Source organism: Pedobacter gandavensis (assembly GCF_032678465.1).
In the GTDB taxonomy this organism is placed as follows: Bacteria; Bacteroidota; Bacteroidia; order Sphingobacteriales; family Sphingobacteriaceae; genus Pedobacter; species Pedobacter gandavensis_B.
The window spans coordinates 1-57,671 of record NZ_JAVTSK010000008.1 but is presented as its reverse complement, the minus strand read 5'-3'; the positions used below and the strand labels follow the sequence as shown (position 1 = coordinate 57,671).

The 57,671-nt window shown below is 39.4% G+C and carries 41 protein-coding genes and 1 tRNA gene (1 of these 42 running past the window's edge); 11 read left to right on the top strand and 31 right to left on the bottom strand.

The window, feature by feature from the left end:
• From R2Q94_RS15350 to rpsT, 10 genes are all read right to left on the bottom strand, one after another.
• Positions 1-921, bottom strand: partial view of a hypothetical protein gene (locus tag R2Q94_RS15350; protein ID WP_316822353.1) — the 5' portion only. Its footprint begins 462 nt before the window's first position; the window shows 921 of its 1,383 coding nt (coding positions 1-921); it begins with the start codon at positions 919-921; its stop codon lies off the left edge, out of view.
• A 100-nt stretch (positions 922-1,021) separates the two neighbouring features.
• Complete coding sequence (locus R2Q94_RS15345; RefSeq protein ID WP_316822352.1) at positions 1,022-3,817, bottom strand: TonB-dependent receptor; 2,796 nt, start codon at positions 3,815-3,817, stop codon at positions 1,022-1,024.
• Between the two features lie 113 nt (positions 3,818-3,930).
• The gene (locus tag R2Q94_RS15340) at positions 3,931-4,437 is read right to left on the bottom strand and encodes a DUF962 domain-containing protein (RefSeq protein WP_316822351.1); all 507 of its coding nucleotides are present in this window, start codon (positions 4,435-4,437) and stop codon (positions 3,931-3,933) included.
• 124 nt (positions 4,438-4,561) lie between these two features.
• Positions 4,562-6,124, bottom strand: a complete 1,563-nt coding sequence (gene rny, locus R2Q94_RS15335) for a ribonuclease Y (protein WP_316822350.1) — start codon at positions 6,122-6,124, stop codon at positions 4,562-4,564.
• Between the two features lie 308 nt (positions 6,125-6,432).
• Entirely contained in the window at positions 6,433-6,723 is a 291-nt protein-coding gene (locus R2Q94_RS15330) for a cell division protein ZapA (RefSeq protein ID WP_316822349.1), read from the bottom strand.
• 32 nt (positions 6,724-6,755) lie between these two features.
• On the bottom strand, positions 6,756-7,046 hold the full coding sequence (locus R2Q94_RS15325) for a hypothetical protein (RefSeq protein ID WP_316822348.1): 291 nt from the start codon (positions 7,044-7,046) through the stop codon (positions 6,756-6,758).
• 48 nt (positions 7,047-7,094) lie between these two features.
• Positions 7,095-9,494, bottom strand: coding sequence for a phenylalanine--tRNA ligase subunit beta (gene pheT / locus R2Q94_RS15320; RefSeq protein ID WP_316822347.1), 2,400 nt, complete (start codon positions 9,492-9,494; stop codon positions 7,095-7,097).
• A gap of 57 nt (positions 9,495-9,551) precedes the next feature.
• Positions 9,552-10,388, bottom strand: coding sequence for an endonuclease/exonuclease/phosphatase family protein (locus tag R2Q94_RS15315; protein WP_316822346.1), 837 nt, complete (start codon positions 10,386-10,388; stop codon positions 9,552-9,554).
• Between the two features lie 4 nt (positions 10,389-10,392).
• Entirely contained in the window at positions 10,393-11,088 is a 696-nt protein-coding gene (radC, locus tag R2Q94_RS15310) for a RadC family protein (RefSeq protein WP_316822345.1), read from the bottom strand.
• Positions 11,089-11,147: 59 nt separating this feature from the next.
• A complete protein-coding gene (rpsT, locus tag R2Q94_RS15305; protein ID WP_316822344.1) occupies positions 11,148-11,402 on the bottom strand; it encodes a 30S ribosomal protein S20 in 255 nt (84 codons plus the stop codon).
• Between the two features lie 754 nt (positions 11,403-12,156).
• On the opposite strand from rpsT, the gene purN reads away from it, so the two are divergent.
• The 7 genes from purN to rodA all read left to right on the top strand — a co-directional run bounded on the left by purN (position 12,157) and on the right by rodA (position 20,255).
• On the top strand, positions 12,157-12,735 hold the full coding sequence (gene purN, locus R2Q94_RS15300; protein ID WP_316822343.1) for a phosphoribosylglycinamide formyltransferase: 579 nt from the start codon (positions 12,157-12,159) through the stop codon (positions 12,733-12,735).
• Between the two features lie 144 nt (positions 12,736-12,879).
• On the top strand, positions 12,880-14,406 hold the full coding sequence (gene purH / locus R2Q94_RS15295; protein ID WP_316822342.1) for a bifunctional phosphoribosylaminoimidazolecarboxamide formyltransferase/IMP cyclohydrolase: 1,527 nt from the start codon (positions 12,880-12,882) through the stop codon (positions 14,404-14,406).
• 88 nt (positions 14,407-14,494) lie between these two features.
• Complete coding sequence (locus R2Q94_RS15290) at positions 14,495-15,517, top strand: rod shape-determining protein (RefSeq protein ID WP_008246482.1); 1,023 nt, start codon at positions 14,495-14,497, stop codon at positions 15,515-15,517.
• Positions 15,518-15,620: 103 nt separating this feature from the next.
• On the top strand, positions 15,621-16,460 hold the full coding sequence (gene mreC, locus R2Q94_RS15285) for a rod shape-determining protein MreC (protein ID WP_316822341.1): 840 nt from the start codon (positions 15,621-15,623) through the stop codon (positions 16,458-16,460).
• A complete protein-coding gene (mreD, locus tag R2Q94_RS15280; RefSeq protein ID WP_316822340.1) occupies positions 16,450-16,965 on the top strand; it encodes a rod shape-determining protein MreD in 516 nt (171 codons plus the stop codon). Before mreC ends, mreD begins: the two co-directional genes overlap by 11 nt.
• Positions 16,965-18,989, top strand: coding sequence for a penicillin-binding protein 2 (gene mrdA / locus R2Q94_RS15275; protein ID WP_316822339.1), 2,025 nt, complete (start codon positions 16,965-16,967; stop codon positions 18,987-18,989). Before mreD ends, mrdA begins: the two co-directional genes overlap by 1 nt.
• Entirely contained in the window at positions 18,990-20,255 is a 1,266-nt protein-coding gene (rodA, locus tag R2Q94_RS15270) for a rod shape-determining protein RodA (protein ID WP_316822338.1), read from the top strand.
• On the opposite strand, the gene R2Q94_RS15265 is transcribed toward rodA, so the two are convergent.
• On the bottom strand, positions 20,248-21,387 hold the full coding sequence (locus R2Q94_RS15265; protein WP_316822337.1) for a hypothetical protein: 1,140 nt from the start codon (positions 21,385-21,387) through the stop codon (positions 20,248-20,250). The genes rodA and R2Q94_RS15265 overlap by 8 nt on opposite strands.
• Before the next feature lie 100 nt (positions 21,388-21,487).
• Between R2Q94_RS15265 and R2Q94_RS15260 the strand changes: the two genes are divergently transcribed.
• Both R2Q94_RS15260 and R2Q94_RS15255 read left to right on the top strand, forming a co-directional pair.
• Positions 21,488-22,063, top strand: coding sequence for a thymidine kinase (locus tag R2Q94_RS15260; protein WP_316822336.1), 576 nt, complete (start codon positions 21,488-21,490; stop codon positions 22,061-22,063).
• A 63-nt stretch (positions 22,064-22,126) separates the two neighbouring features.
• Positions 22,127-23,248 (top strand): lipid II:glycine glycyltransferase FemX, encoded by a 1,122-nt coding sequence (locus R2Q94_RS15255; RefSeq protein ID WP_316822335.1) that lies wholly within the window; start codon positions 22,127-22,129, stop codon positions 23,246-23,248.
• 89 nt (positions 23,249-23,337) lie between these two features.
• Here R2Q94_RS15255 and R2Q94_RS15250 read toward each other — a convergent pair whose 3' ends face one another.
• The 5 genes from R2Q94_RS15250 to R2Q94_RS15230 are packed head-to-tail and all read right to left on the bottom strand — an operon-like array spanning position 23,338 to position 33,573.
• Complete coding sequence (locus R2Q94_RS15250) at positions 23,338-25,347, bottom strand: glycoside hydrolase family 2 protein (RefSeq protein WP_316822334.1); 2,010 nt, start codon at positions 25,345-25,347, stop codon at positions 23,338-23,340.
• A gap of 52 nt (positions 25,348-25,399) precedes the next feature.
• Positions 25,400-26,983, bottom strand: a complete 1,584-nt coding sequence (locus R2Q94_RS15245) for a discoidin domain-containing protein (protein WP_316822333.1) — start codon at positions 26,981-26,983, stop codon at positions 25,400-25,402.
• Positions 26,984-27,033: 50 nt separating this feature from the next.
• The gene (locus R2Q94_RS15240; protein ID WP_316822332.1) at positions 27,034-28,488 is read right to left on the bottom strand and encodes a hypothetical protein; all 1,455 of its coding nucleotides are present in this window, start codon (positions 28,486-28,488) and stop codon (positions 27,034-27,036) included.
• A 34-nt stretch (positions 28,489-28,522) separates the two neighbouring features.
• The gene (locus R2Q94_RS15235) at positions 28,523-30,292 is read right to left on the bottom strand and encodes a RagB/SusD family nutrient uptake outer membrane protein (protein WP_316822331.1); all 1,770 of its coding nucleotides are present in this window, start codon (positions 30,290-30,292) and stop codon (positions 28,523-28,525) included.
• Between the two features lie 11 nt (positions 30,293-30,303).
• Positions 30,304-33,573 carry a TonB-dependent receptor gene (locus R2Q94_RS15230; protein ID WP_316822330.1) on the bottom strand — a complete coding sequence of 1,090 codons (3,270 nt, stop codon included), beginning with the start codon at positions 33,571-33,573 and terminating at the stop codon, positions 30,304-30,306.
• A gap of 382 nt (positions 33,574-33,955) precedes the next feature.
• On the opposite strand from R2Q94_RS15230, the gene R2Q94_RS15225 reads away from it, so the two are divergent.
• On the top strand, positions 33,956-38,029 hold the full coding sequence (locus tag R2Q94_RS15225) for a two-component regulator propeller domain-containing protein (RefSeq protein WP_316822329.1): 4,074 nt from the start codon (positions 33,956-33,958) through the stop codon (positions 38,027-38,029).
• Between the two features lie 206 nt (positions 38,030-38,235).
• Here R2Q94_RS15225 and R2Q94_RS15220 read toward each other — a convergent pair whose 3' ends face one another.
• From R2Q94_RS15220 to R2Q94_RS15170, 11 genes are all read right to left on the bottom strand, one after another.
• Positions 38,236-38,763, bottom strand: coding sequence for a ferritin (locus R2Q94_RS15220; protein ID WP_316822328.1), 528 nt, complete (start codon positions 38,761-38,763; stop codon positions 38,236-38,238).
• Positions 38,764-38,865: 102 nt separating this feature from the next.
• Positions 38,866-39,231 carry a hypothetical protein gene (locus R2Q94_RS15215; RefSeq protein WP_316822327.1) on the bottom strand — a complete coding sequence of 122 codons (366 nt, stop codon included), beginning with the start codon at positions 39,229-39,231 and terminating at the stop codon, positions 38,866-38,868.
• A gap of 402 nt (positions 39,232-39,633) precedes the next feature.
• Positions 39,634-41,244: a SusD/RagB family nutrient-binding outer membrane lipoprotein gene (locus R2Q94_RS15210; protein ID WP_316822326.1), complete on the bottom strand. Its 1,611-nt coding sequence runs from the start codon at positions 41,242-41,244 to the stop codon at positions 39,634-39,636.
• Between the two features lie 82 nt (positions 41,245-41,326).
• Positions 41,327-44,674: a SusC/RagA family TonB-linked outer membrane protein gene (locus R2Q94_RS15205; RefSeq protein WP_316822325.1), complete on the bottom strand. Its 3,348-nt coding sequence runs from the start codon at positions 44,672-44,674 to the stop codon at positions 41,327-41,329.
• A gap of 134 nt (positions 44,675-44,808) precedes the next feature.
• A complete protein-coding gene (locus tag R2Q94_RS15200) occupies positions 44,809-45,795 on the bottom strand; it encodes a FecR family protein (RefSeq protein WP_316822324.1) in 987 nt (328 codons plus the stop codon).
• A 176-nt stretch (positions 45,796-45,971) separates the two neighbouring features.
• On the bottom strand, positions 45,972-46,556 hold the full coding sequence (locus R2Q94_RS15195; protein ID WP_316822323.1) for an RNA polymerase sigma factor: 585 nt from the start codon (positions 46,554-46,556) through the stop codon (positions 45,972-45,974).
• A 174-nt stretch (positions 46,557-46,730) separates the two neighbouring features.
• Positions 46,731-47,873: an efflux RND transporter periplasmic adaptor subunit gene (locus tag R2Q94_RS15190; RefSeq protein ID WP_316822322.1), complete on the bottom strand. Its 1,143-nt coding sequence runs from the start codon at positions 47,871-47,873 to the stop codon at positions 46,731-46,733.
• An 88-nt stretch (positions 47,874-47,961) separates the two neighbouring features.
• Positions 47,962-51,135, bottom strand: a complete 3,174-nt coding sequence (locus R2Q94_RS15185) for an efflux RND transporter permease subunit (RefSeq protein WP_316822321.1) — start codon at positions 51,133-51,135, stop codon at positions 47,962-47,964.
• A gap of 6 nt (positions 51,136-51,141) precedes the next feature.
• Positions 51,142-52,527 carry a TolC family protein gene (locus R2Q94_RS15180; RefSeq protein ID WP_316822320.1) on the bottom strand — a complete coding sequence of 462 codons (1,386 nt, stop codon included), beginning with the start codon at positions 52,525-52,527 and terminating at the stop codon, positions 51,142-51,144.
• 76 nt (positions 52,528-52,603) lie between these two features.
• Positions 52,604-53,041, bottom strand: a complete 438-nt coding sequence (locus tag R2Q94_RS15175) for a hypothetical protein (protein WP_316822319.1) — start codon at positions 53,039-53,041, stop codon at positions 52,604-52,606.
• Between the two features lie 39 nt (positions 53,042-53,080).
• Positions 53,081-53,533: a DsrE family protein gene (locus tag R2Q94_RS15170; RefSeq protein WP_316822318.1), complete on the bottom strand. Its 453-nt coding sequence runs from the start codon at positions 53,531-53,533 to the stop codon at positions 53,081-53,083.
• A 363-nt stretch (positions 53,534-53,896) separates the two neighbouring features.
• Here R2Q94_RS15170 and R2Q94_RS15165 point away from each other — a divergent pair, with 363 nt between their 5' ends.
• Complete coding sequence (locus tag R2Q94_RS15165) at positions 53,897-54,805, top strand: hypothetical protein (protein WP_316822317.1); 909 nt, start codon at positions 53,897-53,899, stop codon at positions 54,803-54,805.
• Between the two features lie 147 nt (positions 54,806-54,952).
• Here R2Q94_RS15165 and R2Q94_RS15160 read toward each other — a convergent pair whose 3' ends face one another.
• From R2Q94_RS15160 to R2Q94_RS15145, 4 genes are all read right to left on the bottom strand, one after another.
• The gene (locus R2Q94_RS15160) at positions 54,953-55,960 is read right to left on the bottom strand and encodes an LLM class flavin-dependent oxidoreductase (RefSeq protein ID WP_316822316.1); all 1,008 of its coding nucleotides are present in this window, start codon (positions 55,958-55,960) and stop codon (positions 54,953-54,955) included.
• 81 nt (positions 55,961-56,041) lie between these two features.
• A complete protein-coding gene (locus tag R2Q94_RS15155) occupies positions 56,042-57,079 on the bottom strand; it encodes a LacI family DNA-binding transcriptional regulator (RefSeq protein ID WP_316822315.1) in 1,038 nt (345 codons plus the stop codon).
• Between the two features lie 143 nt (positions 57,080-57,222).
• Positions 57,223-57,295, bottom strand: a tRNA-Phe gene (locus tag R2Q94_RS15150).
• Between the two features lie 188 nt (positions 57,296-57,483).
• Positions 57,484-57,671 (bottom strand): hypothetical protein (locus R2Q94_RS15145; RefSeq protein WP_316822314.1); only part of this gene is annotated, 188 nt, incomplete at its 5' end.

Here is a 57,671-nt window from a genome sequence, read left to right as displayed (position 1 = left end):
AGATTCGATGCCATTTGATTGTCCAGCCTGATCAGCTAATTTAGGATCTCTTAGACCAGCTAAGAACTGTAGCTTTCCTGAGAATCCATTGTCAAAATCAAAAACGTCATCCACATTTGCAATGGACAATAAATGTTTTGCATTTACAGTACCACCAAACCACTCAAACGAATCATCACCTGAATAAGAAACTTGTACATAATCGATCGTAGTACCTGAACCTACAGATCCTAAGGTTAAACCGTTAATTTCATTGTCTTTTACAAAAGCAATACCAGGGAACTCGATACGAACAAATTTAAGTATTCCTGAGTTATCAAGCGGGTCTGTTCCACCGTGGTTAGCTTCAGGAGTTGAAATCCCGCCTTCGATAACACCTACACCACCTGGGATGTTATTTGTTGATTTACCTAAAAGAATTACCCCACCCCAATCTCCAGGGTTTCTCTGTCCAGGAGCAAAGTTCGAAGTAAATACAATTGGTTTATCGATTGTACCTTGCGCAATTAATTTTGCACCACGAGTTACTACCAAAGTACCTTTAGAGATTTTATCACCTCTAATCACCGTACCAGCAGGAATCGTTAAGGTTACCCCTTCTTTAACGTAAACAAAACCAGATAATAAGTAAATTTTATTTGCATCTAAAGTGGTGTTAGTAGAAATAGTTCCAGTTAACACATCCGTAGTTGCACCATATTGTGTAGCATTAGGCGTGTAATTAGCCCAGGTTGCTGTCCAGTCGGTAGAACCGAATGCACCTCTGTAACTCACCTTATCAAAGAATGCATCTGCTAACGATTCATTCGAATCAGAGATGGTTGGAACATCCACAGAGTTCGAGCTTTTTTTACAACTTGAAATCGCTGTAGCACCCGCAACTAAAATAGCTAGTAAACTTAAATTTAACTTGTTTTTCATTTTTCTTTGTCTTATTTATTCAAAGATATACTGACCATATTAACCCACTATTAAGTCGAAATTAAGAATGATCAGTATATATATTAATTAATTGTAAAGCCTATTTGATTTTGTAAGAGAAGCCGATTGAGATGTTAGAGCCAAAACGATCCTGGATATTGATATGATCTGTTTTGGCATCAAATGCTGCATCAGGATCTGCATTTTTTGGCTTTTGATAGTAGATTGCTTTATTATTCAGGATATCACCGAAATTCAATTTCAGCTCCGCCCGTGATTTGGCAAACTTCTGAGAAACCTGTAAGTCCAATACGTTTCTTGGGTTTTCATAAACATCCGGATCACGTATATTTCCTACTGCCCAAATACGTTTTCCTATTCTGTTATACAGTAAGCTTACACCTGTTGAGTTTTCTCTTTTTGAAGCATATTGCAAACCTGCGTTTATCAGATATGGTGATTGCCCTTGCATCGGTCTTTTTCCGTTTGCATTTACTGTAGTTGGCACTTGTACTTCCGATTTAATATACGAAGCATTGGCGCTGAAAGTCAAATTATTAAAACGCTCCCCCATAAAGCCTAAAGTTTTTCTAAACTCCGCTTCAATACCATATAAGGTAGCCGATGCTGCATTAAAATAACCAAATAACCTACCTGACGCAGAAACGTCTAATTTTTGTTCTATAGGAGATTCAAAGTACTTGTAGAAAGCGGATACCGTGAAAGCCTCTCCTGAAGCTGGATACAGAGCATAGCCTAAATCCACATTGGTCGTTTTAGATTGTTTCAGACTAGGATTACCGACTACATTCACGTTCTTATTGAAGTCATAGAATGAAAATGGGGCAATCTCTCTGAATTCTGGTCTGCCCACCGTTTGAGATCCTGACAAACGAATGCTTGCTTTTTCAGTCAGGCTATAAATCAAGTTTGCAGAAGGAAGCAGGTTGGTATAAGTGGTATCCACTTTTAATGGTCTGGATGAGTTGTCCATACTATTCAGCTTCTGGTTATAATTTTCTAACCTTGCACCGATCCCTAAACGTAACTTCTCCGTCAGGTAACCATCAAACATCAGATATCCCGCATTCAGCAATGAGTTGGCATCATATTTATCGGTCCCATTAGTAATCTCATCAATGATGAATTTGTTCGGGCCAATGTTCTGCGCATTAAAAATTTGATCCTGTGGTTGCGTTAAGATCGAGTTGTCAAAGTCAGTTCCATTCCTGATGAAACCGATATTTCTTGCTGCAAAATCCCTTTTTCTATATTGTCCGAAATAACCAAATTTCAGCTTATTGGTATCTTTAAACCATTTAACCGGTATAGTCACATCAAATGACCCACCATAATTATTTTCATTTAATGCAGAAGAAAAGTTTCCACCTAAACCTGCAGAAGCACTACCTGATGGCACACTTGCACGGAAAATCCCGTCACCACCATCTGTGTACTCCATTCTTTTATAACCTGGTTCTTTCCTGTCAATATTAGCGAAATTCAATCCCCAGTCTAACTTGATTTTACTATTTGCAGATAAGATGTGATTACCGGTTAGCTGACTGGTTAACAAGGAACGCTGCAGTAAATAATCCCCAGTTCTCATGAAGTCACTGCCACTTTCATCTTTACCAATCCTTTGGGTAAACTGACTTTCAAGCACCCTGTTGTAAAGGTTTTTAAAAGCTATTTTATTGGTACCCCAAGAGTAAGCAAAATTGGCTAATCCACCGATAGTTGTATTATAATTGTATGCATTATCATGGAATTTCTCACCAACATTCTGTCCGACATAAGCAATCTGATCACTTTCTTTCATACGCTCATCATATCTGTAAGACAATGACAATACAGTTCCAAATTTACTGCCATCTTTGAAAATTTTACTATGACCATAGTTACCTTGAAAAATGGGTCCTAATGTGGATTTCACAGTATGGTATCCCCAATTGTTAGCAAAACTTTTTGATAAGGCGAATCGCTCTGCTTCGGGCTGCGATAAATAATCAATTCTCGAAGGAAAATTTGAAGGAATATCTCTTTTTTTACTGTAGCTTCCAAATACCTCATTTCCACTTTTATCTGGAGAAAGAAAATCTTTAAAGGTAGATTGGGTATTGTAGGAAGTTCCTAATGAAAAGTTAAGGAAAGGATTATCAGGAAAGTCTTTTGTAGTAATCTGTACCACACCACCAGAAAAATCACCTGGTATATCTGCTGATGCTGTTTTATTTACTACGATTGCATCGATCAAATTAGATGGTAAAATATCAAATGAAAATGCTTTTTTATCTACTTCCGTATTTGGCAATACAGCATTGTTTAACATCGCAGAATTGTACCGGTCTGAAAGACCACGTACGATAATATATTTATTATCCTGGATACTCGCTCCGCTGATTCTTTTCAACACCTCAGAGGTATTCTTATCAGGGCTTTTGCGAATTAGTTCCGCAGAAATACCACTAGAAATGCTGAGGCTCGATTTTTGGTTTGCATATAGTGTATTTATTGACTCCTTACTTACGTTAGCAGTGATCACCACTTCGTTTAAGTCATTAGTAGAAGATTCGGCCAATATAAAATCTACACTGGTAGCAGTATTTGCTTTCACTTCTACATCTGTAATTCTTTTTGTAGTGTAACCAATATAAGAAGATTCTACAATGTACTTACCAGCAGTCAGGCCGCTGATGACATATCTTCCTTCCACATCAGTAGAAGCTCCTTTAGTTGTACCTGCAATTTTAACAGTCACACCAATCAGTGTTTCCCCTGTTTTTTTATCAGATACTTTGCCAGAAATTTTGCCGGTTTGAGCAAACACTGTGCTGCCAATAATTACGAATAGAAGTGTAATTAACGCCTTTTTAAAATTTAGTTGTGATTTCAATTTTCCCTGTTATTTATTTCAGGCAAATCTATTACCACAATGTTAGGCTTATATTAGCTGGTAATTACCATTTCTTTATCACAGTGTTAAATCCGTGTTAAATGAGGTTTGGCTCAATATTTTAACCCGATTTTTTTGCATATAAAGTGCAATAACCAAATAGGGCCGATTAACAAAAACTTAACATCTTCTAAAAATGAAGGTTTCTTTCCTTCGATCTTATGGCCAATAAACTGACCTATCCAGGCCGCTACAAAGATGACCGCACAAACGAGCCACACTGCTGGTCCGCCAGCCAATTCCCATTTCTCCAGCATTACGATAAAGAAAGACATCAGACAGATCAACAGCAACATCAGGTAAGACATCACCGGAGAAAGCTTATAATAGTAATACACTGAAAAAGCAATCAGAAAGGAGGCCCAGTTTACAAAACCATTATACTTACCCAGAAATTCCAGGTGTGGAAAAGGAATCGCCCATACCAAACCCAACAAGCTAAAAACAATTAATGGAACACATATCCAATGGATCATTTCATTGGTATAGTTTTGATGACTTTCTGCATATTTATCAAAAAGAACATCCACTTTGCTTCTCTCTACTGTTTTCGTCTTCATGTGATTCTTCATCTTTTGGAGCTATCCTCTATTGGATTTTATAAAAATAAAGAAAGCGATGGATAATTCCACCGCTTTCCTTTTAAATATTCGTACGCTTAATTGCTTAAGCCTTAATTATCAATTATTTCGCAAAAGAAACAGATCTGGTTTCCCTGATGACTGTTACTTTAATCTGACCTGGGTAAGTCATTTCTGTTTGAATGCGGTTAGAGATATCGGCTGCCAGCAATTCTGCCTGCTGATCGGTTACTCTTTCACTTTCTACTACTACCCTCAATTCTCTACCAGCCTGGATGGCGAAAGTCTTCTCTACACCAGGGTAAGAAAGCGCCAGTTCTTCCAGTTCTTTCAAACGCTTGATGTAACTTTCCACCACTTCACGACGGGCACCTGGACGCGCACCAGAGATGGCATCACAAGCCTGAACGATTGGTGAAATCATAGAAGTCATCTCGATCTCGTCATGGTGAGCACCAATGGCATTACAAATCTCAGGATGCTCCTTATATTTCTCTGCCAATTGCATTCCAAGGATGGCGTGAGGCAATTCCGGGTTATCATCAGGTACTTTACCGATATCGTGCAACAATCCCGCACGTTTCGCCATTTTAGCATTTAAGCCTAATTCAGCAGCCATTGTTGCACAGAAGTTGGCAACCTCACGTGAGTGATGTAATAAGTTCTGTCCATATGAAGAACGGTAACGCATACGTCCAACCATTCTGATCAGTTCAGGGTGTAAACCATGAATCTGCAGATCGATTACGGTACGTTCACCGATTTCTACGATTTCATCTTCAATTTGTTTCTTTGTTTTAGCAACAACCTCTTCGATACGTGCAGGGTGAATCCTGCCATCCGTTACCAGACGGTGTAATGCCAGACGTGCGATCTCCCTTCTTACCGGGTCGAATCCTGATAAGATAATTGCCTCAGGAGTATCATCAACAATGATTTCAATACCTGTAGCCGCTTCTAAAGCACGAATATTACGTCCCTCTCTACCAATTACACGACCTTTAATCTCGTCACTTTCAATGTGGAAGATGGAAACGGTGTTCTCAATTGCTGCTTCTACTGCAGTACGTTGAATCGTCTGAATCACCACTTTTTTCGCTTCTTTCGTTGCAGTCAGTTTGGCTTCATCTACGATATCTTTCACCTGAATCATTGCCTGAGTACGGGCTTCCTGTTTCATGTTTTCTACCAATTGGTTTTTGGCTTCTTCCGCACTAAGACCGGCAATGGTTTCCAACTGTTTCACATGCTGATTTTTCAACATGTCTACTTCTTCCTGCTTTCTAATCGCAGCTTCAGTCTGTTTCTCCAGGTTCTTTTTGGTATTGTCCAGATCCTGTTCCTTACGGCTCATGTTTTCCAAACGTTGATTAACAGATTGTTCTTTCTGTTTCATGGCGTTTTCACGCTGGTTGATCTGGTTATTTTTCGTATTTACTTCCTGCTCATGCTCAGATTTCAATTGTAAAAACTTCTCTTTTGCTTCCAGTAATTTGTCTTTCCTTAGAATTTCAGCCTTACTTTCGGCATCTTTAAGCATCTTTTTTACCTTGGTCTGTGCTGCAATTTCCTGGTTCTTCAGCAAGTTGCGCAGCAGGTATCTGCCTACCAGCACACCAACAACTAAGCCGGCCAGTACATATCCAATTATTCCTACTATTTCCATTTTAATTCATCTGTATTTATATATTTCCCTTGCCGCGCTGGCAGAACAAATCTGCTGTTCCTCACCATATGCGACAACGTAAATTTTGCCTGTAAAAAAAACCGCAACTAAATCTTTAAGTCCCACGTATTAAAAACCTCAACGAGTTATAATTAGAATTTAGGTCATTTTCAGGTACATCAATGCAAATGAAATACACCCTCTTAATTCTATAAAATATTGAAGTGTTAAGTTTTTAAAATTGTGAAACTCAAGATCTAGCTGCGGCTATATCGTTGTGCTAATCTTAACTCATATAAAGAACGATCCTATTTGGAGAAAAAATCATTTAATAAACTATCCAGTTCCTCTACTTTTTCGGCTACGGCAGAATCCTGATCCTGGACCTTGTTTTCTACCCTCAATACTGCCGTTGCATAGTGGAGTACTGCCATAGAAAGCAAATCCTGTTTATCTCTAACCGCATAATTTTCCTGATAGTCCTTTATGCGCTCATTGATGATCTTTGCTGCCCGCCTCACAATTTCTTCCTCTTCTGTATTTACCTTTAAAGGATAGATACGGTCGGAAATAGTTATTTTTATAGAGATTTCTCCCATTTCTTAGCTTTGTTTCACTTTTTTTGTTTTCCTTACTTCTTCAGTAAGACCACACACTTATCTATTTCACGCACAAAATCGTTAATTTTTTGCTTTATATCAAGTGTCTTTTCACTTGTACCTTCAATACTCTTCGCTAATTTCAGTACACGAAGCTTTTCTTCGAGGTCTACACGCTGATTTTTCGAGCTATCCAGTGCTACTTTTATAGATTGATTTTCTTGCTTTAATAAATCGTTTTCTTCCTGTAAGGCATTACAGAGCTCTATTACCTGAGCTGTTTTCTGCAATACTGAGTTTAATTGATCGGCAACCGAAGACATGTTATTAAAGTTTTTGTACTAATCTAAATATTTTTCAAAAGCAATAAATTATTTTCTTATTTCCGCTTTTGCTGTTTGCGCTAAGTTAGAAATAATCTTTTGCATCACCGCATCAATTTGCTTGTCGGTTAAGGTCTGCTCCTCATCCTGCAAAGTAAAGTTTAAGGCATAAGATTTCTTTCCTTCCGGCAAACGATCTCCCACATATACGTCAAAGACCTGTACACTCTTAATCAGCTTCTTCTCTGTTTTAAAAGCAATAGTTTTCAATTGATCAAAGGTCACATCCAGGTCTACCAACATCGATAAATCTCTTCTTACCGCAGGATATTTCGATACTTCCTTGTTCACAATTTTATTCTTTTTAATGATATCCAGCATCAATGCCCAGTCGAAATCTGCGTAAAACACCTCTTTCTCCACATCCGCTTTTTTTAGATCGGCTTTAGTCACCGCACCAAAAGTTACAATTGCTTTATCGCCTCTGAAGTATTTCAAACCATAAGCGAAGTTTTCATCATTAACCTCTTCCGACTGGTAATTACTAATTCCCATACGTCCGATTACTGCATCTACTGCCGCTTTCAAATTATAGAAAGAAACTGGTGATGCTTTATGATTCCATTGCTCTGATTGATTTGATCCAGACAAGACCAGGAGTAAACGCGGACGTTCCACGTATTTTTCATTGATCAGGTGGTAAGTTTTACCGAATTCATAGAACTTAATATCGGCGGTTTTCCTGTTGAGGTTATAAGCTACACTTTCCAGCGCCGGCATCAATAAACCCTGACGCATCACATTCAGGTCAGAACTCAATGGATTCAAAATCTGAACGGCTTCTTCCGGTGTTTTTGAATAAGCACCTTTAGTCAGCGAGTTACACCAGATCTCTAAATATCCGTTTGCAGTCAACATATCTGCAATCACATGTTGTGTTTGCTCTTTATCCGGCTTAGTGCTATAAGATAAAGAAGCATTTACTTTACTTGGGATCTCAATATTATTATAACCATAGATTCTCAATACCTCTTCTGTAACGTCACATTCGCGGGTTACATCTACTTTATAACTTGGTACTTTTAATGATAATCCTTCAACAGTCTCAGCAATCACCTTCATATTCAATGAAGTAATGATGGCTTTGATCTCTTCATGAGCGATTTCTACACCAATCAATCTGTTGATGTTGTGATAACTCACTTCTACATCAAATGCGTCAATAGCTACCGGGTAAATATCAGAAACCTGTGAAGAAATTTCTCCACCAGCCAATTCCTGAATCAATAAAGCCGCTCTTTTTAAAGCATAAACTGTGATTTCCGGATCAGTACCGCGCTCAAATCTGAAAGAGGCATCTGTCTTTAGTGCATGTCTTTTTGAAGTCTTACGTACTGATTTAGCATCGAAATAAGCACTTTCTAAAAAGATATTAGTGGTTGTTTCAGACACTCCTGAGTTTTTACCTCCGAATACTCCGGCGATACACATTGGCGCTTCTGCATTACAGATCATCAGATCATCAGCAGAAAGCTTGCGTTCAACACCATCCAAAGTCACAAAAGGAGTTCCTTCCGCACATTTCTTCACCATCACCTTGCCACCACTGAGCTGGTCGGCGTCAAAAGCATGTAATGGTTGTCCCAATTCATGCAATACATAATTGGTAATGTCTACGATATTATTGATCGGACGAATGCCGATTACTTTTAATTTATCCTGTAACCAATCTGGCGAAGTTTTCACAGTTACACCGGAGATAGAAACACTGCTGTATCTTGGGCAGGCCTCGGTATCTTCCACTGTTACCGGAATCGTCAGACTTTCATTCGCTGTAGTAAAAGCCCTTACATCCGGCATGGTTAAAGGCAGGCGTAAATAAGCCGCCAAATCTCTTGCTACCCCTAAATGTGAGGCTGCATCAGCCCTGTTAGGCGTCAATCCGATTTCATACAAATAATCATCTTCCAGCTTGAAATAAGATTTAGCGGTGATGCCTACAGGTGTATCTTCAGGGAGCACCATGATACCGGCATGAGAACCACCCAATCCAATTTCATCCTCAGCACAGATCATTCCTTCAGAAACTTCGCCTCTGATCTTTGATTTATTGATTTTGAAAGGCTCAGCATCATTCGGGTAAACGGTAGTCCCAACTGTAGCCACTACCACTTTCTGGCCTTCGGCAACATTTGGTGCACCGCAAACTACCTGTATATTTGTACCTGTACCTACATCAACTGTAGTTACACGTAAACGATCGGCATTAGGATGTTGCACACAACTGATGACATGTCCAATTACCAGTCCTTCTAAACCACCTGCAATCGGTTGTACGGTTTCCAGACTTTCAACTTCCAGCCCGATATTGGTCAGGATTAAGGAAAGTTCTTCAGGAGTTTTATCAGTTGTCAGGAATTGTGTCAGCCACTTGTATGATATCTTCATGTTATATATTCAGTATAAAATGCAAAGATATAAAATAATGCCGTCGGTGTAAACCTCTTAGAAAGATAAACGGGCAATAATTGGTAAGTGGTCTGATGGATACCTTAAATTTTTACTATCAGACAACACGCCGAACTTTTGCACTTTAAAACCTTTGTTTACAAAGATGTAATCAATCTTATCCTTTAAAGGGCTATCGAACTTAAAGTTATTGAAAGTCCCTTCAGGGCCATAGGCTGGTTCCGCTGAAGCCGTTTTGGCATCAATAAGGAAAGATTTGATCGTTGCAATGGCTTCAGTTTCTGGAGTAACATTCAAATCTCCGGTTAAAATCACCGGTAGAGTTGGTGCAATTTCCTGTATTTTTTTCTTGATGAGTTTAGCAGATTCGATACGTGCCTGTACCCCAATATGATCGTAATGTGTATTAAACACCAGAAATTCCTTTTTATTCTCGCGATCATACAGTCGTACCCATGAGCATACCCTGTTCAGCACAGCATCCCATCCTTTTGAGGGCTGATCTGGTGTTTCCGATAACCAGAATGTTCCCCCATCCTTTCGCGTAAACCTGGATTTGTCATAATAGATCGCAGAAAATTCACCGGCACGTTTTCCGTCTTCACGGCCCACACCTTCCATTGCATAATTGGTATTTTCCAGAAGTTGATCTACCTGTAAAGGCAGGGCTTCCTGCACGCATAAAATGTCCGCATCATGGAACCTCACCAAAGCCTTCACTTCGTCTTTACGATTTGGCCAGGCATTTACACCATCAGAAGCAACATTTAAGCGGATGTTATAAGACATCACCTGGAATGGTTTTCCCTTTTGGGCCCTAGCCGTTGCTACCAGAAGCAAACAGGCGATACTGATTTGTATGATTTTCTTCATGAGGCTAAATTAAGCCATCATCATTGAAACTAAAGAAAGATTTATTTGTAATAATTAAGTGATCGAGAATATGGAGGTCCAGCAATTTCCCTGAGGACACCAGCTTTGCGGTGAGCTTCAAATCCTCCTGACTAGGTTTCAGATTTCCGGAGGGATGGTTATGCGCCAGCACCACATAGGCTGCATTATGCTCCAGCGCTATCTTAAAAATCACCTTTGGATCAGCTACCGTACCGGTTAAACCACCTTTACTGATCTGTTGTTTGGAAATCACCTCATTGGCTCTGTTGAGCAATAAAACCCAAAATTCTTCATGAGGCAAATCAGTCATTACCGCAGAAAGTTCGCGGTAACAATCCTGAGCACTACTGATTTTTGGTAAAACAACAGCACCAGGCTTACGCCTGCGACCAAGTTCTAAAGCGGCGATAATGGAGATGGCTCTGGCGGCTCCAATTCCCCGAAATTTACATAAATCCTGGACAGTCAATCTGCCTAAAGCATCAAGGTCATGATTACAGGCAGCCAAAATCCGCTTACTCAAATCCACTGCAGACTCTTCCGAATTTCCCGAAACGATCAATATCGCCACCAGTTCTGCGTCAGTAAGATGCCGACGTCCATGCTGCAGTAGTTTCTCGCGGGGCCGGTCTGCTTCTGCCCATTGTTTAATTCCTATTCTCGGTTCGTATATAGCCATAAACAAAAAAACGGGATGTGCTATACGCACATCCCGTCTATAATATTGTAAAGCTATGCTTATTTTAAGCCATTAACAAATTTAGTCAATTTAGATTTGTTGTTAGCTGCTTTATTCTTGTGAATAACATTTTTCTTAGCCAAACGATCTAACATAGAGATTACTTTCGGTAATAACTCTCTTCCTGTTTTTTGGTCTTCAGCAGCACGTAACCTTTTGATAAAGGTACGAGTAGTTTTTGCCTGATATCTGTTACGTAAACGTTTAGTTGCGTTTGCTCTAATTCTTTTTAACGAAGATTTATGATTTGCCATTTTTCAATATTATAATATTCCTTTTCAAGCTTTCAAGAATATTGGGCACAAACCCAAACGCTACCAGCCTTTTGTTTTTCCTTTTTTTCGGACTGCAAATATAGAATTAATGTTTTTAATATGCAAAATGAACTCATAAAAATTTTTTATAAATCTTAATTATTGATTTATAATGCATTAGAAAGTCCGGATTGTTTAAAAATTTCAATTCAGATAAAGCATCCGCTATTGAACATACCTGCTACCCTAAGGTATTTTTATATGCTGCGACAAAGGTAACAGAAAAAATGAGATTAACAGAAAACAGCCGGAAAAGACTCAGCAGTTTACCTGGAAAGACTCCCAGGTTCGGTAGGGGTTGAGTAGGAGTTCAGCAGGAGTCTGGTTAGTCAAACCCTACATCAACTCCTACTCAACTCTTACTGAACCCCTTGGGGACCCCTACCGAACCCGCATCTCTTCCGCAACACTTCCCCTACTCTATTGCCATCATCTTAGCCTGAAAATAAAGGCTGATTTGAGCGATGTCTGCCTGGTTGTTTCTGAAGGATCTGTTTTCCTGCTTTCAGACCTGGCTTTCTAAATACTTACACTAGCTCAAAAAAATGAACACAAAGCGCCCAATACCAGACAAAAAGGACAAAAAGCAACAAAAAACTTCCAATGAAGGCTTAAAATACTATTTTTGAAAAATATTATCCGCCTTTTTAAAGAGGCAAAGCCAGCTTGATTTCTATTAAATCTAAATGCACCTATGAAAAAACGCATCGCTATATTCGCTTCAGGCTCGGGTTCCAATGCCCAGAAACTAATGGAGCATTTCAAACATCACCCGGAAGCTGAAATCGCATTGGTTCTGACCAACAATCCTGACGCATACGTATTGCAACGTGCGGATAATTTCGAAATCCCTTCCCATATTTTCGACAGGAATGAATTTTACCATAGCGACAAGATCATTGCTTTATTGAAAAACCTGGAAATTGACCTGATCGTTTTGGCTGGATTCCTATGGCTGATTCCGAAAAGCCTGATTCAGGAATACCCGGGTCGGATTGTCAACATTCACCCTGCTATACTGCCTAAATTTGGCGGCAAGGGCATGTATGGCGACCATGTCCACCATGCGGTGATGGCTGCAAACGAAACAGAAGGTGGCATCACTATTCATTATGTAGACGAAAACTACGATGAAGGCGAATACATTTACCAGGCCAAATACCGGATTGAAAAAGACGACAACCTGGAAATGATCAAATTCAAAGGGCAGCAACTGGAACACAATCACTATCCGCGTATTGTAGAATCGATCATCAAAAAAATCAAAAAATAGCCAGAAATTATTCGGATTCCTTTCTAAAAACCACAGGAAAAAGCACGATAAGTTTAGAAAGACAATCTTCCTTTAATATACTGCAAATAAGCATTTGACATTAAAAGAAAAATGGGTACTTTTGCGGCTCAAAATTTTTCTCTAATGAGTCAATCGATAAAGATCAAAAACGCTTTAATTTCAGTTTATTACAAGGATGGTTTAGAACCTTTAGTTCGCCTGTTAGCTAAACAGGGTGTCCAGTTATTTTCTACTGGTGGTACCGAACAATTTATTAAAGACCTAAATCTGCCGGTTACAGCAGTGGAAGACCTTACAGGTTATCCTTCTATTTTAGGAGGCAGGGTGAAGACATTACACCCAAAAGTTTTCGGTGGTATCTTAAATAGAAGAGGCCTTGCTTCAGATCAGGAGCAGATCAATGAATATGAGATTCCTGAAATCGACCTGGTTATTGTGGACTTATACCCATTCGAAGAAACTTTGAAAGCTGGTGGTACTGAAGAAGAAATCATTGAGAAAATTGACATCGGTGGTATCTCCCTAATCAGAGCAGCTGCCAAGAACTTCAATGACGTCGTTATTTTAGCTTCAAAAGACGACTATGCAACCTTACAACAACAATTAGAGGAACAAGCAGGAGAAACGACCATTGCACAGCGTAAAGCATATGCAAAAAAAGCTTTCCATACTTCTTCTCATTATGATACGGCCATCTTCAACTACTTCAATACTGAAGAGCCATTAAATGTATTCAAACAAAGCATCAATACTGCTCAGGTTTTGAGATACGGTGAAAACCCACACCAACAAGGTGTTTTCTATGGCGATTTAAATGCCATGTTCACTAAATTAAACGGCAAAGAGCTTTCTTACAACAACCTGGTTGATGTAGATGCAGCTGTTGCCTTAATCGATGAATTTGAAGAGCCTACATTTGCCATCTTAAAACATACCAACGCTTGTGGTGTAGCTTCAAAAGCAAGCATCAAAGAAGCATGGGATGTTGCATTGGCTTGTGATCCGGTAAGTGCTTTCGGTGGGGTATTGATTGCTAACCGCGAAATCGACTTAGCTACTGCTACAGAAATCAACAAATTATTCTTCGAAGTATTGATCGCACCATCTTATGCTGCTGAAGCTGTTGAGCTTTTCCGCGCTAAAAAGAACAGGGTGATCTTACAAAGAAATGAAGTAGAATTGAGCAAAAAACAATTCAAAACTTTATTGAATGGTGTGATTGAACAAGATAAAGATCTGATCATTGAAAATGCAGATCAAATGACAACAGTGACAGAAAAAGCTCCTACTGCTGAAGAGCTTAAGGATCTATTCTTCGCCAATAAAATTGTTAAACACACCAAATCTAATACCATTGTATTTGTAAAAAACAACCAGTTGTTATCAAGTGGTGTGGGACAGACATCCAGAGTTGACGCCTTGAAACAAGCCATCGTTAAAGCAAATGCCTTTAACTTTCCATTGGAAGGTTCAGTAATGGCATCTGATGCATTCTTCCCATTCCCTGACTGTGTAGAAATTGCAGCTGAAGCGGGTATTACTGCTGTTTTACAACCAGGTGGTTCGATTAAAGATGCCGACTCTATCCAGATGGCAAATGAGAAGGGCATCGCAATGGTTACCACAGGTATTAGACATTTTAAACACTAATTTATTTAACTGCGAATACAATAAAAAGACGTAGTTTTACATTATTATAGTATACAGGATTTTTAATACTTAAATTATCACCTAATAAATGGGTTTATTTAATTGGTTTACACAAGAGGTAGCTATCGACTTAGGAACAGCTAACACTCTAATCATACATAATGACAAGGTAGTAGTGGATGAGCCATCCATCGTTGCTTTCGACAGACAAACAAATAAAATCATCGCTATTGGTCGTCAGGCCATGCAAATGGAAGGAAAAACGCACGATAATATTCGTACCGTTAGACCGTTAAAAGATGGTGTAATTGCCGATTTCAATGCCGCAGAAGCGATGATCAAAGGAATGATCCGCATGCTGAATGGTGGTAAAGGTTGGATGTTCCCTTCTTTAAGAATGGTGATCTGTATTCCATCTGGTATCACTGAGGTAGAAAAACGTGCAGTTAGAGATTCAGCAGAAATCGCAGGCGCTAAAGAAGTTTACCTGATTCACGAACCTATGGCCGCTGCTGTAGGTATCGGAATTGACGTAGAAGAGCCGATGGGTAACATGATCATTGATATAGGTGGTGGAACAACAGAGATCGCAGTCATTGCCTTATCTGGTATCGTATGCGACCAATCGATCCGTGTTGCCGGAGATAACTTTGACTCAGACATCGTGAATTATATCCGTCGTCAGCACAACATCATGATTGGTGACCGTACTGCAGAGAAAATCAAAATTGAAGTAGGTGCCGCATTACCGGAACTTACTGATCCACCTGCAGATTTCGCCGTTCAGGGTAGAGATCTGATGACAGGCGTACCGAAACAAATCACTGTTTCTTACACTGAAATCGCACATTGTCTGGACAAATCCATTTCAAAAATTGAAGAAGCAATTCTTAAAGCATTAGAGATCACTCCTCCGGAGCTTTCAGCAGATATCTACCAAACCGGTATTTACCTGACAGGTGGAGGTGCATTATTACGCGGTTTAGATAAACGTGTAGCTGCAAAAACCAAGCTTCCTGTACATGTTGCCGAAGATCCGCTTCGTGCAGTAGTACGCGGAACTGGCATCGCCCTGAAAAACATTGGTGGTTATAAATTCTTAATGCAATAAAAGTATCCTGAGCTTAAGTTTTAAGTGCCTGGAGCGTAATCTTATGACAGCGCTTAAAACTTAAACTCAGTCTACAACACTAAAAAACCCCGAATCGAAAAGTATGCGTAACCTTTGGATTTTTATAAACAGATACAACGCATTTTTCTTTTTTATCATTTTCTTTACTATTGGAATTTATCTGACAGTGAGTAACAACTCCTATCAGCGCAGTGTAACCGTTAACTCTACCAATGAAGTAGTGGGTACTGCTTATAAAAACCTCAACGTATTAAAAAAATACCTCAATCTGGGGGATGTGAATGATAGCTTAGCTGCAGAAAATGCGAAGCTAAAAACAGAACTTCTTGCACTCAATACAATTGACAGTGCGAAAAATGTAGTCGTAAAAGACACGCTCAACAAAACTCAATACACTTACCTCTCCGCAAGAGTGATCAAAAATTCGATCACGCTAAGAAATAACATCATCACAATTAACCGTGGTTCGGCAGATGGCATTGCCAGTGGTATGGCCGTGATTTCTCCTGGAAAAGGTGTAGTAGGATATATCAGAGATGTTTCAGAACACCTTGCTACCATTGAATCCCTATTACATAAGGATACCAAAGTAAGTGTGACTTTAAAGAAAAACAATGCCCTGGGTACCCTCGTATGGGGAAGCAAGAATTTTGACTACAGAAAGGCCTATATCAAAGATGTACCCAACCACTTTAAAATTGCGTTGAAAGATACGGTGGTTACTTCTGGATTTTCCCGCTTTCCTGCAGGCATACTTGTGGGCAGGGTGAGCAATACCGGCATCGCCACAGGGGATAATTTCATGACGATCGAAATCGATCTTTTCAATGATTTTAGTACCTTACAATATGTTTACGTCATCAAAGACAAATTAGCAGAGGAACAGAAAGCTTTAGAATCAAAATTGCCAAATGAACAGTAAAATAATATTGGTAAACATCTTCAGATGGTTCTTACTACTTTTTATTCAGATCTTATTGCTCAGAAACCTGAGCTTTTACAGCCTGGCGACACCCTTTGTCTACATCCTGTTTTTACTATTACTACCCTTTAAAACTCCTAACCTCCTTTTGTACCTGATTGCTTTTGTAACGGGCTTAACACTGGATGCGTTTTATGATACCCTGGGCGTACATACTACAGCCTGTGTGACCCTGGCATTTGTCAGGATTTCCTTCATTGCCTTAACTGTCAACAAAGATAATTTCGACGAACCGGAACCTACTCTGGGAAATATGGGTTTCAAATGGTTTAGCATTTATGCGATCCTTTGCACCTTTGCACATCATCTAGTGTTGTTTTTCCTGGAAACCTTCCGTTTAACGGAATTCTCCTACACCTTGTTAAGGTGCCTTTTGAGCGCTATCTTTAGTTTATTTTTAATTATACTCATAGAATTCATTTTCTATAACAGGAAGGCACGCTAATGGACAATCTGTTTAACCGTAAATACATTATTCAGGGTTTGTTTATTGTTGTTGCCTTAATTTTATTAGGAACACTTTTCTACATACAGGTGGCCAGTGATAAATACTTCCTTTCTGCAGAAAGTAATGTATTGCGTAAAATCTACACCTTTCCTGCCAGAGGAGTAATTCTCGATAGAAATGAAAAGGTATTGGTACAGAATGAGCCGGTATATGACCTGATGGTGATTCCTAACCAGGTAAAAGAATTTGATACCCTTTCCCTGATCAACATCATTGGGATCGATATGAAACGCTTTAAGAAAAATTTCAATAAAGCGACCGTTCAATCCCGCTACCAGCCCAGCATCTTTGAGAAACAACTTTCCGTACAGATCTATGCGGCTTTATCTGAGCAGCTTTCCCGTTTTCCGGGTTTCTTTGTACAAAGCAGAACGGTAAGGTATTACCCCGACAGTGCTGCCGGCCATTTCTTTGGTTATGTAAAAGAAGTATCCAAGAAAGATATCGAAGAGAGCAACGGCTATTACCGCCCTGGCGATTATATCGGAAAAGCAGGAGTTGAAAAACAATATAATGATGTACTTCGGGGTGAAAAAGGGATCATCAACATGCTTTATGATGCCAGAAATGTACCGAAAGGAAGTTATGCAGAAGGTAAATTTGATACGCTGGCCAGATCCGGAGAAAAGGTAGTTTCTTCCCTTGATTTTCGCATTCAAAAACTAGGCGAAGAACTGATGAAAAATAAGGTGGGCAGTATTGTGGCCATTGAGCCGGCTACCGGAGAAATTCTTGCCTTTGTAAGTAGTCCGGGTTATGACCCCAATCTTATGGTGGGCCGTCAGCAGGGGAACAACTACATGGACCTGATCAATCAGGAAAAAAATCCAAACCGTGTTTTTACGGTTCGTCCTATTCAGGGATATTATTCGCCAGGATCTTCCTTTAAGCCCCTGGATGCCTTATTGGGCCTACAGGAAGGGGTTATCGATCCAAATACCACTTTCAATTGTCCGGGCTATTACATGGCCGGAAACCATAAGGTGAAATGTGAGCACGTAGATGGAAACATCAGTTTAAGGAAAGGTCTGTCCAGATCTTGTAATACCTATGCATTGTATGTATTCCAAAAGCTACTCACCCAAAAGAAATTTAAAAATCAAAGGATCGCCTATGAAGAATGGCAACAACGGGTACGGAAATTTGGCCTGGGTGAAAAACTGGGTGTAGATCTTCCAGCAGAACGTACCGGAAATTTATATACTGCAGATCATTACAACAAAAAATATGGCAATCGCTGGGGCTATACTACAGTCATCTCCTTAGGAATTGGTCAGGGAGAGATGGATGCTACCCCATTACAGATGGCTAACATCATGGCCATTATTGCGAATAAGGGTTTTTATGTAAAACCTCACCTGATCAAAGCCATCGGTGAAAACAAAGTGATTAAAAAAGAATATGCCCGCAAAAATTATGTGGGCGTAGATGCAAGACATTTTGATGCAGTAATTGACGGAATGCAGGATGCTGTAAATGCACCATGGGGTACCGCCAGACAATCTGCGATAGATAATATCCTGATGTGTGGTAAAACAGGTACGGTACAAAATCCACGTGGAAAAAACCACTCGGTATTTATTGGATTTGCCCCAAGGGAAAATCCAAAAATAGCCATTGCCGTGGTCGTAGAAAATGCAGGTTATGGAAGTTCATATGCTGCACCTATTGCCAGCTATATTGCGGAAAAATACTTGAAAGACAGCATTGCAGTGAACAAAAGAGCAAGTGTGGAATGGATGAAGAAACAAGTCATCCTACCGGTTCCTAAAAAACCAAAGCCGAGATTAAAACCAATGTTGAGTGATTCTTTGAAAAAAGATTCCTCAAGCAAATCATTGAGCCCGGCAAAGTTATTGCCAACGCCAGCTGCCGGAGGAACAACGCCTTCAGCAATAAGCAATACTATACCAGCTAAAACCATTACCAATCCAGTTAAACCGATTCATCCCATAAAATAAATGACAACACAACAAGGCAACCGTTTCTTTTTCAATGTAGACTGGATCACTATCCTGCTCTATGTGGCCTTGTGTACGATTGGTTTTGTCAATATTTATGCTTCGATCTTTAATGGTTCGGTAGCCAATGAATTCAGTTTTGCTACCAATTACGGGAAACAACTGGTCTTTATCATTACGGCATTGATCCTCGGTTTTTCCATCTTATTATTAGATGCCAAATTTTTCAGTGTCTTCTCCCCCATTGTTTATGGGGTCACAATGCTGCTCCTCATTGCTGTGCTTGTGGTAGGAAGAAAAGTAGCTGGAAATCAGGCCTGGATTCCTCTGGGAAGTTTCAGGCTCCAACCCTCCGAGCTTGCAAAGTTCGGTACAGCCTTACTGATCGCCCGTTATGTGAGTACCTTTAATCCTAAATTCAGGGATGTAAAATCTATCTTTTTTGCCGCAGTAATTGTAGGGATCCCCTTGTTTTTAATTCTCTTACAACCGGATATGGGATCGGCACTTGTGTTCCTTTCCTTCATGTTCCCACTATACAGGGAAGGTCTTTCAGGATACTTCCTCCTGATCTTTTTAGGAATGATCGTTTTATTTATTGCTGATTTCCTGGTTCCGGCACAAATATTAATTCCACTTATACTCCTGATCGGGGGTCTGTTCATCTATCAGAATAGAAGACGACACAAGGTGATGATCTCTTGTATCATTGTAACCGTAATTGCCATTTCTTACCTATTCCTGGTAAAAGTAGCATATGATAAGGTTTTAGAGCCACACCAACGCACCAGGATTGAGATCATGCTGGGACTTAAAACAGATCCTAAAGGAGCAGGGTACAACGTGATTCAGTCTAAGATTGCGATTGGCTCCGGACAGCTGACCGGAAGGGGATTTCTGGAAGGGACACAAACTAAATATGGTTATGTCCCTGAACAAAGTACTGACTTTATTTTCTCTACCATTGGTGAAGAATGGGGCTTTGTTGGTTGCTTTACGGTAATTGCATTGTATATATTTATGCTGTTACGCATCATCAACCTCGCCGAACGACAACGCTCCACCTTTTCAAGGGTATACGGCTATTGCGTTGCAAGCATCATCTTCTTCCACGTTTTCATCAACATAGGAATGACCATCGGGATCATTCCCGTGATCGGAATTCCTTTGCCTTTTATCAGTTATGGTGGTTCCTCTCTATGGAGTTTCACCGTGTTACTCTTTATATTCCTGAAACTGGACTCTAACCGGATGGGCTTTATTTAACAGGAAAACGTTGATGTAACAATTCATAAAACTTAGTTACCGTTGCTGATTTCCCCGTCCAGTTGTTTTTTTCTGCATAGTTATTTTGCAAAAAAGTATCGGCAGTCTTGAAATCAGGCATCTTATTCAACAGTTCGATGACCTCTGCATAAGCAAGGTTATAACCGTTAAACAGGTCTTTTATGTACAACATTTTATCATTTAGATTGATGCCATGTTTCAAATCACTCAGTGTACTTCTTTGTGCATCAGTGTTGCTACTAACAGGACTTTTGCCCAACTGACTAGCCAGACGTTCATTTAAAGACATCGGCTTTGATAACGCCTCAGCGCTACCCAACGTATTTATGGCCTCCGAAACCGGTTCAGCCTCAGTAATCATCCTTTCCGCAACCGGGTCTTTCTGCAATTCAGTAGCTGCAGGAGGAATGATCGATTCTTCTTTAGCCACTAAGAAAGGTTCAGGTCCAACCTCATCCAGCATTTCAGTTTCCTTTACCTGCTGTTGATGATCTTGCTGAGCTTCTTCTTGCTGCTGAGCTTCCTGTGCTCTTTGCTTTTCCGCAATGATTTGTTCTTCCTCCGGACTTAAAATACGGTCAAAAATATTATCCACAGATTTTTCCTCGAAGTCGAACTTATCGGTCGCACCAATATCTTTAAGAATAAACTCAAAAGTAGAAGGTTCAGGCTGTGCCAGACTTTCGGCAATGATGGGATTTTGAAACCCAGCTTGCTCCTCTTCCTCCGGATTCGGTGTATGTTCAACTGCTATCGTTTCAACTTTGGATTCCTGCAATGAGGTTTTATCTGTATTTTCCAGCTTTACATTTTCTAAAGAAGGGGCTGAATTCTGCTGAGCCGCTGAGGGATTTTCCCAGATGATCCCATTTGTATCTGCTACATTTTGGTTCTCCTGACCGGTATGCTCAGGGATTTCCCGGGTTACTTTTGCTGAATTTAATTTCCTGACAATCTGAACATGATCTGATAGAAAATTAGCATTCGCCATAAAAAGTTCCAGCTCTAACTCGTTTAATTGCTGCTGGTTTCTTGCCAAATAAGCATATTGATCTTGTAGTTCTTCTAAAATCAATCCTATCTTTCTAAAAATATCTTCCTGGTTCATCATAGGCTAATAACGATAATTTTGATGTTTTATGTTGGTAACTTGCTACTCAAAAGTACTACAAAATTTCGATATTAGTGGGCTATAAAGATCAGGATCATAGATGTTATTCAGCGAACAAAATTACAGAAGAGGAGAGTTTTGCGGGAGTATAGAGGTAATTTGCGGCTCTATGTTTTCAGGGAAAACAGAAGAATTATTGAGAAGATTGAAACGTGCAGCAATTGCTAAACTAAAAGTAGAAATCTTCAAACCGGTCACTGATACCAGATATGATGATCATGATGTCGTTTCCCACGACAAAAACTCTGTTCATTCCACACCAGTAGAAAACTCTGCAGCAATTTTACTATTAAATACCGATGTACAGGTAGTGGGAATTGATGAAGCTCAGTTTTTTGATGAGAATCTACCTGAGGTTTGTAATATACTTGCTCAACGTGGCATTCGTGTGATCGTTGCCGGTTTGGATATGGATTTCAGTGGAAAACCTTTTGGCCCAATGCCGAATCTAATGGCAATTGCAGAATTGGTGACTAAAGTTAATGCGATATGCGTTCGTTGTGGTAGCCCGGCGGCTTATTCCTACCGTACCGTCGCCAATCAAACGAAAGTTCTTCTGGGAGAGAAAGATAGCTATGAGCCAAGATGTCGGCCCTGCTTTCATGCCAGGGACTAATCTGCCTTAAAATTGGCTTATCATCATATAATTCCCGACCTTTGCGGGTCGGAAAGGAAAAAGATGAATATAGCCATTGATAAAAAAGACATTAAAGAAGTTTATGAGACTTCAATTGTTCAGCAGACCGCATTCTGGTCGGAAGTAAAAACCCAACAAGGCCTCCAATCTAAAGCATTCGATTTTAAAGTAAACAATGAGGACATTTTTCATGATGCTTTAACGAATAGCTATACCCATGCTGATTTTTTAGTATTACTTCAACCATTAGACAGTGAGCATAGCATTGCCTATGTTCCATATGGTCCGGAGATCGAACCCAATGAAGAATACCAGGGGAAATTCCTGGAAGAGTTGTCGGAAAACCTCCGCGAACATCTTCCTGAAAAATGTATCCTGATCAGGTATGACCTGGCCTGGGAATCCCATTGGGCAAAAGAAAATGACAGTTTTGATGAATCTGGTATCTGGAATGGTCCACCTGAAAAAAAATATCAGGAATTTCGTTTCAATTTTAACACGACCAACTGGAACCTAAAAAAGACAAATTCAGATATTCTACCTTCAAATACGATTTTTCTGGACCTCCAAAAAGATGAAACCTGTTTGCTCAATTCCATGAAGCCTAAAACCAGGTATAACATCAATCTTTCTCAGAGAAAAGGAGTAAATGTATCCAGAGTTGGAATGGAAAACCTGCATGTCTGGTATGCCCTTTATCAGGAAACGGCCCTTAGAAACCGCATCCATATCAATGAAATCGAGTATTTCAGAACCGTTCTCGCTGCCCGTGCGGAGGATACGGCCTCTCCTGCTGAAGTAGAACTTTTACTGGCTGATGTTGATGGACAACCGCTTGCAGCCATGTTCCTGGTGATTTCCGGGCAAAGAGGAACTTACCTTTATGGCGCTTCTTCCTCCAGCAACCGAAATTATATGGCTACCTATGCCTTGCAATGGGAAGCGATGAAAATTGCTAAAAACAAAGGCTGTATGGAATATGACTTTTTTGGTGTAGCACCGCAGCCAGATCCGGCACATCCATTATATGGACTTTATAAGTTTAAAACTGGTTTCGGTGGAGAATTATACCATAGAATGGGATGCTGGGATTATCCACTGGACATGGAGCAATACCAGCGTTTTATTGCTGCAGAAATGCAAAGTCAAGGTTATCACCTTTAAAAATATTTTAAAAAGAATGGCCCTCTGAATTTCAAAGAGCCATTCTTTTTGGATTCTATAAGAGCAAATGCTTGCCTGAGCTTTAAGCATTAGTTTTGAAAATCCCAGACACAGGTGTCTTCCAGCATTCCCGCAGCAGATTTTGCTTTTACCACTACTTCATTTTTTCCCTTATTCAGTTTCAGCCCTTCCCAAAGCATGGTATTCATGGCATTCTTTTTCATTTTGCCCATGCTTTTTCCATTGATCCATAGTTCTGCTGTTGGCAAATTGCTAAATACTTTGACTGTGGTTAAAGCCTTGCTCCGTTTCGTATTTCTTCGCTCTGCGATGTAAATCATGGGCTCAGGATTCCAGTTCGCTTTATAAAAATAAAAAGCGTCTTTTTTTACCTTTCGGTCGTAAGTAACCAGCCCTTTATCATTGATCCCATCGTCATCTCCTTCAGTTCTGATGGCAGAACCAAAATCGGCCAATACCCAAATAAATTTACCCCATACAAAAGGACGCTTTTTCAGTTCCTCCCAATGTTTTTCATGAAAAGCAGTTTGCCATTCTTCCGGATGAAAGCGTCCTTTAGGTTCAGGAGCACTTAGCGTTTCCGTATGTTTGAAGGGACTAGCTCCTGCGCCATATTCAGAGATAGAAATTGGTTTAGCAGGTAAGGTTTTATGCGTTTGATCGGCCCATTTGGCAACTTCATCAAAGCGGCCACCATACCATCCAAAATATTGATTCCAGCCCATCAGATCGCTCAGATCAGTAAAATTGGTACTGCCCAGATTTGAGGCGAGGGTAGTTAACCTTCCCGGATCTTCCGCTTTAGCCAGGGCATTCAATTCTTTAATGAAGGGTTGCGGATCATCATAATTGAGTTTCAATTCATTAAACAGCCCCCAGAAACATACAGATGGGTGGTTGTAGTTCTGACGGATCAGTTCTTTCAACATATTCTTTGAATTTTCTTCCAGCTGTGGATCTTTCACATATCCGGTACCGGTATAACCACCTGGACCAACAAATGGAATTTCCGACCATAATACCAGACCATTCTGATCACATAAATCATAGAAGTGCTTGCTATGAGGATAATGAGTTAACCTTGCTGCTGTTGCCCCCAGTTCCTTCATGAGCTCCATATCCTGATCATGATCTGCATCGGTTAAAGCTGATCCTTTCCCGGACCAGTCTTCATGCCTGCCCGCACCATATAAATTCAGGTACTTCCCATTCAGAAAAAAACCTTTATCAGGGTCTACGCGATAATAGCGGAAACCCAGTGGTTGGGAGATATGATCAATTACTTTTCCATCCTGGAGCAAATCTACAGACACCCGGTACAAATAAGGATCTGCTTTGCCATTCCAAAGGTGTGGTTTTTGAATATGCATCTCGTTTTTCTGTTGCGTATCGGCAGTTCCGTTTACCAGGCTGCTTATGGAACGGATTTCCTTGCCTTCCTGATCAAAAAGGGTCGTTTTAAGGGTTAAATTTTTAGCATCAGACAAAGATAATTTCGTCAGTATTTCCAGTTCTGCTGAGTTTTCTGAAACCGATTTTTGCGTTAGGTATACGCCTGAAGAACCGTAGTCCAGCGGACTGATACAGTTTTTTTCCGTCACAATGAGGGAAACCGGACGGTGCAGACCTCCATAAATATTGAAATCGCCATGCAATGGAATCACATCCAGACGGTAAGCGTTGCTCAACTGCACAGCAATGGAGTTATCGCCAGCCTTAACAAAGTCTGTGATTTCTAATGCAAAACCGGTGTAACCACCTTTATGTTGCCCCACTGATTTGTTGTTTACAAACACTGTGGCTACACTATTTGCACCTTCGAAATATAGGAACAGTCTTTTAGCAGCCCAACTCTGTGGAACATTCAATTTGTTCTCATAAATTGCAGAAGTACGCTTATACTCCGGTACGCCATCCAATACCTCTCTGGCGTTCCAGGTATGCGGGAGCTGAACGCTTTCCTTTTTGATACCTTGTTCAAAATTGTAGGCATAATAAAACTGCCAGTTGGTATTAAAAGGAATGGTTTCCCTCCCAGTTACGACACTGGACTGAGGTTTTGCTGTGGTTACAGCCATTTGAAACAGAAAAAAAAGGATTGTGGCAATAATTTTTTGTCGATGCATTATGTTAATTTTTGTAAAGGCCTATCTCGGCAAATTGAGCAAATTGTTCTCCATCCCAACTTGATTTAGCTAGAATTTTAAAGTATCTGAATGTTAATGGCGCATTGAACGCAAAATTTTGAATCGAGCCCAGTTTAGGGATCTGTAAATTGTTAGCTAGCGTAAAGTTGATGCCATCAGTACTGTATAGGATATCTACGTTTTTAACCGCACGCCTATCACCATTTAAAATGGTAAAGCCATCCAAGGTTTTAACAGCACCAATATCTACAGTAATGAAATGAGGGTAAGTCGCCGCTGGCGAAACAGACCATTGACTGTGCCATCCGGTAGAGAGGTTATTATCAATTACATTTGCTGCCGCAGCACCACTTTGCTGAGAACTGAAAGCTGCAATACTCCAACCCACTTTACTGATTTCATCTTTAGTGCTGAAATCCAGAACAGGTAAAGCATTCACAAATTTATAACCATAACTGTTTTCGGTAACTGTGCCATTCTCATGAACCAGTTTCAACCGTAATTCATAAGGACTCGCGTCTTTGTATTGAAAATCAGCGATGGGCATCTCCACATAGAAACTATCCGTTCCAATTGCTTTAGATTCCCAGGTTACAGCATTATAATCTCTGTTTACCCCTACTCCTTCATTATTAACGTTAGGGTCATTGTAATAAACAATGCTGTTGACCTTGGTATTACTAGTAAATCTACCGGAAAGTACGATTGCTGCTTTCGAAACTGAGTAGCTTGCATGAATTTTAGTTACCCTTGCATTTACTGCTCCATAATAGGTTTTATTGTCATTATTAAAGATTTGATTTACATTAAGAATCGCACAATCTGTTGCAGTAAGGAAGGTTTTGGATTTTCCAAGAGTTCCATTTCCAGCCCACATTAATGCCATTCCAAGCGTAGCATTTTCCGAGACTTTCTGACAGTTATGCGGAAGGTTCAGTCCATGGCCAAGCTCATGCACCAAACCGCCAAACCAGACACTAAAGCGATTTCCCTCAGTGTCAGATTTACCTAGATTTTTGATGTCCATTCCCTCATAATCCAAAGCAAAACACCACCTTCCCATACCATAAAACGGACCACCACTTGGTGTTCCATCTGGCCTGAATTCATACCTCGGTAGAATCACCAGGGTATGTTCGGTTGTTTTTTCCGTGGGATTGGCAGTAAAATACGCGTTAATTTCCGCCTGTACATTACCTGCACCTCCAGAATAGGAATAATCACTCTTAGGCTTTGTCCCCCTGATGGTGATAATTTTCACACGATTAATAGCCAAATCAGCAAACATACCGAAGGTTTTGTTTGGGTAACCATTACGGAGCATTTCCTCCTTCATGTAATTCTGCGTCCATAACATCAGCTCACTCAAGCGCCTTTCGTAAGCAGGAAGTGTATCCAGATCGTTGGGAACAAAATAAACCAGGTTTAGATTTCTGGCTTGCGAACTGGTATACACCGTATCAGTGGTTAATTTTAGATCCGTTAAACCAGTTGCGACTTCCGATTTTTTACACGCAACAAAGCTGGTTGCCAGGACTAGGCAAAGTGTTAGAATTTTGGTTCTCATAAAGTTGTTTTAGGGATGATTGATTATTTATATCCTTTAAATATAATGATTTATAGCATATTTTTAATTTTTAACATCTTCATGAAATTCCATGGAAATTCTTTCAAGTTCTTTTTCTTTACAGGAGTTCCTTCTTTAACGTTTAACAATTTATCTTTTCCAATGATATTTCCTTTAAACTGATTTCCGGTCCAGGTTAAAGCCTCGTATTGCTTTGCTGACTTATTAAATATCCCTTGCGATCGTCCCTGATATTCAAAAATATTATCTTCGAAAACCACATTTTTAGGAACACCGTGTTCAATATCTACCAATTCCATTTTGACAGAATCCAGACCACTGTTATAGAAAATATTATTGCTGATTTTAGTATCATCAGTCACTAAGGCAAAATTGAAGAGACGTTTGCGTTTATTGCCATCATTGATGCTCAGGTTGTTTCGGATGATGCTATTGGTAGTCATTCTGCTTTTTGAATTGATTGCATCTGAAATCACCAGCATAAATCCTCCGTCATTGTCGTGACTATAGTTGTTCTGGATAATGGTGTTATTACAATTTCCATCAATATCAAATGATTGTCCGTCGTTAGACCAATCCAGATTTTTAGTAAAGGCGACTTCATTGTATTGAATTACCGTGTTGTCGCTGCTGTGTGGCCAGATACCAACCGCATTGTCTTTGGCCCGGGTTCGGATATGAAACAGTTGATTATGCTCCACCAATGAACCATCAAAGGCTTTAATCACAATACCATCTCCACCAATATCCTCCAGCGTACAACCTCGAATGATCAGGTTCTTATTCGGAAACCAGTTGTTACGAAAGCCGAAAGTTCCATTTCCACGAATCCCGTTTCGATCTACTTTAACCACTTTACAGTTTTCAATCAACAGGTTTTCGATATTACTAGGCGTCGGTCCCTGACAATCCCAGAAAATACCATTTCCTTCGTTACTACCTTTTTTATTGTCGCCGTTTATATCATGTACATACAGGTTACTCAGACGGATATTGGTAATTGTACCGATATTTTCAGAAAGAATACGGACCCCTGTTGGGCCCGTATTCTGTTCTTTCACTGAAGCATCATAATTAGAAATGTCAAAATTCTCCAATGCGATATGGCTATTGTTCTTTAACAGTACCGCATCTTTAAACTGACCTTCAGCAGCAATAACCGGAAGTTCTCCCTTTCCATAAGCAGAGAAAATAATCGGACTTTCATTTGTTCCGGAACCCTTGGGAAGCAATTGCCCAATCCATTTACCACCTCTCTTAAAAGAAACACGATCCCCCGCCTTAAATATCTGTGCGTTCACCTTACTAAGTGACTTCCATGCATTTCTTTCAGAAGTACCAGAGTCCTTATCATCTCCATCTTTACTATCGATATAATAGCACATTGCTGCAATCGTTTTCTTTCCTTGTCCGAAGGTCTCTGTTGTCATTCCAAAACTGATCAGGAATAAGAACGCACATAAAATTGGCTGCTGCTTTAACATATTCTTTTTTAAAATTTAGAGGTTTCCAGGAGGATTAATTCCATCCTGGATTTTGTTTTAAGTTAGGGTTCATTTCAATTTCTGTTTGCGGAATTGGCCAGGTATTGATATAATCCCCTTTCCACACATATGGGACAGTGATGCCACCCCATGCCTGATTTACACCTGCGGATGCAGTAAAGACTTTATCTCTTAAAGTTCCCCAACGCAATTCATCAAAATAATTAACACCTTCACCTGCCAGCTCTATTCTACGTTCATTGCGAATACGATCTCTCAAATCAAGTTGTCCAGTTACCGTAGTTGCTGCAGATGAATTTAGTAAGGCGACCCCTGCTCTTGCTCTTACTTCATTCACTTTGTTTGTTGCTTCGCCAATTTGCTGTAACTCATTTAATGCTTCCGCCCACATTAACAATACATCCCCATATCTAATTATTGGGTGATCAATTGCACCGTATTGGCGATTGATAATCTCTGAAGAGCCTTCATAGACAAACTTACGGTGTAGGTAGAATAATTCATTTCTGGAATCAGAAAACAAATCCAGCACTGGGGGTTGCTCATTGTTTGCCGGCCATCGCATGGTATAGACCTGGTCTGTCCCGAACTGAGGGCGCCCCAGATAAGTTGAATAAGGTACAATTACAGAGGCATTTAAACGGGGATCTCTATTACTATATGCCAGTTTAATCCGCTCTTCATTGCCTGTTGGCAGATAAAGTGACATATCCAGTCCCTTATTAGCAAATGTAGTCAGCTCTGCTGGACTCAGGTTATTTCTTAGAAAAAATACCTCTCTCTTTTTCGCAGGCATAGCATTGTATCCAGGAATCACCTCATCCCAGTTAAATTTACTACCATCAACCTTTTCGTATAAATCAACTAAAGATGGTGAAATATAATAGCTGTTCCAGGCAGAACCAAAAGAAGACCTGCTCCCCAAATACCACTGTGTAGTAGAGCCAGACCCATCTATTGCAATGTTCTGCATAGAAAAAATCATCTCATCGGATTGCTCGTTTGCCTCCTTAAATAAGGCTTTATAACCTCCAGTGAATAAACTATATCCTGCTTCTTTGACTTTACTAAAATCGGTTGCTGCTTCTGTCCACTTTTTCTGGTACAAATACACCTTACCTCGTAAGGCATAAGCTGCTCCTTTAGTTACATGGCCATACTGACTTGCACCTTTAGCGTATTTAGCTGGTAAATTCGGTTCATTAATTGCTTCCGTAAGATCCTTCAATATGACCTCCCAAACCTTCTCTTCACTTTCTCTTCCAAGCGTCAGGTCTTTAATCTCTACAGGCTTCAGGTAAACTGGAACACCTTTAAATAACTGATTTAGTCTGAAATAAAAATAAGCCCTCAGAAACTTACATTCGGCAATGTATCTGGCTTTCTTTTCCGGGGTTGAAGGAGATTTTACCCCAATATTCTCAATCGCATCATTGGCACGATGTACCCCTTCATACAATTCTTTCCAGGTATTACTAAATCGACCACTGGAAGGTGTAGCAGTTCCTCCTGTCATATCATTACCTCCACGATACATGGAAGTAAAACCTAAAGCATCCATTTGGTACAGCTCTCTTTCAGAACTGCCACCATTTTGAATACCTAACCTCAAAGCCTGATAAACACCAGTTACCCCAAGATCAGTTAGGTTGTCTGTAGACCACATGTCTGCAGAACTCACCGATTTATAAGGTTTGGTATCCAGTAAATCTTTTTTACAACTGCTGATGCTCAATCCAGCGATCAGCAACATCATTATTTTTTTATGAGTTAATTGTTTCATTGTCGTTTCTTTTAAAATGTAGCGGTTAAACCTGCAGCGAATTGTTTCATGGTAGGGTACGAAAGATTGATCCCCACTTCTGGATCAAGACCCGGGTAATTTGTAATCATGAATACATTTTCTCCGGTTAAAAACACCCTCAATCTGCTCAATCCAACTTTTTTAACTAATCCTTCAGAGAAAGAATAACCCAATTGAACATTCTTCAATTTCAGGTAAGACGCATCATAAAGCCAGAAATCACTTGCAATATTGGTTTGGTTGTCTGACGATCCCCATTTCAATCTTGGCAAACTAGCTGTCAGGTTATTTGCAGGATCATTAGGATTCGTATCATTGTAATAATAATGGTCGTTGGCAATTCTAGTTCCAATCGCATTACCCAAATTGGTACGTGTGCTATTAATACCGGATTGATTGTATAAATACTGCATGCCCGTACTTGCCGCCCAGATCATAGAAAAATCAAAATTCTTCCACTCTGCAGCCAGAGTTAAACCAAAAGTATATTTTGGTGTAGTAGAAGCTTTAGTAAATTGCTTATCAAAATTGTTTCCATAAGTACCATCACCATTTGCATCAGCATAAATCAGATCACCATAATAAAGCTGTCCTTTGCCCACATTGCCAACCGGTTGAAATTTGTAGCCTGCAGCCATCATTGCTTTTACCCAATCCATATCTGCAGTAGTTCTGATCATCCCATCTTTAGGCCCGCCATTGATATTCAATGAGCCATCGGTATTTTTGTAAGTGCCATTTCCTTTATAGGTATTTAACAGGTAATATTCACTGGCCATGTGACCTTCAAGGACACGGGTATTATCGCCAGAAGCCACTTGTCCAAGGTTAGAAGTATACACCGTGTTTCCATTTGCATCTGTTGTAAAACCTTCTTTTAATTTCCCTCTATATTTGGTGACACGGTTAAAGTTATAAGCGAAATTACCCCCGATAGAAAAGTCAATTTCCCCAATTTTATCTCTCCAGCCTAAAGCCACTTCAATTCCTTTATTGCTCATTGAGGCCGTATTTTGGGTAGGTGCACCAGCTGTACCTGCAGTTAATGGAATTGGAGGACTTGTTAAGATATGGTCTGTTTTTTTCTCATAAACATCCAATACCAAATTCAATCTTCCCTTCAATGTAGTTAGGTCTAATCCAAGATTTGAGATCGTGGTAGATTCCCATACCAGGGAATTATTTCCAAATTTCGTAACTGCCAGACCTGTATTGGAAGCATTATTAAAAGAATAATTTACTTTATCATAATTTGCCAGGTAGTCATAATTACCTTTATCATCATCTGTACTCATGATGTTATTACCAACTTTACCCCAGGAAGCACGGAACTTTAAATTTTGAATCTGATCGGCAAAGCTTTTCATAAAGCTTTCTTCAGAAATTCTCCATCCGGCTGAAAAGGAAGGATAAACTCCATATCTACTTTCGGTTGCAAATTTTGAAGAGCCATCATAACGCAATACTGCTTCGAAAAGGTATTTCGATTTATAAGCATAATTCACACGACCAAACCAGGAACGCATTGCACGATCATACTCCTGCCCGCTTGCGGTATTGGCAAGATCTGAAGCAGAACCTAAAGTGGTATTTCCATAATCAATCAAACCTCTCTTAGAAGCCCTCATATCATAGAAGTTATAATAAAACTGGTTGTAACCAGCCAAAGCATTTAAATCATGATCGCCAATAGTGGTGTGATAACGCAAAATATTGTCGAAAGTAAGGGTATAAGCCTTGTTAAATTCATAGCTGGTACTCAGTTCAGAGCCTGGAAACAATGGCGTTTTTAACGTGTTAGTAGAAAAATCCCATCTTTCGATTGGCAAGGCAAATGTACTTTGTTCACGGTAACGATCCTGGTAATTTACTCTGGACTCCAGCGTTAATCCTTTGTAAAGATTAAAGATGGCATATAAGGTAGAATTGATACGTGTTTCTTTATCCTTCCCGCCCGTTCCATTCAGGTATGTTAATATATTATTATTGGTCACCGGTTCTTCTATCGCAGGCGCAAAACCATATTTACCATCATAAAAAGGATAGATCCCAGGGGTAGTCTGCCATAAAAAGTTAAAAGCATTTGTCGTATTTGCTTTTCCCGCAGACTGGGTAGTGATAAAAGTTTGCGTACCTAAAGTTAGGACTTTATTGATCTTAGATTCTATGTTTGCACGAAAATTATATCGCTCCAACCCTGTATTTGCCATGATTCCGGCATTCCCAAGGTAACCAGCTGAAACATTATAGGTAACCTTATCTGTTCCGCCCGTTACTGCCACATTGTGGTTTTGAACAATTTCATTCTTTGAAAAAATCCAGTCTGCCCAGTTCGTATTTGGATAGGCGATATAGTTAGGCACACCACTTGCGCTCAAACCATTTGGGTTCTTATTTGCTTCATCCCATTTTGCAATCGAAGCTGCAGAATAAATATCGGAAATCCCCATATTTCTGCTACTCTCGTTAGTAAGTTGCATAAACCTGGAATAGTCGGAGATAAAATCTGGTAAGCGACTCGGTCTTGCGAAAGAAACCAGACCGGAATAGGTGGCATTATTTCTTCCCAAAGCACCTTTTTTAGTCGTAATTAAGATTACCCCATTTCCAGACAATGATCCATAGATCGCACCAGAAGCTGCGTCTTTCAATATAGAGATACTCTCTATATCTGTCGGATTTACTGCATCCATAGAACCGATGATCCCATCAATCACAACTAAGGGATTGTTGTTGTTTAACGTTCCAGTACCGCGAATGCGGATTGTTGCACCATCTGAGCCTGGTTTACCACTGCCCTGCTGCACGGAGACACCAGCCGCTAGCCCAGCCAACGCAGAAGATACATTCGTTATTGGTCTGGCTTCAATCTCCTTATTGCTGATCATCGCCACCGAACCCGTCAGATTTGCTTTCTTTTGAGTGCCATATCCAACCACGACGATTTCCTCCAATCCTTTAGCGTCTGGCTCTAAGGTCACCGTAATATTATTTTTATCGGCTACATTGATTTCCTGACTTTGATAACCAATATTACTGATCAATAGCGTTTGGCTATTCCCTTTTAGTGTAATCTTAAAGAATCCCTTTTCATTGGTTGACGTTCCGTTACCTGGTACACCTTTTTCAGTAATCCCGGCACCCGGTAAGGGGCCGTCCTTTTCCTTTACCGTTCCCGTGATCACTCTTGTCTGTGCATTAACTATACCTGGCAACAGATACAAGAGCAGCACACTAATAATAGTTAATATTTTTTTCATAAATCTGGTTTGTATTTGGTTTGTATTATTTTCTTTGTAAAGTCTTAAGCAATTGCATTGCGGTGGACCTTTAGATGGCTGGAATTAGCCATTCGGAGAAATGCTGATGGCTTCTTAAAAAAAGCCGGAAGTTTTAGTTGAATTTTACTCATACAATTTCGTTTAAGTTTTAGCTAGCTGTGTACAGCTGCCTACTATTTTGGTTAATTGTAAAGTTGAATTCTATCCTTCAAAATAAGGGGTGAATTTTGATTGTAAATAGGGTGAATATTGATTTTTGAATACGTAATTTATAGCATACACCAGTTTTCTGGCGGATTGAGGTAGAGCGCTACATAATAAAAGGGGAATGATAAAGCAGCTGTTTTTTTTAGCCATAGCAATGGCAATTCATTTTGGGATAAAGGCGCAGGAACTTAGCTTCAGTCATCTAAAGACGGAAAATGGTTTATCCCAAAATTCAATTTTTGCAATAACAAGAGACAGTCGGGGTTTCATGTGGTTTGGATCCCGATTCGGATTAAATCGTTATGATGGCAATCATTTCCGATTATATAAAAGTAATTCTAAAGACTCCAATAGTCTTTCAGATGATTATATTACTTCGCTATTTAGCGACTCCCAGGGGGAACTTTGGATAGGGACCTCCAATGGCCTCAATAAGTTTAATCCTAAAAAAAACACTTTTGATAGATTTTACCTGAGTTTAGTTCGGAACGAATACAATACGATCAGTTGTATTTATGAAGATCATAAAAAAAACCTATGGGTAGGAACTAAGAATGGACTTTATTTATTAACGGATAGGCAAGCCAATCGGTTTAGTTTCGGTACCGCACTGGGACTACTAAACCCAATTGCAAAGGCAGAAATACAAAGTATTTATGAAGATCATCTTGGGGTATTATGGGTTGGGACAAATAAGGGGCTTATCTGTTTCCGTATTGATCAACGCAAAATTAGGAATTTGCAAATGTTCAGTCATGCTGAAGCAAAAAATAATAGTTTAAGTGGCAATTCAATTACCGCAATAACTGAAGATCTACAAAATAACCTCTGGATTGCCACAGAAAATGGTGGAATCAATTTATTGGATCGAAACACCGGTCATTTTTCAAGGTTTCAGCATCTGGAAGGTAATACAAACAGTCTGATTCATAATGCTGTTCGGAAAATGATCAGAAACAGATCCGGAAAAATTTACATCGGCACACAAGAAGGTTTAAGTATTTTTGATCCAATAAGCCGTAAATTTAATACGCATCAACACCGGAAAGCAGAAAGTCAAAGCTTAAATCAAAACTCCATTTATAGTCTTTATGAAGATACTTATGGCTCCCTATGGATTGGCACCTACTATGGTGGCGTGAATGTAGCTTATGCAAATGGAACTCCGTTCAACATTTTACAATACAATGAAAGACTACAGGGGATTAGCCATAATGTAGTCAGTTCTATAGTTGAGGATAAAGATGAAAATTTATGGATTGGAACAGAAGGTGGCGGTTTAAACCACTTTAATAAGAAAAGCGGAAAATTCACCACTTATAAATCAAGAGCTACTCAGCCGGGGAGTATAGGATCTGATCTGATAAAGACAGTCTATAAAGATAAGGATAATAAGATATGGGTAGGCACACACGGAGGGGGGCTAAATCTTTTTAATCCTAAATCACAACAATTTAAGCGATTCCTCAGCAACGGAAACGACCTCAATACCACACGCTCAGAAATTGTTTCGCTTCTGGAAGATCATAAAGGTGCTTTTTGGATTGGAAGTCAAAGTGGTATCCGTGTCTTTCATAAAGATCATTCAGAATTAAAGCCTTATGAGGAAATTCCATCACTCCGCCAGATCAAAGATTACAATACGAAGGTTATATTTGAAGACGTACGAAAAAACATATGGATTGGTACAACAAAGGGATTATTCTTACTTCCACAAAATCGTACTAAACTCATTGCTTTTAAGCTCCCGAAAGGAAGCAATAGTGTAAATAATAATGCTAATTTTATTAACTGTATTCAACAGGATTCCCAAGGAAACATATGGATAGGCTTGTATTACGGTGGCCTAAGTAAATATGATTCTCAGCAAAAGGCATTTATTAAAACCTTCACGACCAAAGATGGCCTCGCTAACAATAATGTCGTAGGGATTCTTGAAGATGATCAAAAAATGTTGTGGATCAGTACATCAAACGGATTGTCCCGATTTAATCCTAAAAATCAGGTTTTCCAGACCTATACAACGAGTGATGGTTTAGCAGGTGATGAATTCAATTACAATTCATTTTTTAAAACTAAAAATGGAGAACTATTCTTTGGAGGATATAATGGATTAAGCACTTTTCTTCCTCAAAATATCATCAGGAATGACCATCAATCCGCATTAGTATTTACCAGACTCCGACTTTTCAATACACCGGTAAAAATTAATGGCAAAGATGGTCTTTTAAAACAAGACCTTGGTTTTACAACCAACTTATTGTTTCAGTATGATCAAAATATTTTTACAATAGAATTTGCCTTATTAAACTATATCAAGTCAGATAAGAATAAATATGCCTATAAGCTGGAAGGAATCAATTCAGAATGGATAGAGAGCAAAGTTCCTGCTGCGAACTATACAAATCTTCCATCCGGCACGTATACGCTACTTGTAAAGGGAGCAAACAATGATGGTCTATGGACGGCACCTATCAATATGAAGATAAAAATTCTTCCACCATTATGGAAAACCTGGTGGGCATACTTTATTTATACAATCTTATTAGCTGGCGTTATCTTTTTTATCACCCGTTTTTTCTTCCTCCGTGGCTTATTAAAAAAAGACGAGGAGCTGCATCATTTGAAACTAAATTTCTTTACCAATATTTCCCATGAAATCCGAACCCATCTTACGTTGATCATGGCTCCCATAGAAAAGTTAATGGATCTGCAACCTTCTGAAAGCCCAATACGAAAACAATTAGTCAATGTTAAGAGCAATGCGGACAGGTTGTTAAAACTAGTAAGTGAACTTATGGACTTCAGAAAAGCAGATACCCAAAATTTAAAGTTAAATATCGCTGAATATGACCTCATTTCTTTTGTCCAGGAAATTCATCAATCTTTCGAGGAACTTTCAGTAAAAAAGAAAATCAACTTCATATTACAGTTTAACCAGCAGCCTATTTTCGTTTATTTTGATAAGGAACAGTTAGAAAAGGTATTTTTCAACCTACTTTCCAATGCCTTTAAGTTCACACCCGAACATGGTTGTATTAAGCTGAATATCGAAACAGGGCAGGAAAAGATATTGCTGAGTATCAGTAATACCGGTAAAGGGATTGAACCTCAATATCTAGATCAGCTATTTGACAACTATTTTCAAATTAATGATCATAGTAGCCAAAATACAGGTTATGGGATTGGTCTGGCTCTTGCAAAAAACATCATTGCTTTACATCATGGAAAGATTAAGGTGACTAGCAAGCTTGCCAACACTGATGAGGCTGGATATACTGTCTTTGAATTTTGGCTACCTGCTGGAAATTCACATTTTCAACCAGCTCAACTTAAAACAAGTATAAATGTAAATGCTCCGATACGGCAAATTCAAGTTGAAGAAAACGAGGTAATGATTCCCCTTGACGAAGAAATTAAAAAGTATACGGTTCTGGTAGTCGAAGACAATCTGGAACTCCGTAACCTCCTCAAAGAATCCCTAGAAGCAAACTATCAGGTACTTTTAGCAGATAATGGCAAATCAGGATGGGAAAAAGCGATTCAGGAAATCCCTGACCTAATTATCAGTGATGTCATGATGCCAGAGATGGACGGTTTTACGCTCTGTAATCAATTGAAAACTGATGAGCGAACCAATCACATCCCTATCTTTCTACTTACGGCTAAAAGCAGCCAGACAGACCAGATCAGCGGACTGAGTCAGGGGGCAGACCTTTACCTTAGCAAACCTTTCAGCACTAAAATTCTGCAACTCCAGGTACATAACTTTTTATCTGCAAGAGAGCAGATGCGCAAAAAATACAGTCAGCAAACAATTCTGGAATTCTATACTCCGATGGCTGACCCAAAAGACGAGCAGTTTTTATCCCGCTTAACCGGAATTATTGGGTCACACATGGATCAGGAAAATTTCGGTGTAGAGTTGATGGCAGAAAAGATAGGAATGAGCCAATCCGTATTGTATAAAAAACTAAAAGCATTAACGGATTTATCAGTCAACGATTTTGCCAAGTCTATCCGTTTGAAGAAAGCAGCTGAATTGCTCATACAAAACAGGTATACTGTTTATGAAGTAGGATATATGGTGGGATTTTCCGACCGTAAGTATTTCAGCAGGGAGTTTAAGAAACAATTTTCTAAAACTCCTTCTGAATATATTGAGGCGACTAAAAAAGCTGTTCATGATGAACCAACTCCTTCCGAAAACAAATCATCTAGCCATTAGGACAGTTTTTGCAGCGCTTTCCTCTCAGATATTTCTCACAGCAGACCTTTTTCTTTTTGTCCTTTTTATCTTGTTTATCGCCTTTTTTCTTGTTTTTTCCCTTCTTTGACATCCCCCTTGGTTTTATCTGATAACAAAAAAAGCACATGCGATGTTTTAACATCCGCATGTGCTTTATTAATTTATTTTAAGCTAATCTTTTCTGATTATCCTTCTGTATAAACGATCTGACCAACGTTTTTGTCGATCTGCCATCTTCCTGTACCTTCTTCGCCTATTACATCAAATAATTCTACAGCACGTCTTGCTTTAAATTCTTCTTCACGTTGTTCTTTGAAGAACCAGTTTAAGAACTCTAAGGTCACATAATCATGTTCTTTATGGCAACGTGCGGCAATGTTTTTAATCGATTGCGTTACGCTAATTTCCTGCTCTAATGCTTCTTCAAACACTTCACGGAAAGAGTTATATTCTAACTTGATATTGGTTACTTCAGGTGAAACTGCCATGCCACCCATATCAAGAACGTACTTGTAAAATTTAAGCTGGTGCATTCTTTCTTCTTCAGCTTGTTTAAAGAAATAATCCGCTGAATTGTCATATCCATTGCGGGCACACCATGATGCCATAGAAAGATAGATTGAAGAGGAAAGAGCTTCTTTTTTAATCTGTTGGTTTAAAAGTGCCTCCACATCTGTAGAGATAGAACTTTTTACGCGCATGATATCTTTCATAATATTGTAGATTTAATTCCTATTGTTGATAACAAAAATAAGGCTAAATATGGACAATACTGCATTTAAAGGCAATATGGAAAGATTCTAATTCTAATTAGATCAGGCAGGTAGCCTAAAAAGACGGTCTTGAATGATGTGGTTTAGTTCCAGCATCACGAATGCTCCTTGTAAAAGTTCCTTTAAAGCAATAATTTCGATTAAGGACAGTACATAACAATGGTCGCAAGCACAAATGAAGATAATTTCCACATCTGCAGATTTATCGCTGGTCAACAGAATATGCTCAATGTCAATCGCGTAAACTGCCTTTTGTAATTTTAAAAGATTACGGTAATCAAAACGGGCAAGTTTTCCGGCAAAATCTACATACCAGCAGTATTCACTGTCTGATTGATAGATGGAACCTTTAGTTGTACTAAATACTTCTTCAAAATGGATTGGAGATGCGATAGCTGTCTTCTGCATGTATTGAACCGTGTTGATATACAAAGGTTGCTATTATTTAGATTTAATCCAAATGAATATTAAAAAAAATAAAACTCCCGATTCAAAAAAATCTACCCAATTGTCCTAAAGTTCAGCGCATTTGTCAAAGCCCTCTTTTTTAAGTATTAAGCCCTGAACTCCCTCTCAAATCCTAATTGAATCGCTATCTCTCTCGTCTTCAAATTGTAATCTCAATTCAATAATTTAAAATCCAGTTTTCTATAATTAGAATTATTTCTACATTTGTACCTGAGAGCGTTAATTTAAACGGGGGTAAGTCGGAGGACTTGCTCCCGTTTTCCTTTTTAGGGCATTTCTAAACGAAAAAATCCCCGCCGAAGCAGGGATTTCATTCAAGAGCGTGATCATTATGATCAAATATTATGGTTTATCCCACCATACTCTGGAAGTCAATAAATCACCTCCAGGAATCGCAGATACCGCAGCATTGTAATTTACAGTGTTGGAAGCCGCTTCAGTTACCGGGTAAGGGAAACGTCTAGGAATCGTCCCATTTGTGGCATTACCAGGATAAACTACCGGCGTCAACACCGGAAATCCAGTTCTTCTCCAGTTTGCCCAGGACTCATAAAAATCAAGCTTTGTGTTATTCAACACCCAATATTGAGTATTGATCTGCTGTAAACCAATTGCGGCATTATAAGGATTTGCATCTGCATAAGCACTCGCTACAGTTTCGGTGATTGCTGCTGCCCCATCATATTGTTTCAGGTAAGTAATCCCTGCCACTAGTCCTTTTCGATAATGGTCTGCAGCACTTCCTCCAATTCCAAACCGTTGTGCCGCATCTGCTAATAGCAATTCTGATTCTGCATAGGTCAATACGAATGTCGGACCGTTTTTCTTGATCAATGCCGGACTTGGCGAAGAATAAGCAGTAAAAGTGGTAAAAGAAGGATCCAGAGTGATACCTAAACCAGCAGTCGTACTTTGATCCTTACCATTAGGCATCCCTTTTTGCACCGCAGGATTTGCATCTGCAGCTGGATTTTGGTCCTTTGATTCCTTGCTTACAAATAAATTCGTTGTTGCAATTGCTCCTAAACGTGGATCATTATTTGACTTTAAATAATCTATAAATGTTTTTGACCATTTGATATAGAATTGTTCTTGCCCACCATCACCTGCCAAGACCTGGCTATTTCTATTCATTGTGGTTCTTCCTCCACTTAAATCTCCCATGATGAATGCGTTGTCATCATTATTCAGCATGGTTTTTCCAATTACCTGCGTTACATAGGTTTGTGCTGTCGCAGGATCTACTTTACTTAAACGCATGGCCATTCTCAGGATTAAGGTATTGCCAAAGCGTTTCCATTTCTCAGGATCACCACTGTAGAATACATCTGATGTTGGCTTATCCCCTGCCGGATCTAATGCAGCTACCGCTTCCGTTACCTCTTTCAGCATGTCCATATAAATGTCCTTTTGCTTATCATAAACCGGAGTGTAGTTCTTTTCCAAAAAGCCTAATCCAGCTTGAGAATAAGGAACATCACCATAAAGATCGGTGATACGTTGAAAGATTAAGGCCCTCATGATTCTAGAAATCTGATATAAGTTTTTATACTGAGGTTTTCCTTTGGTATTAGCGAGTAAATCAACCACCAACCTCACCTGCTCCGGGTAAGCACCATCTCCGCTGGTAATGGTATTTGCGGAAAAGCCCCAATAAGCAGCCGTGTAGCCAGGATTTAAATTGTATTTATCTCCAGCCCAATAATTGATCACAGAAGACAATCCTTGCATCATGGTGGAGCAATAAATCAGGTTAGCTCTCCAAGTATCATAGCCAAGATCCACACTCCCTGAATAGCCAAGCTGCGTGCTGGTCAATACAAAGTTAGGGTTAAAATCTTTAGGGTTATAAGTAGAGGGATCAGTATTGATTTCGTTGTAATCTTTTCTGCAACTTGAGGCAAACACTAGGCAGATAACTGCCACGGTGCTATATTTAAATATCTTTTTCATCAGAATCTTTTTTTATATCGTTCATGAAACCTGGCCAATTGGGTTAGGTTCCATATAGAATTTTGTTATTTGTAAGCTAATTTTAGAATTTCACACTCAGGTTAAAACCATAAGTTCTACTTGCTGGTACACCTCCTAATTCTAATCCTTTCGCATTATTGGTATAATCAGATTCAGGATCTATATTGTCCGTTTTTTTGCTGATGTAAAATAAGTTACGGCCAACAAAACTCAATGTTGCCCCCTTAACTACGTTGTTGAACATTTTTCCAGGAAAAGTATAACCTAACATCACCTGACGGAATTTGATAAAGTCCGCACTTTGAACAAAAAGACTTGATACATTATCCGCCAGAGTGGTATAGTAGGTATCCGCAACGTCACCCATTGCCTCACGATTTGGTAAAGTTCCTTTATGTAGTCCTAATGTATAAGCATAAGAATCTGTTGCTGAATAGATTTTCCCTCCAAATTTACCGTCAATCATGAAGGAGAAATTGAATGCTTTATAAGTAAATTCGTTATTCCAGCCACCCACATATTTGGCATAGGCGCTGCCATAAGCTTTCAGTTCCCCTCTTGCAGGGATACCGTTACTGCCTAAAACTACATTACCATTGGCATCACGTTTATAATCAAAAGCCATAATCTGACCAAAAGGTTTTCCAACAATTTGCTGTGTAAATGCACTACCTGTACGGGAAGTTGCACCAGGTAGAGTCAACTGTCCTGGCGCCAAAGAAACAACTTCGTTGTCGTTGATCGATCCATTAACAGTAGTAGTCCAGCGGAAGTTCTTTGTTTGTACAGGAATACCACTGATTAAAGCCTCAATACCTCTATTTCTTAATTCTCCAATGTTCAAAATTGCTCCTCCATAACCTGATGTTAATGAAGCAGGAGCTTGTACGATTTCATCTTTAGATGTTTTCGTGTACCAGGTAAAGTCTATATTTAAGCGATTGTTAAACATTCTAACATCTGTACCAATCTCAAATTCAGAAGCAATAGAGGCCTTTAAACTTTCATTCGGAACATAAAGATTAGAAATCAAACCTAAAGGACGTCCATTCAATGTTGCATTGTTAAAACTATAAGCCAATTGGGTCTGATATGGATCTGTTGCCTGGCCTACCTGAGCAAAACCAACGCGAAGCTTACCAAAACTTAACCAATCATTCTTTACAAATTCAGAAAATACAAATGAACCGTTTACTGAAGGATAAAGTGCATTTAAAGCATTGTCTTTACCTGGTGTAGCCAGAGTAGAGAACCAGTCGTTACGTATTGATCCGCTTAAATAAAGGAAGTTTTTATAACTCAAATCTAATGTTGCATAAATAGAGGCAACCTCAGATTCACTAGGTCTGTAAGTTGGGGCTAAATTTATTTTGGCGTTATTAATCACATATTTAAAAGGGATAATGAAATCATTTCCATTCAAAATAAATTGCTCCGATTTTGTTCTTCTGTAGCTACCACCAATATTGGGAGTAATGGTAAAATCATCAATCTCAAAAGATTTACCTGTTAATACATCCACGTTGATATCTGAAAATTTAGTTGTAGACTCTTGGATGGATCCATTTGGTCGATAAGCAGTTCCAGTAGGTACTACTGAAGTATAACGGTCTGTATAGGCATCACGACCCGCACGTCCCTGAAGGAAAGCACCATTCTCAAAGTTGTATCGAAGGCTCACAGAAGACAATAAACGTTCTCTTTTTGTATTGTTGATGAATTTTTCTGCCGCAAAATATGGGTTAGTTGCAAATGCATTCGCTGCATAGGCAAACTCAGTTCCATTGTCATTCACTGCTCTTTTTAAAGTTCGTACATCTAAACTAGTTGGCAATAAGGTCACATTGTAACTCGCATTACCGGCTCCATCACTTAAGAATGGGCGGTTTTTAGCTTGTTCAAGGATATAATTTGCTCTTGCATCTATTGTCAGGTGTTTAGTGATATTATAATTCCCGTTTAGATTAAAAGATTGTCTATTTAAACCTGATCCTGGTGTAATCGCTCTATTGGTCAGATCACTGGCCGAAAAACGAATCGATCCACCTTCAAAGCTTTTATTAAAGGCCAGGGTATTGGTCGCTGTTGATCCTGTTCTGTAAAAATTATTAATGTTATTTTTTTGTGCAACATAAGGTCGCGAAACGCCATCAAACTGAATGACACTACTCCCATCTAGCTTAGCACCCCAACTTGATTGTCCAGCCTGAAAAGCTTCTGCAGCAGTGGTCGGTTTTTTACCATCAGGACCATTTCCATAAACATACTGCCAGTCTGTTTGGTCAATGACTGTTTCTAATACATAATTAGAGTTGAATTCAATAGAGTTTCCTTTACCACTTTTTGTGGTAATCAGAATAACCCCAGCTTTACCTCTTGAACCATAAAGCGCCGAAGCAGCAGCACCTTTCAGCACAGAGATGTTTTCAATATCATCCGGGTTCAGGTTTCCGATTGCATCTCCTAAATCAGGAACGTTATCATATTGGTTACCTGGTGCACTGTTTGGCTTATTTTCCATGGGAATACCATTCACTACATATAAAGGCTGATTGGTTTGAGAAATACTCGATACCCCACGGATAATCACATTAGAAGAGGCACCAACACCACCTGCTATAGAATTTACGTTTAATCCGGCAACTTTACCAACCAATGAGTTGATCACGTTATTTTCTCTTGCCTGAGTTAATTCATCTCCCTTTACCTCAGTTACGGCATAACCAATGGCTCTTTTTTCTTTTTTAATCCCCAGTGCAGTAACCACTACCTCACTCAGTGATTTTGAATCTTCATCCAGAAGTATGTTTAAGGAAGAAGGGTTTGTAATCGTTACTTGCTTAGTCATATAACCTAAGTAACTCACTACTAAGACATCACCTATATTTGCATCGATCACAAACTGGCCACTTGAATTGGTACTTGCACCGGTTTGTGTTCCTTTCAATAAAACACTTACACCAACTAAAGGCTGACCTGTCGCATCTCTCACCACCCCATTAATCTTAATTCGATTGTTGTTGGCAGCCGTAGACATGCTCAGGTTTGGCATACTTGCAAAACTCTCTGCAACTCCCACATAATTTCCAACCAAACGGAATTCCAACTGAGTTTTTTCACGAAGTTTCGCTAAAACAGCAGCCAATTGTTCATTCTTAAAATTAAGGGTAAGATTTGGTAGGCTACCTAGGACTTCTTCGTCATATACAAAGGTTACATTTGCCTGCTGTTCAATCTTTTTAAAGATTTGTTTAACACTTGCTTTTACCACTTTAAAGCTCATTTCCTGCGCTTTTGTAGAGTTAGCCATTAATAGTGTGGAAAAACACACCTGTATGCCAATAATAATTGTAGAAATGCGCATGCATTTTCGGAGTATAGGCAACACTTTGCCGTAAAAATTTATCATATTTGTTTTGGTTTAATTTTTTAGACTACAGCCTACTGTCTATGGGTCTCAAGCATGTATACAGTGGCTACCTTATTCCGGGAGCACAATCATGCTCCCGGTTTTTCCTTTCTTAGCTACTAAGCAGGAATATCTTAATTAATGGTTATCCGATCATTGGCAATATGATATTTGAAATGTTTGGTGAATCCTAGTATATACATGATTTCTGATAAGTGTTGATCTCCCAGGGTAATAGATATTCTTTCCTCATAAAGAGATGGGTCTTCAGCAACTATTTTGACTTTATATTTTTTCTCTAAAACACGGAATACATTACCCAATGTTTCCTGCTCAAAAACAAGTTTACTGTTGCACCAATCATTTACAGCGATCTCTGGGGCTTTGGCTTTGATGAGGTGGTTTTGAATATCGCTCAATACTACTTGTTGCTTAGGGAGTAGCATAACGGTCTCTTTTTCCTGAGGACCTTTCATAGTGATACCTACCTTCCCGGTAACCACACTTACTTTAGTACTCCCTTCTTTTTTATAAGCCCGTACATCAAATGATGTCCCTAAAACCACGACATTCAAACTGTTTGTTTTTACAATAAACGGCTGACTTTTTTGATGTTTTACTTCAAAAAAAGCACGACCATCAATCAGTTCAACTGTACGGTTCGCTTTATTAAACTGTTTAGGATACTTAAATACAGATCCGGAGCTTAACCATACTTTAGAACCATCCGGCAATAGAAGCTCCATAATTTTATTCCCTGGAACATTCACCATTTTTCCATTGGCCAGGTCAAACTTATCAATGGCAAACTGCCAGCCAAAAAACACCAGTGCCAGAACCGCAGCAGCTGAAGTTATTCTAAACATCAAACTTCTACTGAAATGACGTTTCTTATGTGGAGCCTCTTCTATTGGCATTGTATTTAAGAATCCTTTACTTTTCAGATTTTCAAAAATTCGTTCTTTCACTTCTTCTTCGCTCTCCGGCATTTTAGTATCTACTTTTTCCAGCCATCCCTGATCAACGGCATCATACCATTGATTAAGCTGTGCTTTTTCCTCAGCACTAGCTTCTCCAGCGAGATATTTTTGTGCCAATCGTTTCAGTTCGTTTCTATTCATCTGAATTTAATAACCCTTATTTACTCTATAGAGTCTGCTGGAAACAAAACACCCTTAGTCAAAAAAAAATAAATTTTCGGAAAGCGAAGCTATTCGTGTACGGACAAAACATACCAAGCTCATTTAGATGATGATAAGCACAGTAAAAAGTATTACCTGAAGAATATAAGATGGTCCTATGAGAACAATGTCATTGTGTACAAAATGATAAGGAAATGAAGTACATCGCCAACATTCGAGCGAATAATACGAAGGGCTTTAGTGAGGTGAGCTTCTGCTGTTTTTTGAGAAATATTCAACTGAGCAGCAACTTCGGCAAGAGACTGATCCTGCAATTTATTGTATTGAAATACAAGGCGGCATTTTTCAGGTAACTTATTCGACAAGTCCGTGATGATTTCTAAAAGTATCTTATGGTCGATATCAATTTCAGAAGTTGCGTTCGCTGTTAAAAGGCCTACAATATTTTCTTCTTGCTTCGACCGCTTTTCTTTAGAAAGATGACGAAAAACCGCGTAACGGGTCATTGCGGCAAGGTAAGATGGAATACATACCATATTTAAACCTTCTCTTTTTTTCCAGATCATCAGAAAAACATCCTGAACAATTCCTTCAGCCGCTTCCTGGTCTTTTAAAAGCTTATGTGCTATGTAATAGAGTTTATCCCAATACCGATTGTAAATTTCAGTAAATGCCTGCTCATCACCTTTTCTAAGGCGCAACATAAGTCCATCGTCCAGAGTTACGTGGTTAGCGTTCACAGTTTGGTTAGTAATTTGGTTAGTCGTTCAAAAACGAATCTAGCATAAAAATAACAAAAAGTGTATTCAAAAAATAAATAATTTGTGATGTGTATAATAATTTACAGCTAACGTATTCATTTTTTATCTTCAATCAATTAAATCGCGGATTTCCACCGCGATTTAATGAAATTATTATAGTTTTCCTCCTTCCTTCAGCTCTTCAGTCCCTTTTTTAAAAACCTGATCGTTAACACCTAAGTCACCGAAAACTTCCATTAATGGGCCCTTACGCGTCCCAATGGCCACTGGAATACGCTTAATTAGCCCATCTGCAACTTTAACGATAAATACTCCTGATTGTGCTTGGACCACTGCTGATGCTGGCAACCAAAATGTCGCTTCCGGCCTGCGCATATCCAGATTGACCTGAGCATATTCGCCACCCCCTAACTGCCCATCTTGATTGAATACATCAAATTCTGCGGTTACAGATCTCAGTTTTTGTTGTAAAAAAGCAGCATTTCTAGATAATGAAGCATAAAATACCTTACCTGGTAAAGCGCTCACGGTAAAAGAAACCTTGGTATCTTTTGAAATCGCCCGACTGTGTTTCTCTGGAATAGCGACTGTCAACCTCAAACGATTATTTTGAACAATTGAAAATAAAGGAGTCGTGCTGTTCTCTCCTACCAAGGCACCCACAGAAACATTTTTTTCCATAACTGTACCATCAAAAGGGGCTCTGAGTGTCAAATATTGTTGCAATTGATCAGATACCCGCGTATTAGACCTGATTGCTGCATAAGCCGCACTGTCGCTTCTCAATTTACTCCAGGCCTTATCTAATTCAATAGCTGCCACGGCACCAGATTTACCTGCAGCCTTTTTTAAGCGTTCGTAACTTTGCCTACTGTATAAATAATCTTCGTAGGATTTTCGTTCATCGGACTTTGCAGACTGATAACGCTGGGCAATTTCCGGAGCTTCCAACACCGCTATTAGTTCTCCCTTTTTTACTTTAGTTCCTCTGTCTACATAGATTTTCTTCACAAATCCTTTAACTTTTGGATACACCAGTACTTCTTCATAAGGCTTCAATTCTCCAGGTAGTGAAAGCTGATAAACAGGTTGATCCAGAATAGGGTTGACAAACTCTGATCCTTTTACTAGGTTTCCAGCATCAGTCCCATCTTTTGTCCTGGCAATTTTATCAGTTACACCGCCTGCAGCAGTCTTTTCTTTGCTTTCCGACTCTTCGGAAGCACATCCTGCCATCACCATCGGAATGAATAGTAACAAGGCATATTTATAATTTTTCAACAAAATACTTTTCATTGGATTATGTTTATTTTTCAATATTTATAAAACTTTCCTATGCGCATCAATTGTCAAGATATACTTAGGATCATTTTATTTTTAAGGATTATATACAAGTATTTAATACATTTTTATTCATTGGATCATCCGGATCTAGGCTGAGACTATCGGTGTTTTTATTTTTCATTACCCATACAAAAAGCTGTGGTAAAACCAGCAATGCCGTAAGTGTAGATAAGATCAGACCACCAATCACGGCCTGTCCTAATGGCGCAATTTGTTCTCCACCCTCTCCCATACCAATGGCCATTGGTACCATTCCGGCAATCATCGCCATCGTAGTCATTATGATTGGCCGTAAACGGGAAGAGGCAGCCAATAATGCAGCCTGTTTGGCAGTCATCCCCAGCTTAAGTCGGTTCACTTCTGCCTGATTGATCATCAACACAGCATTGGATACCGATACCCCCACAGACATAATAATCCCCATATAAGATTGCAGATTAAGCGTGCTCCCAGAAACCAATAACATCAGTAAACTACCACCAATCACCGCAGGAACTACTGTCAGAATCAACCCAGACAAAGCAAAAGACTGATAATAAGCTGTTAACATCAGAAAAATCACCACAATCGCAACGGCCAACCCGGTTTGTAAACCAGTTAAGGTTTCCTCCAATAAAGGCATTAACCCTTCAGAACTCACAACTACTCCCCTAGGTGCTTCTCCAATCTTATTTAAAACCTGCGCTACTGCTTTGGAAGCTGCTCCTAAATCAGTATGATGCAAATTTGCCAAGACCGTCACATACCTGTTTGGCCCCTGACGATTTACTTGCGCTGGTAGTTTGACCATTTCCAATGTGGCTACATCTTCCAGCACCGGACGCGAATGCCCTGATTTCAGTGGTAATGAGCGTAACCTATCCAAAGACTCCATGTCAGGCTCTGGCACCTGAACCTGTACCTGGAACACCAATCCCGATTTTGGGTCTATCCAAAGGTTTTTATTTGTAAACCTGGTGGAAGAAGTAGCCATGGTTAAAGCTTTACTCACATCATCCATACTTAAACCAAATTGTGCTGCCAACTCCCTGTTTACATTCACCTGCGCACTTGGATAATTGAGTGGTTCTGCAATCCTTACATCTCTCAGAAAAGGAATAGTTTTCAATTCTTTTTCAATCTTTAGTGCATATTTCTCCGCCCCTTTTACTTGTCCGGCAGCCACTTTAATCTGTACTGGGTTCATCGCTCCCTGACTCATAATTTTCTCCACCAGCTCCATCGGCTCGAAACTAATCTGCAGTTCCGGGAATTGCTTTTTTACTTCCCGTCGAATCTGGTCCTTCAATCCTACAATTTCCTTTTTATAGATTTTTTGATCAATCGACAATTGCAATACCGCTTCATGGGAAGCACTGGTGAAAAGGAATATTGGATTAATGGCTGTAGCCGAAGGTTGTAAACCCACAAAAGCAGAACTGATTTTTACCGCAGAATCCGGCATTTGTGCCTTGATCACCCTCGTTAACTTAGCAAGGTAATCTTCTGTAATTTCCAATCTGCTACCTTCCGGAGCCAACATACGAATCTGAAGATCGCCGCTATTACTCGCCGGCATGATGTCGGTACCAATCCTTTTTCCTGATATTCCAATCATAATCAATACCAGTACTGCATAAACACCAATTACCACAACCATCCTTTGCTGACCTGCTCTAATCAGTATCAGGTAACGTCGCTTAAATTTCTCAAATCTTGTCTTCTTCTTATGGAGACTGATCTTATGGTGTTGAAATAGCTCCGGCTTCATCAACCAGTTTGCCAGAATAGGTACGAAAGTTTGTGAAGCTATAAACGAAGCAATCATCGCAAAAGCAACTGCTAGTGACAATGGCATAAACATATCCTTTGGAATCCCTGTCATCATAAAAGAAGGAATCAAAACCGCCAGAATACAGAGAAGTATGAGAATTTTAGGAATGGAAATTTCCAGTAGAGCGTCAAGAATAGCTCTCTGCTTGGGTTTTTCCATTTCAAAATGCTGGTGTATATTCTCAATGGTTACGGTCGCCTCATCCACAAGAATTCCAATAGCAAGCGCCAGTCCACTGAGTGTCATGACATTGATAGTTTGCCCAAACATATACAGCATAATTACTGCAGAAAGTATGGCAATAGGAATTGTCAATACAACAATTAAAGCACCTCTGGAATCTCCAAGAAAAAGAAACACCATTAATCCGGTTAAAATTGCCCCTAGAACTCCTTCATGGATCAAATTTTCTAATGAACGTTCGATATAACCACTCTGGTCAAATACATAATTTACGCTTACATCTTCCGGTAAAGCTGCTTTCAAATTCGGAATAGAAGCTTTTAAATTTTCTACTACTTTAAGTGTGGAAGCATCTGCTTTTTTGATAACAGGAAGATAAACAGAGCGCTTTCCATTGATCACCGCATAGCCTGTGGTCACATCTGCTGCATCTTCAACAGAACCAATATCTTTTACAAATACATTGGTTCCAGAACCTGTTCTAATTGGGATATTCAGGAACTCTTCGGGTCCTATAGCCATAGTATTAGAAGGGCTCATCAGGTTCTGATCTCCGATTCTAATATTTCCGGCAGGAGCAGGAAAGTTATTCCTGGCAATGGCCATAGTCACCTCTTCTGCAGATAAACCATAGGAAAGCATGAGTTCCGGATTAACTTTGACTACCATTGTACGGGCATTTCCGCCGAAAGGAGCTGGGGCCGTTACTCCTGGAATGGTTACAAACATTGGTCTGATTTTAGTTAAAGCCAAGGTCTGTAGTTCAGTAATAGAGCGCTGAGAACTTTCAAACACTAATTGTCCGATCGGTAATGAACTGCCATCAAAACGAACGACCTGAGGAGGCACCGCACCTGGAGGAAGAAATCCCATGGCTCGAGCTACCTGAGCAGCAAGCTCTCCCGATGCCTGGGCCATATCTGTACCAGAATAAAAGGTTAGTTTCATCAGGGTAAATCCCTGCACACTTTTAAAATCGATTCCCTTTACTCCTGAGACAAAGATCAGGACCTTTTGAAACTCATTGGCCATAAAGCCGTCCATATAAGCCGGGGTTAATCCCCCATAAGGCATGGCGATGTAAATTACAGGTAACTCCACCTTTGGAAAGATATCTACATTGATATTCTTAATGGCTGTAAATGAAAAATAGGCGATCGCCAATACGGCAACCATTATTGTTAAAGGTTTTTTTAACGCAAACCTGATCATATTCATATTATCTTATTTAAATTGATGGAACAGAAAACTGTAATCACCGCTCAACTCCGCTTTTGTATTGAGCTGAGTCCACAGGGCCTGATGAACTTCAATATTGCTTTTCTCTACCTGCTGTAAGAGCGATTGAATCTGCAATAGATCCGTCAGGTTGATTAAGCCTGCTTCATACCTTGACAAATACAGTTCATATGCATTTATCGTTTTAAGAACTGCCTCTTCAGTTTTCTCCACCTGCCTGATTTGTGCCTGAATACGGGAAGTCACTGCCTGTAAATTGGTGTTCATTTGAAGCTTTTGTAATTGATATCGCGATTTTGCAGCATCTACTTGCTTTTGAGCACGCTTCTTCTCCAGAGAACCGGTATAGAGATTACTCAAGTTCCAGCTTAGCCCCAGGCCTACAAGATAATTTTGTGCGCCATTATTATAACCTGAGGAATAGTTATTTTGTACCGTTCCATCCGCATTAATTCCAGTGCCTCTGGCGGAGAATCCTGCCAATAACGAAATGGAAGGCAACTGTTTCTTTCCTATCACCTCTCTTTGTAATTGCTGAACCATCAACTGCTTGTCCAGGATTTGCAGAAAAGGATGCAAAACACCGACAGCATCTAATTTTTCCACGGTAAAGCACGTATTCATGTACTTTTTCAAAGGTAAAACCTGATCAGCAACCAATGCTGGCGCCAATTCTTTGAGTTTAATTTGTCCGGCCTGGTACTTTCCATTCCAATCTTCCAGCTCGGCCTGAGCTTGTAAATAAGTCGCCGCTGCCAGGGCGGTATCCGCTCCTGGCTTTAGTCCAGCCTCCGCAAGACTTACTGACAATTCCAAAATTTCCTTTACACGTTTCGTATTTTTATCTGCCCATTTTCGACCGGAACCAGTATACAGCAGGTCCAGATAACGACTGGTCGCATTTGCTAAAAGCGACAATTTGGAAGCTTCATAATTACTCCTTGCTTCCTGTACTTCAAATCCGGCAGCAGCAATCATTTTCTGCTGCTTACCAAACTGCGATACCTTCCAATCCATCAGTATTGAGCCAAAACTGTTCATAGTTGTACCCAAACCGGTCGGATCACTCGCTCCTTTTCCACTCACATTAAAAATGCCAGGAACTGGAAAAAAAGCACCATTTGTCCCCTCAAAGGTTCCAAAGGAGTTTTGTAATTGTAATTGAACCTGTGGAATTGCCATATTTTGCAATTCCCTTTTCCGATATTCGGATTCCCCAATCTTCGCCTGCTTTTCAGCTAGCAATGGGTATTGTTCCGCTGTCAATTCCCATAAATGGGAAAGAGAAAGTTCTTTATGCGTTTGAGAATATCCCGGGATACCAGATAGCACCAGTAGGATACCCGTCAAATAAAGAGGATTCTTCATCATCAATAATTAAAATTTTGGAAATAAGTAATTGGTGTAACTTAGGAGGGGTTACACATGCTAGATGAAAAGCGGGATTCTATATCAGCAAAAGCCTGTTTTTGATAAACAGTGGGACCGGAGACCCGGAAAAAACCAAACCTGTAGGAACCACTGAAAGTTTGTCATTCTTAAAAGACAATACCGACAATAGGAAGGCTGGTAACAGGAAAAAAAACATCAGGGCCGATGACGACTTCTGAACCATGTTCTGCTCAAAAATGGAGCTTCCATCTTCGGAAATTAATGCTGCCGAGCAAGAAAAAGTGGCACCAGTCATCATAACATCTCTTGACGATAAAATCTTATTTAGTTTCATCGCCGTCTGACTAACCGGACTAACTTCCGTAAAAAAAGATTGAAGACCTTTTCTCACAGCACATGCAGAAAGTAGAAAACAGCCCATCAGCACAAATAGCAGCAAAGTCCTTGCTTTGCGGGTATTGTGATGGGTCATTGGTTTTATTAATTTATGCATGTGCTGCAAACATAGCCTTTTTTAAGGGCACAAAAAAAGTTATGGGTGAACAATTGCCCAGCCCTCTGCCTCACGAATGATAATTTCACCATTACCAGAAGGTACAAAACTGATGAAATCGAACAACTCAGATTTATCAATTTTTCGTTCTCTTAAAGTATTTTCACATTGTGCCAAAACTACTCCTTTAGCCTGTAAAGCCTTTAACGTGGCTTCATAGCTGTTGTTTTTATTGTAAACAGCGACCCCATCCCCGAACACAATTAGCTCCACTTCCAATTTACCTTTCAAACGTGGATCTTCCAAGGCATTTTTTATGTTACGTAAACAAGCATTGATTCTTTTTTCCTCTCCGTTATTTAAGACATACAAGGCTTTATAATGCTTTTTGGTCGCTTTTGCACCCGTAAAAACCGGTGTATTTTGAGCCATTACCGGCGTTAAAAATGAACAACTTAAAAATAAGAATAGGATCAGAAAGAGATTTTTCATTTTAAATTTGGTTAAAGATTTACAACCGCAATATATGTTTTTTAATAGGGCAGATCAAAATCCAGCCTTAAGGGGATTTTATATCTTTGGTCTGTTCGATTCGAAACCAATAGTTTATGTTCAAAAAAATAAATAACCTGACCATCCCTGGAAGCAACAGAAAAACTTCATACAATCTAAACTTGATTAAAGCAATTCCTGCCCTGAAAACCAATTTTTCTATTGAAATCTTTGAAGGAATTGATCAAATTTCCCATTTTTCCAGATCAATAATTTTACACCTTCATTAACAGAAATCATCAAAGGGAAAGTCCCTACTGAAAACTATTACCGACTCCTCTACTTTAAACAATGGAATCTGCTATGTCTACGAAACAATTAAATGGTCTTATTACATCAATTCTGTTCTTTAGTAGCTGTCTGCTTCTTTTTCTTAGTTCTTGCAGAAATGAAGAAGAGACCGATAAACATCAGAAAATAAAATATTTTCCGGCTTTTAACACCTCTGATGACCATCTTCAATTACAACAGCTCAATAAGGATGGAGAAGATGTCCGCAGGGTGTACGTTTCCAGGGATAAAAAAAAATTAATTGTATTGCTAAAACCTTTGGAGAAACCTTCTGGCAACGCTTACCATTTAAGGGTTTACGATGAACGCCTAAGCCTGACTAAAGAAATTACAGCAGACGATCTGGATGGTTTATTTGGACAGGATGACCTTGAAAATATTTATGCAGGTAAGGGCTATTTTGAGCACCAAACTTTTCAATACCGCCCTATTCAACAATTACGAATTACTGATCAACCGATCAAAGACGAAAACTTCTTAGAAAAAGACATGAAAAGCTTTGAACAGATGCTAAAATTCGGTGATACTTTATTAAGTTTTCAAAGAAAGGATTATAAAGGCAGCTTCTATTTTCTTAAAAATTCTGGAACAGTTTATCAGCTATTTTTTAAGGACTGCGCCTATTGCGAGGGGAAATACAACGCAGCAGAATCAGTCTCAGAGTACCGTGCTGCTGATAACGGTGCTGATCAGGTATTAAAACCGAAGGAAAGAACTTTACTGGGCTGGATTCAAAAGAAACCTTTATTCTATTACCAATTAAACTTCGGCAATGAAACAGTCGATTTTAAAATTAGCTATCCCGATGAAAATCTATCGACGCAAATAAAAAAAATTGAATTCGCTGGAAAGCCGCTATTGCTATATAAAATACCTGGCAAAATGGTTAATACCTTGTTCTTTTTCAAAACCACTGATTAAGATATTTTGTATTGTCATGATACAGTTAAGTACGTAAAAAACATGATTTTTTATTGCCCCCTTGAAAGGGAACAATAAAAAAATCCGGCCCTGGAGCATGCATTATCATCTTTATCTGACTTTGTAAAGCACTATTATACAACAACGTTAAATGCCTTTAAATACTTCCGAAAGTAATTTATAAGAAGTTAGTCTTGCCTGATGGTCAAATATATGAGAAGTCGCCATAATCTCATCCACCTGCGTCTGGTCCAAAAACTGCTGAAGATCATTCGCAATTGTCGTTTTATTACCTGTAAAAGTACAAGCTAACATTTGTCCCGCCTGCTCTTCTTCATATTCCGTCCAAACCTCGGCCATATCATCAACAGGAGGCTGTAAAAGCATACGTTTTCCAGTTACAATACCTCTGAACAACTGGTATAAGGAAGTCGCAATCTTATTCGCTTCGGCATCAGTGTCCGCAGCTACCACATTTACACAAGCCAATACATAAGGTGTTTTTAAATGTGCCGAAGGTTTAAAATTTTGTCTGTAGATCTGAATGGCAGTCATGAACTGTGCAGGTGCAAAATGACTCGCAAAAGCATAAGGCAAGCCTAATGCAGCGACTAAACGGGCACTGTCAGTACTAGAGCCAAGAATCCAGATTGGAATGTCCAAACCTTCACCTGGAATAGCCCTAACACTACTGTTGCAATTTTCTGCAGAAAAATAGGCTTGAAGTTTCAATATATCCTGCGGGAAACTATTGGCTGCATTCATTCTCTCTCCACGAATGGCCATTGCAGTCATTTGATCTGTCCCGGGAGCCCTTCCCAAGCCCAGGTCAATTCTTCCAGGGAATAAAGATTCCAGTGTACCAAATTGTTCGGCAATCACCAATGGCGAATGGTTTGGTAGCATAATACCGCCAGAACCTACTCTGATCTTCTTTGTTCCACCGGCAATATGTCCGATAACAACAGAAGTGGCAGAGCTTGCGACACTAATCATATTGTGATGTTCAGCTAACCAGTATCTATGATAACCCCAGTTTTCTGCATGTTGTGCAAGGTCTAAACTATTCTTAAAAGTATCAGCAGGAGTTTTCCCCTCTATAACAGTAGCCAAATCCAATACTGAATATGGGATGGAAGTCAGTTCTTTCTTCATGTGAAATAAATAAACACAAAAGTACGACCAAATTACTTCCAATATCAGCCAACTATGGTGTTATGACTTTCAATTCACAAGTCAGGATGAATACCTGTCTTTTGCCAGTGTAGATCCTCTTTCGATCAAGTTAGAGGCAATATGTAATTTAGTTGGGGGCGAATGACCGGCCAAATCCCCTTTCATTTGAGAAAGTAAAAGATCAATTCCATATTTTGCGATTTGGTACACAGGCTGCTGAATGGTCGTAATTCCCGGAGGATAAAGACTAAAAATCTCTGTATCATCGAAGCTAATAAAAGCCAGATCCTGAGGAATGCGTAAACCCAATTCTTTTACACTAACGATGCCCATTACCCCAAGATAATTGGTGGTAAACAAGATAGCATCCATTTTTGGATGTGCTTTAATAAAGGACTTTATTTGCTGAATTCCTGCGTTCTTATCTACCAAATAGGGAACCTTAAGAACCATTTCTTCTGATTCCTGAATTCCATTCCTCCTTAATGTACCTTGATACCCCATCAAACGTTCCTGTAATTGAATCAAATCAAGATCTGAGGTAACAAAACCAATGTTCCTATACCCCCCATCAATAAAGCAAGTCACAGCCTTATCGACACTATGATAATTATCGACCAGCACATGAGGAATATTGAGCTCAGGAAAATATCCATCCACCAGTACTATGGGTTTTCCATGATCAATTAACTTTTGTACTTCGTCCTCCAATCCTTTTAAAGGAGTAATAATGTATCCGTCTACCGATTGTTGCATGAGCATACGCATTACATCCTTACCTTTTTGTACATTATTATCTGTACTACAGTAAATAATCCGGTAGCCTGACTTTTCTGCCTCTGCCTCGATCACCTTACTCATTTCGCCAAAAAAAGGCCCGCCAATATTTTCTACCACAAGTCCAATTACCTTAGACATGCCCGTACGCAAGCCTATAGCCATCCGATTAGGTTCATATCCAATCTCTTTAGCTGTATCTAGAATTTTCTTACTGATCTGTTTACTAATATGTCCTTTACCATTTAAAACAAAAGAAACTGTAGTAATAGAAGTATTGGTCAGTTTTGCGATGTCTTTAATCGAAACCTTTTTGCTCATTGTAATTTTATTAAAAAACCTGATGTTTTATCCTGGTGAATTTCAAGGGATGAAAAAGAATGATAAAATCTAAAGCCTGGATAAATTAACGCAAAAATATCTGTAAAACAAGAAAGCTCCAGATTTCTCTGAAGCTTTTGTAGTGGTGTGGGCCGGGATCGAACCGGCGACACAAGGATTTTCAGTCCTTTGCTCTACCGACTGAGCTACCGCACCGTTTTTATTATCTTGTCCCGTTGTTTGGGATTGCAAATGTAGGGTCTTTTTTTGAAAAACCAAATATTTTTTTGAAAACACTTAAACAAACCGACAGGTTCAATTAAAGAAATGAGGCTAACTATCTACAAGCTAGAGAAGTTCAGCTGATAATATTTTTATAAAAAAAATGGAGAAATGTTTCAATTTTAATAATTGATAATACATTGATTCAACATAAAGGTACCTCTTTCTATTATGTACTTCAGAATTTCAGATGGCTGTGCTACTCCAACTTTCCTCCAACTGAAAAAAACCATCCCAAGGAGTCGCTCCTCCCGAACACTTCCACGGATTTCTTTAATTAAAAATTGAGTATGAGTAGAGACAGAATTAG

What these genes read in the sequence shown, in the direction of transcription:
- R2Q94_RS15340 (WP_316822351.1), bottom strand. Translation starts at nt 4,437, where the DNA reads ATGAAGACGAAAACAGTAGAGAGAAGCAAAGTGGATGTTCTTTTTGAT.
- rny (WP_316822350.1), bottom strand. Translation starts at nt 6,124, where the DNA reads ATGGAAATAGTAGGAATAATTGGATATGTACTGGCCGGCTTAGTTGTT.
- R2Q94_RS15330 (WP_316822349.1), bottom strand. Translation starts at nt 6,723, where the DNA reads ATGGGAGAAATCTCTATAAAAATAACTATTTCCGACCGTATCTATCCT.
- R2Q94_RS15325 (WP_316822348.1), bottom strand. Translation starts at nt 7,046, where the DNA reads ATGTCTTCGGTTGCCGATCAATTAAACTCAGTATTGCAGAAAACAGCT.
- pheT (WP_316822347.1), bottom strand. Translation starts at nt 9,494, where the DNA reads ATGAAGATATCATACAAGTGGCTGACACAATTCCTGACAACTGATAAA.
- R2Q94_RS15315 (WP_316822346.1), bottom strand. Translation starts at nt 10,388, where the DNA reads ATGAAGAAAATCATACAAATCAGTATCGCCTGTTTGCTTCTGGTAGCA.
- radC (WP_316822345.1), bottom strand. Translation starts at nt 11,088, where the DNA reads ATGGCTATATACGAACCGAGAATAGGAATTAAACAATGGGCAGAAGCA.
- rpsT (WP_316822344.1), bottom strand. Translation starts at nt 11,402, where the DNA reads ATGGCAAATCATAAATCTTCGTTAAAAAGAATTAGAGCAAACGCAACT.
- purN (WP_316822343.1), top strand. Translation starts at nt 12,157, where the DNA reads ATGAAAAAACGCATCGCTATATTCGCTTCAGGCTCGGGTTCCAATGCC.
- purH (WP_316822342.1), top strand. Translation starts at nt 12,880, where the DNA reads ATGAGTCAATCGATAAAGATCAAAAACGCTTTAATTTCAGTTTATTAC.
- R2Q94_RS15290 (WP_008246482.1), top strand. Translation starts at nt 14,495, where the DNA reads ATGGGTTTATTTAATTGGTTTACACAAGAGGTAGCTATCGACTTAGGA.
- mreC (WP_316822341.1), top strand. Translation starts at nt 15,621, where the DNA reads ATGCGTAACCTTTGGATTTTTATAAACAGATACAACGCATTTTTCTTT.
- mreD (WP_316822340.1), top strand. Translation starts at nt 16,450, where the DNA reads ATGAACAGTAAAATAATATTGGTAAACATCTTCAGATGGTTCTTACTA.
- mrdA (WP_316822339.1), top strand. Translation starts at nt 16,965, where the DNA reads ATGGACAATCTGTTTAACCGTAAATACATTATTCAGGGTTTGTTTATT.
- rodA (WP_316822338.1), top strand. Translation starts at nt 18,990, where the DNA reads ATGACAACACAACAAGGCAACCGTTTCTTTTTCAATGTAGACTGGATC.
- R2Q94_RS15265 (WP_316822337.1), bottom strand. Translation starts at nt 21,387, where the DNA reads ATGATGAACCAGGAAGATATTTTTAGAAAGATAGGATTGATTTTAGAA.
- R2Q94_RS15260 (WP_316822336.1), top strand. Translation starts at nt 21,488, where the DNA reads ATGTTATTCAGCGAACAAAATTACAGAAGAGGAGAGTTTTGCGGGAGT.
- R2Q94_RS15255 (WP_316822335.1), top strand. Translation starts at nt 22,127, where the DNA reads ATGAATATAGCCATTGATAAAAAAGACATTAAAGAAGTTTATGAGACT.
- R2Q94_RS15250 (WP_316822334.1), bottom strand. Translation starts at nt 25,347, where the DNA reads ATGGCTGTAACCACAGCAAAACCTCAGTCCAGTGTCGTAACTGGGAGG.
- R2Q94_RS15245 (WP_316822333.1), bottom strand. Translation starts at nt 26,983, where the DNA reads ATGAGAACCAAAATTCTAACACTTTGCCTAGTCCTGGCAACCAGCTTT.
- R2Q94_RS15240 (WP_316822332.1), bottom strand. Translation starts at nt 28,488, where the DNA reads ATGTTAAAGCAGCAGCCAATTTTATGTGCGTTCTTATTCCTGATCAGT.
- R2Q94_RS15235 (WP_316822331.1), bottom strand. Translation starts at nt 30,292, where the DNA reads ATGAAACAATTAACTCATAAAAAAATAATGATGTTGCTGATCGCTGGA.
- R2Q94_RS15230 (WP_316822330.1), bottom strand. Translation starts at nt 33,573, where the DNA reads ATGAAAAAAATATTAACTATTATTAGTGTGCTGCTCTTGTATCTGTTG.
- R2Q94_RS15225 (WP_316822329.1), top strand. Translation starts at nt 33,956, where the DNA reads ATGGCAATTCATTTTGGGATAAAGGCGCAGGAACTTAGCTTCAGTCAT.
- R2Q94_RS15220 (WP_316822328.1), bottom strand. Translation starts at nt 38,763, where the DNA reads ATGAAAGATATCATGCGCGTAAAAAGTTCTATCTCTACAGATGTGGAG.
- R2Q94_RS15215 (WP_316822327.1), bottom strand. Translation starts at nt 39,231, where the DNA reads ATGCAGAAGACAGCTATCGCATCTCCAATCCATTTTGAAGAAGTATTT.
- R2Q94_RS15210 (WP_316822326.1), bottom strand. Translation starts at nt 41,244, where the DNA reads ATGAAAAAGATATTTAAATATAGCACCGTGGCAGTTATCTGCCTAGTG.
- R2Q94_RS15205 (WP_316822325.1), bottom strand. Translation starts at nt 44,674, where the DNA reads ATGATAAATTTTTACGGCAAAGTGTTGCCTATACTCCGAAAATGCATG.
- R2Q94_RS15200 (WP_316822324.1), bottom strand. Translation starts at nt 45,795, where the DNA reads ATGAATAGAAACGAACTGAAACGATTGGCACAAAAATATCTCGCTGGA.
- R2Q94_RS15190 (WP_316822322.1), bottom strand. Translation starts at nt 47,873, where the DNA reads ATGAAAAGTATTTTGTTGAAAAATTATAAATATGCCTTGTTACTATTC.
- R2Q94_RS15185 (WP_316822321.1), bottom strand. Translation starts at nt 51,135, where the DNA reads ATGAATATGATCAGGTTTGCGTTAAAAAAACCTTTAACAATAATGGTT.
- R2Q94_RS15180 (WP_316822320.1), bottom strand. Translation starts at nt 52,527, where the DNA reads ATGATGAAGAATCCTCTTTATTTGACGGGTATCCTACTGGTGCTATCT.
- R2Q94_RS15175 (WP_316822319.1), bottom strand. Translation starts at nt 53,041, where the DNA reads ATGCATAAATTAATAAAACCAATGACCCATCACAATACCCGCAAAGCA.
- R2Q94_RS15170 (WP_316822318.1), bottom strand. Translation starts at nt 53,533, where the DNA reads ATGAAAAATCTCTTTCTGATCCTATTCTTATTTTTAAGTTGTTCATTT.
- R2Q94_RS15165 (WP_316822317.1), top strand. Translation starts at nt 53,897, where the DNA reads ATGTCTACGAAACAATTAAATGGTCTTATTACATCAATTCTGTTCTTT.
- R2Q94_RS15160 (WP_316822316.1), bottom strand. Translation starts at nt 55,960, where the DNA reads ATGAAGAAAGAACTGACTTCCATCCCATATTCAGTATTGGATTTGGCT.
- R2Q94_RS15155 (WP_316822315.1), bottom strand. Translation starts at nt 57,079, where the DNA reads ATGAGCAAAAAGGTTTCGATTAAAGACATCGCAAAACTGACCAATACT.